This window comes from Pseudomonas fluorescens (genome assembly GCF_000802965.1).
GTDB classification, from domain to species: Bacteria; Pseudomonadota; Gammaproteobacteria; order Pseudomonadales; family Pseudomonadaceae; genus Aquipseudomonas; species Aquipseudomonas fluorescens_A.
On the sequence record NZ_JSAK01000029.1, the window covers coordinates 57672 to 115342 of the forward strand.

The following is a 57671-nucleotide window of genomic DNA, read 5'->3' on the forward strand; positions in this document are numbered from 1 at the left end:
ACTTCCTGGAGAACGTGTTCGGTTTCGAATGGGAACTGTCGAAAAGCCCGGCGGGCGCCCACCAGTGGGTGCCAAAAAACGGCGCTGGGGCCGGCATCATTCCGGATGCTCATGACCCGTCGAAACGCCGTAACCCGACCATGCTTACCACTGACCTGGCCCTGCGCTTCGACCCGATCTACGAACCGATTTCCCGGCGTTTCCTGGAAAATCCCGACCAGTTGGCCGACGCCTTCGCCCGCGCCTGGTACAAGCTGATCCACCGTGACATGGGGCCGCTCTCGCGTTACCTCGGCCCGGAAAACCCAAGCGAAGTGTTGCTGTGGCAAGACCCGATCCCCGCGGTCGACCATGCCCTGGTCAACGACAGCGACGTCGCGGCGCTCAAGAGCAAACTGCTGGCCTCGGGTCTGTCGATCCCTGAGCTTGTCTCTACCGCATGGGCGGCAGCTTCGACGTTCCGCGGTTCAGACAAACGCGGCGGCGCCAACGGTGGGCGGCTGCGTCTGGCGCCGCAGAAGTCCTGGCAGGCCAACCAGCCTGAGCAACTGGCGAACGTGTTGGCGAAACTCGAGAGCATCCAGAACGAGTTCAACACCGGCGGCAAGAAAATCTCGTTGGCGGACCTGATCGTGCTGGCTGGGAGTGCCGGCGTCGAACAGGCAGCGAAAAACGCCGGGCACACCGTCACGGTGCCGTTCACGCCGGGGCGGATGGACGCTTCCCAGGAGCAGACGGACGTCGATTCCTTCGGTTTCCTCGAACCGATTGCCGATGGTTTCCGTAACTACCTCAAAGGCCGGTACACCGTTTCAGCCGAAGCACTGCTGATCGACAAAGCGCAATTGCTGACGCTCTCCGCACCTGAAATGACCGCACTCATTGGCGGTCTGCGCGTGCTTAACACCAACGTCGGGAAAACCGCCCACGGCGTCTTCACGAGTCGGCCAGAGGCGTTGACCAACGACTTCTTCACCAACCTGCTGGACATGGGCGTGGAATGGAAACCGGTGTCGGAGGCCAATGAGGAGTTCGAAGGCCGTGATCGCAAAACCGGCCAGCCGAAGTGGAAAGCTACCCGTGTCGACCTGGTCTTCGGTTCCAACGCGCAGTTGCGGGCGTTGGCCGAAGTCTATGCAAGCGCTGGCGGGCAGGAGAAATTGGTCAAAGACTTCGTGGCGGCGTGGACCAAGGTGATGAACCTGGATCGCTTCGAACTGAAGTGAAACCCGGGTGCGGCGATTGACCAAGGGCGGCGCAATGCCGCCCTTGTTGCTTCGATTGTTAAAAATCCTGGGACGACGACGTCTATTGATGCACCTCACGACCCAGGCTTCGTGCGAAAATCCCTGCCATCCTTTCAAGCACTGACAAGCCGAGTAGAAAAAATGAATCGCCAGAAAAAACTACAACAGTTGTTCAAGGAAAAAGCCAAAAAGGCCAGCGCCAAACTGGCACCGAAAAAGCCTAAATACATCAGTAAAGCGGACCGAGCGAAATTGGCTGCCGAAGCCGGCCCGGACGAGATCATTTCCCCCGAGAGCTGATCCGAAAGCCGCACGTGTTTTTACCCGGACTATCTGCTCACCCCCTCCACTCTCGCGGACTGACACCGGTCTTGCGTCGAAATGCCCGAGCCAGCGCCGAAGGACTTTCGTAGCCCACTTCTTCGGCGATCAGGGCGATGGGTTTGCCCTCGCGCAGACGCTTCTGCGCCAGGCTGATACGCCAACTCACCAGATAATCCACGGGTGACTGCCCGACCACGCGCTTGAAGTGTTCGGCGAAACTGGCCCGCGACATATGGGCCAATTCCGACAACTGCGCCACGCTCCAGGCCTTGCCGGGGGTTTCGTGCATAAGGTTCAAGGGCCGGGCGAGGCGTGAATCGGCGAGACCGGCCATCATCCCCGGTTGCTGACTTCGACTGCTGAGGATATGCCGCAGCAACAGGATCACCACCAGTTCGAACAGTCGATCCATCACCGCTTCACGCCCACAGGTGCCATCGAAAGCCTCGCTGAACAGCCATTCCAGCGTGCTGCCCAAGGTCGGGATTTCCTCGAGTTTCAGCACCAGGTAGTCCGGCAACGCCGCCGCCAAGGCATTGCTTGAGCCGCCGTCGAATGTCAGCGAGGCGCAGACCAACTGCGTGTCGGCGTCTTCCGCAGACGACAGGCGGTGACGATACGGCCGTGGGAAAAAGATCAGTGTCGGCTCGGTGATCAGCAGTTCACGTTCATCGGCCAGTTTCAGCAACAGTTCTCCACCCTGAAGCAGGTGCAGATGCCCGCACGTCTGGCTGCCATCGAAAGCCGTGATGCCGCAAAAGGTACCGCTGTGGAAAGTGCCGGCGTTGACGCCGAAATGTGCAAGCAGCGTAGACAAGCGATCCATGGAAAGTACCCCGAGAGCAGTTCTGGACGATCTGTCGCATATCGTCGACGATTTGCACCCAATAGACCAGAGCCAATCACTAGCATGAACTCCGTACCCAGCGCCTGTCGCGCTTCAATCCTCGGAGAATCAACATGACCCGTATTAGCCCTGTCAGCCTCGAACACGCCACCGACACCACCCGCCCGCTGCTGGAAGGCGTGCAGAAGAAAATCGGTTTCCTGCCCAACGTCTTCCGCGTGTTGGCCCAAGCTCCCGCCGTGTTGGCTTCCTACCTACAAAACTCGGCGGCGCTGGGCAAGACGTCCTTGAGCGCTACGGAGAAGGAAGCGATTTTCCTCGCCACTTCACAGGTTAACGGCTGCGACTACTGCCTGGCGGCGCACACGCTGTTCGCTGGCAAGGCCGGGCTCTCCGGCCAGGAGATCCTCAGCGCCCGGGAAGGCAAGCTAGACAGCTACGCCTTGCTCGCCCGGCAGATCACCGAAAGCCGAGGCCACCTGAGTAGCGAGCAAATCGCCGCGGCCCGCGCTTCCGGGATCAATGACGCGAAGATCATCGAAGTGATCGCCCACGTGGCTTCGCAAACGCTGACCAACTACCTGAACAACGTCGCCCTGACCGATATCGACTTCCCGGCGATCGATGCCTGAGCCACTCATAAGCGGAGGACTGACCATGAACACCGTGACCCTGTACACCACCGACACCTGCCCTTACTGCCGCAGCGCCAAATCACTGCTGGCGAGCAAAGGCATCACGATGCAGGAAATCAATATTCAGACCCAGCCGGGCAAACTCGAAGAAATGCTCAGCCGCAGCGGTCGACGCAGCGTGCCGCAGATTTTCATCGGCGACATGCATATCGGCGGTTTCGACGACCTCGCCAAACTGGATCGCCAGGGCGGGTTGATGTCGATGCTGGCGTGAGTCTGTAGGAGCTGCCGCAGGCTGCGATCTTTTGATTTTGCTTTCAAAGATCAAAAGATCGCAGCCTGCGGCAGCTCCTACAGGGGTTGCGCGCAATTGGCGGACATCTCAGTCGTCTTCATGCAACTTGATCCCACGCTTATGCAGCAGATACGGCACCAACAACACCAGCAGCGTCAGGGCCAGGAAGAACGCCGAGATGGGCTGGGTGACGAAGATCATCCAGTCGCCCTCGCTGATGGATAACGCATTGCGCAATTGCTTCTCGGCCATCGGCCCCAACAGCATGCCCACGATCACCGGGGCAACCGGGAAATCGAAACGCCGCATCAACACACCCGCCCAACCGATGCCCAACATCAGGAACAAGTCAAAGGACGAATGGCGCATGCCGTACACGCCAATGGTGGCGAACACCAGAATCCCGGCGTTCAAGTAAGGTCGGGGGATTTGCAGGAGCTTGACCCACAACCCCACCAGCGGCAGGTTCAACACCAGCAGGATGACGTTGCCGATGTACAGCGACGCCACCAGCGTCCAGACCAGATCGGCAGAGGTTTCGAAGAGCATCGGCCCCGGTTGCAGGTTGTAGTTCTGGAACGCCGCCAACAGAATCGCCGCGGTGGCGGAAGTCGGTATTCCGAGGGTCAGCAGCGGCACCAATGACCCGGTGGCGCTGGCGTTGTTGGCCGCTTCCGGCCCGGCCACGCCTTCGATGGCGCCCTCGCCCTTGTTGGCGGAAAACTCCTTCGGGTACTTGCTGAGTTTGCGTTCGGTCGAATAGGACAGGAACGTCGGAATTTCCGCGCCACCGGCCGGAATCGAGCCGAACGGAAATCCGATCAGCGTACCTCTCAGCCACGCGGGCACCGAGCGTTTCCAGTCAGCGCGGGTCATCCACATCGAGGTCATGCGGTGCCGTCCCTCCACTTGCTCCTTTTGATAGAGCAGGCTGTACAGCGCTTCTCCGACCGCGAATAAGCCGACCGCCACCAGCACCACTTCGATGCCATCCACCAGTTCGGGCACACCCAAGGTGTAGCGGGCGATGCCCGAGGTCGAATCCAGGCCGATCAAGCCGATCACCAGTCCGATCCCCAGTGAGGCAAAGCCGCGCAGCATCGAGGCGCCGAGCACCGCCGACACGGTGGTGAAGGACAACACCAGAATCGCGAAATACTCCGCCGGCCCAAAATTCAGCGCCAGCCTGGCCACCACCGGTGCAAACAGGGTCAGCAATATCGTGGCAATGGTGCCGGCGACAAACGAGCCTATCGCCGCCGTCGCCAGCGCCGGCCCTGCCCGACCATTGCGCGCCATGAGGTTGCCTTCCAGGGCCGTGACCATGGAAGACGACTCGCCGGGCGTATTGAGCAAAATCGACGTGGTGGAACCGCCAAACTGCGCGCCGTAATAAATCCCGGCGAACATGATCAGCGCACCGGTGGGATCGACCTTGGCGGTGATCGGCAGCAGCAACGCCACCGTCAGCGCCGGCCCGATGCCCGGCAAGACACCGATGGCGGTCCCCAGCAGGCAGCCGATAAATCCCCACATCAGATTGATCGGCGTCAGCGCCGCGGAAAACCCCATCAACAGGCTGGAGAGAATGTCCACGCGGTCGATCTCCTTGGGCCCGGGTCAAATCCAGGCGTTGACCAGCGGCGGCAGGGAAACCCCCAGCCCGGCGTTGAACAGCCAATAAATCGGTAGGGTCAGGGCAATGCCGATGGCGAGGTCGCGCAACGGGTGACGACTGCCAAAGCCCCGTGCGGCGCAGACAAACAGCAGCGCACCAGACAATACGAAGCCGATAACGTTGATGAGCACGGCAACACCGACAAGCCCCCCGGTCACCCAGGCTGCACCGGCCTTGCCGCCGGGAATCGTGCCCTGGACGTCGCCGTTATCCAGTTCACGGAAACCGCCGCTCGCGGCCTGGTAACTGAGCAACACCCCGACCACGCCCAGAAACGCCGCGACGACGTAGGGATAGACGTAAGCCGGCAGAATGACGAAGCCCATCTCCGGTGGAAAGCGGTAGGCGCCCACGGCCAGTACGACACTGAGAACGATCAGGCCAATGCCGATCGCCAGTTGCGTGGGCACCACTGCACGCGACCCGGCCATCTCAAAGCAGCCCGACCTTGACCAGCATCGCGCGCAACCGCACGTGCTCTTCGTCGACGAATTTGCCGAAGTCATCACCGGTCAGCACGCTCGGCGACCACGCATTGGTTTGAATGTTGTCCTGCCAGACTTTGCTGTTGCTGGCGGCCACCACCGCGTCGGTGACTTCCTTACGCTGCTCGGGTGTGAGGCCTGCTGCGCCATACACACCGCGCCAGTTGCCGATGATCACGTCGTAGCCGCTTTCTTTAAGCGTCGGCGCATCGATCCCGGGAACACGCTCAGGCGCGCCGATGGCGAGGACGCGGATCTGGCCGTTCTTGATGTACTGACCGAGCTCGGCATACCCGCCGGTGAGCACTTTGATCTGGCCACCGAGGACCTGGGCCACCACTTCGCCCCCACCGCCCGTGGCGATGTAATTGACCTTGTTGACCGGGACATCGAGCTTGCCCGCCAGCTCGGCGATGCCGATGTGGTCGATCGAACCCTTGGAGCCACCGCCCCAGGTGATGCTGGACGGTTTCGCCTTGAAGTCCGTGATCAGCTCATCGAGGGTCTTGTACGGCGACTCCTTGCGCACGGCAATCACGTTGTACTCGGTGAACAGCCGGGCAATCGGCGTCACGTCTTTCAAGGTGATTTGCGGTTTGTTCTGTTCGATGCCCGCGACCATGATCGCGCCGACCACCAGCAGCGCGTTGGGGTCGCCCTTGGTGCTGTTGGCAAACTGTGCCAGCCCCAGCGTTCCGCCGGCGCCGCCCTTGTTCTCGAATGTCGTGGATTTGGCCGCATTGGCTTCGATCAGGGCTTTGCCCAGCACCCGCGCGGTCTGGTCGTAACCACCGCCAACGGAGCCCGGGGCCATGAATTTGACGGTATCCAGCGCGAACGCGGGGGTGGTGAGAGCGGCAGCGGTGAGACTTATAGCCAGGTAGCGACTGAAGCGGGTCAGCAGAACGGACATGGGGCGAATCTCCCTTGTTTTTATGGGTGCCATGGGGATGTCGATCAGGGTGTGTGGCCTGCCCTGACGACCTTTGGCCTGCGGATAAGCTTAGGTCATGGTTTTGGTTGTTGACGGTCTTTCAACCGAAGGTTCGATGTTGCGAACCCTGCGTCACAGACAGAAACATTCTTTCGGACGGCATGATTCGCCGCTTTGAAGCCGCCGACTATTCTGAAAAACACCTTGGAATAATTGAACGCCGCACCGTAGCGAGCACAGCCCGACATTTATCGACGTCCTGCAACAGGAGAACCGTGTCATGAAGATCATGCTCAAGGGCATTGGATTGTCATTGTTACTGGTTGCCACTGCGGCCTTCGCCCATCACGGCTGGAGTGAGTACGACTCCAGCAAACCCTTGCAACTGAGCGGCACCATCGAGCAATCCGGCTACTCCCATCCCCACGGGTTCGTAAACCTGAAAACCGCAGACAAAACCTGGAACGTGGTACTGGCACCGCCTTCGCGCATGGAGAATCGGGGCCTTTCGCAAGACATGCTGGCGGTGGGCACGCAAGCGACCGTGGTCGGCTACCAAAATCGCAACAAGGCCGATGAACTGCGCGCAGAACGCATCACCATTGGCGAAAAAACCATCGAATTGCGCTAATGGAGACCTCGCAAACCTGGCTGGACTGGATGCATGATTCGCCGCTGGGCGCTGCCATGCGGGGCGATATGTGGCTCTACCCGCTGGTCGAGGTGATGCACATCGTGGGCTTCAGCGTGCTGGTCGGCGCGGTGGTGATGTTTGATCTGCGGGTGCTAGGGTTGTCGCGGACGATCCAGGTCACGGCCCTGGCCCGCCATCTGCTGAGTTGGGCCATCGCGGCACTGCTATTGATCGTACCGGCCGGGTTGATGATGTTTTCGGCCCATCCACACGACTTTGCCTCCAATGACATTTTCATCCTCAAGCTATGCCTGATCGCCACGGCGGGACTGAACGCCTTGTTGTTCCATGTCGGCGTCTACCGTTCCGTTGGGGCGTGGAATACCGGCGTTGCAGCGCCTGGTGTGGCTCGAGTTCAGGCGCTGTTTTCCATTGGGTTATGGGTCAGTGTGATTTTTTGCGGGCGGTTGTTGGCCTACACCTGAGTACACATGCTTTGGGGTTTCACCGCTGCGGCGAACCACATGAAAAAGCTCCAGGTTGCGCGCATTCCTTGTAGGAGCCGGCTTGCTGGCGATGGCGGCCGTTCGGTGGACATCGCAGCGCCTGCCCCACCGTCATCGCCAGCAACCCGGCTCCTACAGGGATGCGTGTTTTCAGAAGGATAGGCTTCTGCTCTTGCTCTTGCTCTTGCTCTTGCTCTTGATCTGGCTTTTGATCTTGATCTGCCCCGTCGAGAGGCCGAGTGGTGGTTCTGCGCAGTGGGCACCGCGGCAAGGATGCCGCGGTAGCCGCCCCCGGCCATGGATGGCCGATGGCGGCGGGCCCACGGAGCAGGACCGGAGCGAGGGCATGCCGAGCCTTGGCGAGGCACCGAACGTCAGGGGCGAAAGCGCTTGGTTACTTGGCGCTCTTCCAAATAACCCGCCGTAAGGGCGGAACCTTAGGTAGCCGTGACCGCAACAATGGATATGTACACCTGAAAGAACATGGTCGGCTGTAAGGCCGCCATCGCCGGCAGGCCAGCTCTCACAGGAAATGTGTACAACCGATCTGAAGACAGATCATTACAAACATGTCATCAAGTTGTCAGCCTGACCAACACCCTCGCTCCCTACAGTGAACCCGTCAGTCACCCACTCCGGATGACACGCCTCCCACTGACGAAGACAAGGGTCCCCACCATGAAACCATTGAGCAAACTCTGCCTGATCGCCGCCAGCCTGTTCATGCTGGGCAGCGGTTCCGCCATGGCCGCCAGCACCGCACCGGTCAAGGCCAACAACGTCGTGCTGGTGCACGGCTCCTGGGCTGATGGCTCCAGTTGGTCGGACGTAATCGCCCGTTTGCAGGCTGCCGGCTTGCACGTCACTGCGGTGCAGAACCCGCTGACCTCAGTGGCCGATGACGTTGCTGCAACCCAACGGGTCCTCGATCAACAGGACGGGCCGACCGTGCTGGTCGGCCATTCCTACGCCGGCACGGTGGTCAGTGAGGCCGGGGTCAATCCGAAGGTCAGTTCGCTGGTGTACGTCGCTGCCCGCGCGCCGGATGCCGGGGAAGACTTCGTCGCCCTGTCGGCCAAATACCCGACCATGCCCGTGCGCGCCGGCACCGAAGAGCACGATGGTTTTATCAGCCTGAAGCAAGACGCCTTCCTCAAATACTTCGCCAGCGACGTGCCCCACGACAAGGCCATGCAGCTGTTCGCCGTGCAACAGCCGATCGCCAAGACGCTGTTCACCGACCGCACCACCGCTGCGGCCTGGCACACCAAGCCGTCGTGGTACGCGGTGTCCAGCCAGGATCAGACCATCAACCCGGACCTGGAACGTTTCCTCGCCAAACGCATGGGCGCGACCACCATCGAACTGCCGTCGAGCCACTTGTCGCTGGTGTCCCATTCCAAGGAAATCGCCGACCTGATCCTCGCTGCCGCCGGTCGCCAGTCATAACCCCAAACCCGTTTATTACAACTTTGTAATCGACCTGTTGGTGGGCTGTCCGGATCGCCTGGTTAACCTGAACTCACTGTCAGGTAACGACTCGGCAGCCACCACACACCCTGAATAGAGAGACTGATCATGAAACTGTACATCCTTGGTTTTGCCGCCCTCCTCGCCACCGGCTCGGCGTTTGCCGATACCCAAAGCAGCGCCCCGGTGATCCACGACAAGGACGCCGCCTTCGTCCACCTCGACGTGGCCAAAGTACTGGGCGAAACCGACATTTCGCAACAGTGCGGCATCATCCCCGCTCAACTGAACTACCTCGACCACCAGGGCCGCCAGCATGAACTGGACTACATCGTCCAAGGCAGCGGCTGCACCAATGATCATTGATCGCCGCCCCTGCGTACCGGCAAATGAACGGGCTACACTGGCGACACTGCGTGCCGCTGTAGCCCGCCAGCGCACCACCGAGTTTTGCGGACCCTGAACCAGGCAGAAACCCCATGAACATTCTCGTCGTCGAAGATGAACCCAAGGCCGGTAATTACCTGCTCAACGGCTTGCAGGAACTCGGTTATTCCGTGAGCCTGGCGCGCGATGGTGTCGATGGTCTGCACCTGGCCCTGGAACACGATTTCGACGTGATCGTGCTGGACGTGATGATGCCGAAGATGGACGGCTGGGAAGTCCTGCGCCGCTTGCGCAAGGAGGCCGACACGCCGGTGCTGTTCCTCACCGCCCGCGATGACATTGCCGACCGCATCAAAGGCCTCGAACTGGGCGCCGATGATTACCTGATCAAACCCTTTTCCTTCGCCGAACTGGTCGCGCGCCTGCGCACCCTGACCCGCCGTGGCCCCACGCGCGAAGAAGAACAGCTGCAAATCGACGACCTGCAAATCGACGTGCTTAAACGCCGCGTCACCCGCGCCGGCGTGCGCATCACCCTGACCAACAAGGAATTCGCTTTGCTGCACCTGTTCGCCACGCACCAGGGCGAGGTGCTGTCGCGTTCGATGATCGCCTCGCGGGTCTGGGACATGAATTTCGACAGCGACACCAACGTGGTGGATGTCGCAGTCCGTCGGCTGCGAATGAAGATCGACGATCCGTTCCCACTCAAGTTGATCCACAGCGTGCGCGGTATCGGCTACCGCTTCGATACCCAACCATGAGCGCACTGTCCCGTCTTCGCCATTCCCTGACGCTGCGTCTGGCGTTGGTGTTCGCTTTTTTGGCGTTTGTCTCGCTGACGTTGCTCGGCGTGGCGCTGTACCGCGACCTGGAGCGCGAATTGATCCGCCGCGACGACGCCGCGCTGGTGACCCGCATCGATCAATTGCGCACCTTCCTCAACGACAGCAACACTCTGGAACTGATCCGCACCAAACCGGCGCTGTTCCAGAACATGCTCGGCAACCGCGAAGCCCTGTTGACCATCGGCGCCCCCGGGCAACCGCCCTTGCTGGAGGTCAACCCGGGCAAACTGCACACCCCCGCATTAGCCCCCATGCCCATCGATCATCCGTTGACCCTGAGCGACGTGCAGCACTTGCCCAATGTCGACGGTGTGCCTTTTTCGGCGGTGGCGGCGACCATCGATACCGGCGACCAGGGCAGCCTGCAAGTGCTCACCGGGCGCCTGATGACCGAGCGCACCGCCGTGCTCGCCAGTTACCGCTTCAATGTCTACCTGTTCGCCAGCGTGGCAGCGATTCTGTTGGCGTTTTCCGGCTATGTCCTGGTTGATCGCGGCCTGCTGCCGGTGCGGCACCTGGCGCGGCATGCCCAAGGCATTGGCGTCGGCAACCTCAACGAACGCCTCGACAGCCAGGGCTCGCCGCTGGAGTTGCTGCCGATGATCGAGGCCTTCAACGCCATGCTCGACCGCTTGGGCAAGGGCTTCGTGCAATTGGGCCAGGTGTCGACCGACATGGCCCATGAACTGCGCACGCCGATCAACAACCTGCTCGGTGAAACACAGGTCGCGTTGCAACAGAATCGCAGCATCGAAGCCTATCAACAGTTACTCGCCTCCAACGTCGAGGAACTCGAACGCCTGGCCCGGATGCTCGACAACATGCTGTTTCTGGCCCGCACCGACCCTGCCAGTGCCCTGCGCCAACGTCAGGAGTTGCTTGCCGCCGAAGAAATGGAACGCATGGCCGACTATTTCGAAGGGCTCGCGGCCGATGTCGGTATCAGCATCAATGCCGAGGGCAGCGGACTGATCTGGGCCGAACCGATGCTGCTGCGCCGCGCCATGGCCAACCTGTGTTCCAACGCGATCAAGTACGGCGCGCCCGACTCCGAGCTGTACATCCGCGCCACGCCGGTGGCCGACGGCATACGCTTGCAGGTGCGCAACCACGGCCAGACCATCCCCGCCGAACACCTGCCCAGGCTGTTCGAGCGCTTCTACCGGGTCGACGAATCCCGCGAACGCTCGGCGCAATCCAATGGTTTGGGCCTGTCGATCGTGGCGACGATCATGCAGCTACACAACGGTGCCTACAGTGTCAGCAGTGCCGACGGAAATACCTGCTTTGAGTTGTTTTTCCCGGCGCGTAGACCGGGTGAATGACGCCCATGAAAGAGCGATGAGCACCTGTGGCGAGGGAGCTTGCTCCCGCTGGACTGCGCAGCAGGCCTTCTTTTAGGGCCGCTGCGCGCCCCAGCGGGAGCAAGCTCCCTCGCCACAGATTCGGTCCTTACCCGAATGCATCCAACCAAAAATCCCTCGACAGTGCCAGTCATGACCTAACCTCATAGGCTGGGTGACTAACAACCAGTCGAGCACGCCTATGCGCAATGGATTGAAGTGGATGATTTTCGTCGCGTTGGCGCTGTTCGGGCCCGGCAGCGCAATGCTGTCGGCGGCGCCCCTCTCCGACGCCCCTGCTGCTATCACCAAACCTGCGAGCGAGACGGTTTCCGACGCTGATCTGCTGGCACTGCAAACCCGACTGAACAGCCTCAAACAACAGGTCTCCCTCGCCACCAACTACAGCCAGCTGGAAGCCCCGCAGGATCTGGTGCAAGCGTTCATCCAGGAAATCGATCGTTTGTCAGCACTGCTGCTGCCCGAACAAGCTCAATTACAAGCGCAACTGGGCGTGCTCGGCCCTGTGCCGCTGGAACAGGCCTCTCCGGAAAAAACCGATATTGCCCTGCAACGAGCCACGCTCGGCGAGCAAAAGAGCCGAATCGATAACAACCTCAAAACCCTCGCGGCGCTCAAAACCAGTGCGACCGAGCTTCTCACCCAGATTGCCGGCATTCGTCGCAGCCTGCTCGAAACCGAAGTGACCCAACAGACCAAAAGCATCCTGAACCCGTGGTTCTGGGCGCCCCTGTTGAATCCACCCGAGGAGGACCGGCAACGGCTGAGCTCATTCGTCTCGCAGGCGAGCGCTTCCCTCGACGCGGCCTGGCAACCGGGGCAACGCCTCATCACCAGTCTTCTGGTCATTTTGGCCATGGTCCTGTGGTTCCTCGGGCGAGGGTTTACCGAACGAGGCCTGACCTGGCTGTGCATCCATCGCGTGCCTGAAGGACGCCTGCGGCGTAGCGCCCTGGCGCTGGCCTCGGTCATCGCCACGGTGTTGACTGCCTGGCTTGCCTTGCAACTGTTGTTTTTTGCCGTCACCCGACAAATGCCGTTGACGCCGCAACTGGCGGGTTTTTCCCAGGACTTCGAAAAGATCATTTATACCTGCGTGATGATCACCGGCCTGGGTCGCGCATTGCTGTCCACACAGCATCCTTCGTGGCGGCTGCCGGCCATTGCCGATTCGGTCGCACTGGCGATCAAACCGTTCCCCGCACGACTGGCCTGCGTGCTGCTGGTGCTGGTATCAATGGCGCAGTTGACCAATGCCACCGGCATGAGCTCCGAGGTCGTGATCTCGGTCAGGGGGTTTGTCGCGTTGGTCATCTCAGCGATGATCGGCCTGATGTTGTTGCGCGTCAGCAAAACCCGTCAGGCCATGGTCGCGGCCGGTACAGCGCCTGAAGCAGGCCGGACGCTGGCCGGCGTGATCTATGCCTTCGCCAGCATTGCGGTGGTGGTTTCGCTGCTGACCTTGCTCGCCGGCTACGTGTCGCTGTCGCGCTTTATCACCTACGAACTGGTCTGGCTGTTCATCATCTTTGCCGGTTTCTACTTGCTGATCCAATTGGTGAAAGACGGCTGCGAACACCTGTTTTCACCGCGACATACCACCGGCAAGGGCATCAAACAGTTGCTGGGCATTGGCGATGCACGCCTGGAGCAAATTTCGACCATCTTGTCTGGCGTCGGCCGCGCCTCGCTGTTGCTGATCGCGTTTATCACGTTGCTGGTGGGCGGCGTGGGCTCGACGCTCGGGCAACTGATCACCAACATTCTGGCCATTCTGGGTGGCGACGGCCTGCGCAAGCTGAACATCGTCCCGGGCAACCTGCTGCATGCCATCCTGGCGCTGGCGATCGGCGTCTACCTGATCCGCTCCTTTCGCCGCTGGCTGGACAACGAGTTCCTGCCGAAAACGGAAATGGACCCCGGCATGTGTGCGTCGCTCAGCACCCTGTTCGCCAATATCGGCTATGCGTCGGTGATTCTGCTCGCACTGTCTTCGCTGGGGATCAAGTGGACCAACCTGGCCTGGATCGTCAGCGCCTTGTCGGTGGGTATCGGCTTCGGCCTTCAGGAGATCGTCAAGAACTTCATTTCAGGCCTGATTCTGCTGACCGAACGCCCGGTAAAAGTCGGCGACCTGATCAGCATCAGTGGCGTGGAAGGTGATATCCGCAGGATCAACGTGCGGGCCACGGAAATACAACTGGCCGACCGCTCGATCGTGATCGTGCCCAATTCACAGCTGATTTCGCAGAATTTGCGCAACGTCACCCTCGGCGGCACCGCGCAAGGCGTGGCAACACTGGAACTGATGTTCCCGCTGGACATCGACCCGGAGCAAGTGCGCAACCTGCTGTACGACACTTACGTCGAGCACGATTCCATTCTGGATAAACCGGCGCCGTTCGTGCGCTTCAGCCAACTGAAACCCGAAGGCATTACGCTGACCATCACCGGTTACGTCGGCAGCCCGCGCAATGTGGGCCTGATCAAAAGCGATCTGCTGTTTGAAATACTCAAGCGGTTGGGCGCCGCCGGTATTGAACTGGCGAAACCACCAGCGGCATGACGCAAAACCCTTTCAATCGCACCAATCCCCTGTAGGAGCTGCCGCAGGCTGCGATCTTTTGATCCTAAAAAAGCAAAATCAAAGATCGCAGCCTCGTTGCACGAGACAGCTCCTACAGATCATGCAGATCATGCAGATCATGCAGATCATGCAGGTTCTACAGCTTTATCAATGGGCGATGCACACCGATTTCAGCTCGGTGTAAGCCTCGATCACCGCGCGACCGAACTCGCGACCCATGCCCGATTGCTTGACACCACCGAACGGCATCGCCGGGTCGAGCAGCACGTGGGCGTTGACCCAGACCGTACCCGCTTCAATACGCGGCACCAGGTTCATGGCTTTGCTCAAGTCGTTGGTCCACAGGCTGGCGGCCAGGCCGTAGCGGTTGTCGTTGGCCAGTTCGATCACGGCATCTTCATCGTCAAACGGCATCACACCCAGTACCGGGCCGAACACTTCTTCGCGGGCCACTGCCATGCTGTGGTCGATGTCGGCGAGGATGGTCGGCTGGACAAAGAAGCCGTCGCTTTCCACCAATTCACCACCCGAGACCACGCGCGCACCTTCCTGACGGGCCAGTTCGATGTGTTTGAGCACGCTTTGTTGTTGCTTGCGCGACACCAGCGGGTTGATCGCCGCGTCACCGTTCATGCCCGCGCCGATCGGCATCGACGACACCGCTGCGGCCAGGGCTTCGACAAATTGGTCGTGAATCGAACGGTGCACGTAGAAACGCGAAGCCGCCGCGCAGACTTGTCCGTTGTTCAGCAGGCCACCGAGGATTGCCCCTTGCACGGCTTTTTCGATGTCGGCATCGGCGAGCACGATCATCGGGTTCTTGCCGCCCAGTTCCAGGGAGAAACGCGTCATGTTTTCCATGCACGCCACGCCGACGCTTTTGCCCACGGCGGTGGAGCCGGTGAAAGACACTTTGCTCACTAGCGGATGCTGGGTCAGCACGCCGCCCACCGAAGCACCGCCACCGGTCACGACGTTGAACACGCCCGCCGGAATGCCTGCTTCAAGGGCCAGTTCCGCCAGACGCATCGCAGTCAGCGGGGTTTCCATCGCCGGTTTGATGATCACGGTGCAACCGGTCGCCAGTGCCGGCATCAGCTTCCAGGCGGCAATCAGCAGCGGGAAGTTCCACGGCACGATACCGACCACCACGCCAACCGGCTCACGCTTGGTGAACGCAGTGAACTTGGCACCTGGCGGCAACGGGATCGACACATCAAAGGTCTGCCCTTCGATCTTGGTCGCCCAGCCGGACATGTAGCGCATGAATTCCACGGTGGCGTTCAGATCCAGCGCGCGAGCCATGTTGATCGACTTGCCCTGGCTCAGGGTTTCCAGTTGCGCCAGTTCTTCGGCGTGCTCTTCCACCAGACGGGTGAAGTTCAGCAGGATGCGTTCGCGGTCCGCCGGGCGCAGTGCCGACCAGACGCCGGACTTGAACGCCTTGTGCGACGACTGCACGGCTTGCTCGACGACTGCCAGTGGCGCATCGAGGGTTTCGCAGAGGGTCTGCCCGGTGGCCGGGTTGACCACGGCAATGCTTTCGCCTTCGGCAAATACCCATTGACCATCAATGAAGCAGCCGTGACGGCGGCCGATGAATGCAGCAACCTGCGGCAGGATTTCAACGTTGCTCATAAATCACCTTTCATTCAAATGTGGGAGCCGGCTTGCTGGCGTCTTTATGAGCGGTGCAAGACTGGAGACCGCTATCGCTGGCAAGCCAGCTCCTACAGGGTTGGTGGGTGTGTCAGCCGTCAATCGGCTGATCAGTGTTGTTCTTTGAGGTAGCACACGACTGCCTGGCGATCGTCCGCCGAAGCCATGCCCATGTACGGCATGTAGGTGCCGGGCACGAACGCTTGGGGCTGGGTGATCAGTTGCGCGATGTTTTCGGCTTGCCAGTCGATGTTCTTGTTACGCATGGCTTGCGAGTAATTGAAGCCTTCCAGCGAACCGGACTTGCGCCCGACCACGCCCGCCAGGTTCGGCCCCATCATGCCGGTCGTGCCTTTGCTCACCGCATGGCAAACACCACACTCGTTGGCGAACAGCTCGGCGCCACGGCTCTGAACCGGTGCGCAATCGGCAGCCAGCGCGGCTTGCGCCAGGGTGAAGGACAACAAACCGATGAGGGGCAATCGCAGGGAAGTGAACATAAGAAACGACCTTGAAAATCCACGTGCTCGTCAGCAGACGAACGCCAACACTAAAACTGCCGGAGCTTGAGTGCCCTGGCAGGGTTGATAAGGATTGTCGGTGGTCGGTGACACGCAGGGTTTGCGCTGCCTGCCAGTTGTGTTGGCGCTTCTGCCAATTCGCTCGGCATGAACGCCCAATCGCCAGCAAGCCGGCTCCTACAGTTTGTAGCGTGTGAATCCGGTCTTCTGTAGGAGCCGGCTTGCTGGCGATAGCGGCGGCGAATTCGGCGCAAGAAATGAATGCCCAAAAACCTCAGCGTGGTCATGTGGTCATGCAATCTGGCATGCACAACCAACTCTTTGGCAAACAGGCAAAAGGGCGAAAGACATCCGTTCCTTAGTATCTAAAAAGACCGCAAACCTGCGCTCAAGAACAAGAACGGATGTCACGCCATGCTTAAGTCCCCCTTGCTTCGCCTTTCGACTCTCGCGCTGATGATCAGCGCAGGTCAGGCCGGAGCGTATGAGCTCTACGCCGACGACGACAGTCACCTGAACGCCACTCTGGAAGCGGTTTTCGGCATTTTCCACAGCCAGGAAAACTACGCCCTGTCGGGTCGTCTCGATGAAGGTTCTTCGTCGTGGCGCGAGGGCTACATCAAGTACGGTCTGAGCTTCGACCAGGGCCTGGCCGGGGTCGGCACTGCTTACGGTGCGGCGAACATGCTCAGCTCCGGCACTTGGGGCGATGGCGATGCGGCCGGTTTCAGCGACGGTTCGGAACGCACCACCAAGTTCGAGGACGCTTACCTCGGCTGGCGTTCGGCCGATCTGTTCCCGGTGCTGGGCACTGACGGCATTGACCTGTCGTTCGGCCGCCAGAACATCATGATCGGCGACGGCTTCCTGATTAACGGCGACGCGTTGAACCTGGGCAAAGGCCTGGCGGACGGCGAATTCAACCGTGGCGGCGCCTACTGGCTGGCGGCTCGCAAGGCCTTCGACGAGACTGCCGTGTTGCGCATTGGTGGCAAGGAAGGCTGGCGCAGCGATCTGATGTGGTTGAAATCCAACAACCGCGCCCAGGCCATGACCGAGATGTACGCGGGCACGCTGGAACACGTGTCCGAAGCCGGTACCGTCGGCGTGACCTACATCGGCACCACCGACATCGACGAGCAATACGCCTCGCCGATTCAGCTCGAACGCGACGGCATGAAGACCTACAGCCTGCGCGCCACCGGCAATGCCGGGGTGAAAGACCTGTTCCTCTCCGGCGAATACGCCAGGCAGGACAAACCCCATACCGATAGCGAAGACGCCTGGTATCTGGAGGCCGGCTGGACCTTCTCCGACGTCGCCTGGTCGCCGTATGTCAGCTACCGCTACAGCCGTTTCTCGGAAAACTACGACACGCTGTTCTACGGTTTCAGTCGCGGCTTCGGCACCTGGTTCCAGGGTGAAGTGGCGGGCAACTATGCCGGCCCGTTCAACACCAACTCGCGCATCCAGCAGGTCAAGTTCAGCGTCGCACCGCTGGAGAACCTCAGCGTCGGCGCGATGTATTTCAACTTCGACACCATCGACCGCAACCTCGGCAACACCGATGGCCACGAGGTGGACCTGTATGCCGAATGGCACGTCAACGACCACCTGAGCATCATGCCGCTGGTGGGCCTGTTCCAGCCGGACAAGAGCGCTGACCAGGGTGGCACGCAGTTGGGCAACAACGACAAGAACCTCTACAGCCAGGTGATTTTCGCCACTACGTTCTAAGTCCCGAGCGATCCCTGTAGGAGCGAGCCTGCTCGCGATGGACGCCAACGATAACGCGGGCTGCCTGAATGCCCGTGGTGCTCGGGCCTTCATCGCGAGCAGGCTCGCTCCTACAGGAGACGCGTTATCGGCATCAATGCTTTCAAGGAAAAAGGTATTTCCAATGCAGAAAAGCTTCCTCACGATCCAGAGCAAGATCGCCCTGCTCGCCGGCCTCTGCCTGCTGTTGGTGGTGGGTTTGCTGATGGGTTTGTCGCTCTACCAGACCCACCAGAGCAGCCAGCAAGTGGCCCAGGCCAGCAGCGAAATGCTCGCCGACGCCGCCAAGGAACACATGCAGGCTTTGGGCAAAGTGCAGGCCATGCAGGTGCAACGCACCTTCATGCAGACCCACGAATTTGGCCAGGGGTTATCACGGTATTTGCTTTACCTGAGGCAACTCCAGCATCAAGGGAACCTCACCCGCCAACAACTGCGCCAAGAGCTGAGCACCCAGCTTCACCAGGCACTGATCGACAAGCCCGACCTGCTCGGGCTTTACGTCATTTTTGAACCGGACGCTTTGGACGGTGCCGACGCCGGTTTCGCCGACAAGCCGGACCTGGGCAGCAACGAAACCGGACGCTTCTCGCTGTACTGGGTGCAGAGCAAACCCGGCGAACTGCAAGCCGTGATCGGCGACGAAGGCCTGCTCGCCAACACCGAGCCCGGCCCGAGCGGCGCTCCGTACAACGCCTTCTACACGTGCGCCCGCGACACCCGTCAGCCCTGCGTTCTGGAACCCTACTTCGACGAGGCGTCCGGCAGTCGCAAACTGGTGACCAGCGTCGCGTTTCCGTTGTTGGAAAACGGCAAGGTCATCGCTGTCGTCGGCCTCGACATCAACCTCGCCGCGTTGCAAAAGAACAGTGAAACCAGTGCACTGGAATTGTTCGATGGCCATGGGCAGATCAGCATCGTCAGCCCCCGTGGCGTGATCTCCGCCAACAGTCAGGATGTCACTCGCCTGGGTCAACCGATGGACAGTGCCGAGGTAATGGAAGCCCTGCGCCAAGGCCAGCCGAAGGTGTTCGTCGACCCTCAGCAAATCAAAGTGCTCGAGCCCCTGGCACCGATTGCCGGCGCCGCGCCGTGGGGCGTGTTGGTAGGCGTACCGCAAGAGGTGTTGCTGGCACCGGTCACTACCCTGCAAAAGGAACTCGACGCCCAAGGTGTGCAAAGCACCGCGCTGGAACTGCTGCTCGGTGGCGGCTCGGCCCTGCTCGGCCTGCTGTTGATCTGGTACACGGCGCAACGCATCACCCGACCACTGCAAGTGCTGACCCGTGTCATGGAGGACATTTCCCTCGGTGAAGGCGATCTGACCCGGCGCCTGGCGGTGCAATCGCGGGATGAAATCGGCCAGTTGGCCACCGCGTTCAACCGCTTTGTCGAACGCATTCACCAGTCGATTCGCGAGGTGTCGTCAGCCGCCCTTGGCGTGAATGAAGGGGCGCGGCGTGTGCTGGAGGCGTCCAATTCATCCTTGAGCAATTTCGACGATCAATCGACCCGCACCAACAGCGTCGCCGCTGCGATCAATCAACTGGGTGCCGCCGCCCAGGAAATCGCCCACAACGCGTCCGATGCTTCGCAGCAGGCTTCCGCCGCGCGGCAACAGGCCGAGGACGGGCGTCAGGTGGTGGAACGCACGATTGAGGTGATGAACGAACTGTCCGGGAAAATCAGCGCATCGTGCGCCAACATCGAAGTGCTCAACGACAAAACCGTGAACATCGGGCAGATCCTCGAAGTGATCAAGGGCATCTCACAGCAAACCAACCTGTTGGCACTCAACGCCGCGATCGAAGCAGCGCGGGCCGGTGAGGCGGGTCGCGGTTTTGCCGTGGTGGCCGACGAGGTGCGTAGCCTGGCCGGGCGCACCCAGACCTCAGCGCTGGAGATCCAGCAGATGATCGAGGAACTGCAAGTCGGAGCCCGCGACTCGGTCACCACCATGACCGAAAGCCAACAGCACAGCGAAGAAAGCGTCACCATCGCCAACCTCGCCGGCACCCGCCTGGGCAGCGTGACGCAACGCATCGGCGAGATCGACAACGTCAACCAGTCCGTCGCTGCCGCTACCGAAGAACAGACCGCGGTGGTCGAGGCGTTGAACGTCGACATCACGCAGATCAACACGCTGAATTTGCAGGGGGTTGAGAATTTGCAGGCGACGTTGCGGGCGTGTACCGAGCTGGAGCAGCAGGCGGCGCGGCTTAATCAACTGGTGGGGAGTTTTCGGATCTGACATTGATGGTGCCTGCTACATCGCAATCGCGAGCAAGCTTGCTCCTACAGTGGATGTTTGCGAGGCACAATCTTGTGTTCACCGCAGAACCCTTGTGGGAGCCGGCCTGTTGGCGATGAGGGCAGCACATTCAACATCATCGGCGCCTGATACTCCGCCATCGCGAGCAGGCTCGCTCCTACAGTGGATTTTTGCGAGGCACAAATCTTGTGTTCACCGCAGAACCCTTGTGGGAGCCGGCCTGCTGGCGATGAGGGCAGATACGACGCGGTTGAGCCGATGACGACGGCGGATCGCGGGACGCTGGCGCTGGATTCATACCCGCCGAAGGCGATAGAAATGGTGCCGATGTTGAGCGGGCGTGCAGGTTGGCTCAGGAATACTTACGACAGAAACGACGCATTTGTGGCGAGGGAGCTTGCTCCCGCTGGGCTGCGAAGCGGCCCCCTGTTTTGCCACTGCTGCGCAATGAAGCGGGAGCAAGCTCCCTCGCCACAAGGCACCCACAACACACCCGCGACCTGTAGGAGCTGCCGCAGGCTCGGGCCGCGTTCGGACGATCTTTTGATCTTGCTTTTAAAGAGCAAAGATCAAAAGATCGCAGCCTGCGGCAGCGCCTACAAAAGCAGGGTTATCAGCAATGCGCCCCGGCATGTTCCAGGCGATGAAACAACCGGTTGAAATACACCAGGCTGTCACGCGGTTCGCGCACGCCCACTTTTGTCAGTTCGACAAACATCACCGAATGCGAACCCACTTCCTTGCACTCGGTGATCCGCCCCTCCAGCTGCACCAGGGCATCGCGCAGCACCGGCACATCGGCGGCGCCGTCGTCCCACAGGTCCCAGGCAAATCGCTCGGCCATCGGCACTTTGGTCATGCCGGCGAAGTGGCGGGCGAGTTCTTCCTGCTCGCCACACAGCACGTTGACGCACAGATGGCCGTTGGTGCGGAACACGTCGTGGGTGGCGCTGTTGCGGTTGACGCAGACCAGCACGGTGGGCGGCGAGTCGGTCACCGAGCACACGGCGCTGGCGGTGATGCCGCAACGTCCGCCTGGGCCGTTGGTGGTGATGATGTTCACCGCAGCAGGCAGCTGCGCCATGGCGTTGCGAAAGTCGATTTGCTGCTGGCTCAGGTCGGCCATGTCGATGCCCCTTCCTTCAGGAGGACCGCTTTGCTGCGGCCCGTAGGTGATGGAACAAGACTAAGGCGCGACGTTGCGCGCAACCATTCTGACGATCCCCATGCAAAGGTTGGCTTTCCGCTAGTCGACTAGGTGGTTTCTTTATCGTCACGGCCCGTTGCAGTGGGTATTCTGCACACTGGCTCGAAAAAGATGAGCCGATGTCCGCCGCGCGTGCTTGCGTGCGATAACAACAATTAGAAATTCTCGTGGCAGCCCTGATGGAAACCCGCAAACCGATTGTTTACATCGTTGACGACGACAAAGACCTGCGCACTTCGCTGGCCTGGTTGCTCGAGTCCGTCAGCGTGCAGGCGCAGTGCTTTGCCGGCGCCGAAGAGTTCCTCAGCCAATACGACCCCAAGCAGCCCGCCTGCCTGGTGCTCGACGTGCGCATGCCGGAGACCAGCGGTTTCCAGTTGCAGGAAATCCTCAACCAGCGCGGCAGCACCCTGCCGACGATTTTCGTCTCGGCTCATGGCGACATTCCGATGTCGGTCACGGCGATGAAGAATGGCGCGCTGGACTTCGTCGAGAAGCCCTACAACCCGCAGCAGATGATTGACCGCATTCAGGCCGCGCTGAAGACCGCCGTGCACGCCCAGGCTGATCAGGAACAGCGCCAGAACCTGCAAGGCAAGCTCGCCCTGCTGACCAGCCGTGAGCGCGAAGTGTTGATGCTGGTGATCGACGGCAAGGCGAGCAAAGTGATCGCCCGGGAGCTGAACATCAGTGTCAAAACCGTTGATGTGCACCGCACCAAGATCAAGGAAAAAATGGGCGTGAGCAGCATTGCCATGCTGGTACGCGAAGTGCTGCATTTGCCGACGGAAGAGCCGGTGCGGCACTGAGTGATTGGCGGCGATCATGACGCCGCCATCGCTGGCAAACCAGCTCCTACAGAGGATTTTTGTGCGCCACGGATCCCTTCGGCAGCTCCCGCAGGGATCTCTGTGATGCCGGAGATTGCAGCTTCACCAAAGAACCTGTGGGAGCTGGCTTGCCGGCGATGAGGCCGGCACATCCAAGATCCCCAGTGACTGACACCCCGCTATCGCTGGCAAGCCAGCTCCCACAGGGGATTTTTCTGCGCCAAAGATCTCTGTAGGAGCTGCCGAAGGCTGCGATCTTTTGATCTTCGGCGGCCTTGAAATCGCCAAGATCAAGAGATCGCAGCCTTCGGCAGCTCCTACAGGGGGACCGTATCAGTTCTGGCTATAGCGCTTGCGGTAGGCGCCCGGGGACACGCCGAAGCGTGACTTGAAGGCCGAGGAAAAGTAGCTGGAATCGGAGAAACCCCAGGCATAACACAACGCCGAAAGCTTCTGCTCGACATCACTGCGGCGCAGGTTCTCCGCGCAGAAATCCAGGCGTCGATGCTTGATGTATTGCGCCACTACCAGGCCGCGCTTGGAGAACATCCGGTACAACCCGCGCACCGAAACCCCCACTTCACGGGCAATCATCTCGGGGCAGAGATCTTCGTCACTGATGTGCTGATCGATGAAGGCGATGATTTTACGAAATTGCCGTTCATGGGCGTCGCCATTGCTCTCGCTGGCGCTGATCCCCGGCAACAGCAGGCTGGCCAGGGCGTCGAGTACGGCTTCGCTTTCCTGCATGTCCAACCCTTCTTGCTGACGGGTTTCCAGCACCAGACGATTGGCCATCGCGGCCAAAGGGCTGTTGGCGCCGATACGCGTGGCGCAATTGACCGCATTGAAGTGCGAACCACGTTCGACCACCTGACGCGGCATGATCAGCGACAACTGGCGGGAGTCGTCGTTATACGTCATGTCGCTCGGACGACTGGCATCGATCAGCGCAATGTCGCCACAGCCCAGGCGCGCCCGGTTGTCGCCCTGCTCCAGTTGCGAACTGCCGCGCAGCTGGAACACCGCGTAGTAATGGCCGTCGCTGCTGACGCTGACGTCCTTGCTGGTGCGATACAGGTGCACGTGCGCCATGTCGACGACACTGAGCTTGATCGCACCGCTGCGGAACTCCGCGAGCTCGCCATAAAAATCGGTGTCCAGTGCGCGGGCATCGAAACGCCCGCAGGCCTGGTTAACCTGGCACAGCCAACTGTCGAACGCCTCATTGCGCACCGCCGATGGTGTAATCATGTCCGCAAAGCCTCACGTTTTTGTTGTTATTTTCCGGCCGCTTCGTCGAGCGGCTCGGTAAAAATGTTTCGTCTTCCCCATCGCCTCCCTCGATGGTCGCCGGGCGCCATTCAACAGGCTCCGGCGTCCGCTTTCCAGTGAAGAAAGCGCTTAGATGTCCAATACCAGACGAGCGGAAAGCGCTCGGGAAACGCAGGCGCAGATCTGCTTGTTCGAGGCCTTTTCCTTGTTCGACAGGCAGTTGTCACGGTGCTCCGGCACGCCGTCGAGCACCTCGACAATGCAGGTACCGCAGATGCCTTCGCGGCACTCGGTGTCGATGTCGCAGCCGTGGGCCTGCAACACGTCGACCAGACTGGTGTTGGCTGGCACGTGCAGCACCACGCCGGAGCTGGCCAGTTCCACTTCGAAACTGCCGGTCGGGGCGCTGTTGGCCGCCGGATCCGCCGCGAAGTGCTCCAGGTGAATGGCATCGTCCGAGCGACTGCGGGCGGCGACTTCCACCACTTTGTTCATGAACGGTGCCGGGCCACAGGTGTAGACATGGGCGGCATTGCCGGCGCGCTCCAGGCACTCGCTCAACGCGCCGTCCAGATCGCCCGGTTCAACGCCGTAGTGGAATTCCACATGGTCGGCAAACTGGGTCGCCAGCAGTTCGGTAAACGCCGCGTACTGCGCCGAACGGGCGAAGTAATGCAGGCGATACGGCTGGCCGCTTTCCGCCAGTCGATAGGCCATGCTCAGCAGCGGCGTGACGCCGATACCGGCAGCGAACAGCACGTGTTCGGTGGCGCCCGGGTCGAGACGGAACAGGTTGCGCGGCGCGCCCATTTCCAGCTCCATGCCCTCTTCGACTTGCTCGTGCAGCGCCAATGAGCCACCGCGCGATTGCGGCTCTTTCTTCACCGCCACCAGGTAAGCGCGGCGATCCTGCGGCGGGCTGCACAGGGAATATTGGCGGGTTACGCCGGTCGGCCCGGTGAGGTCGACGTGGGCACCCGGTTCATAGGTGTCGAGCGGCTGGCCGTCACTGCGCACGAGGCGAAAGGAACGGATATCCAGCGCTTCCTCGACGATCCTTTCGATTTTCACCTTCATCATGGCATCACCTGAATACTGTTGTTTCGATTAAGTCTTGGGGCGGACACTGATCTGTGGCGAGCGAGCTTGCTCGCGCTCGGCTGCGTAGCAGTCGCAAAATTCTCGGGGCCGCTTCGCACCCCAGCGGGAGCAAGCTCCCTCGCCACAATTGATTGCCTCCGGGAAAACATTCAGCGCATGTACAAGCCGCCATTGATGTCCAGGCACGCGCCGGTTACGGAGGTGGCGTTGTCGGCAATCAACAGCAACACGCTGTCGGCGATGAACGACGGATCGCCGAGGGTGCCGGACGGAATCATTTTCAAAATCTGTTCCAGGCGTTCCGGTGCCACGGTTTCGCGCACCACCGGCAGGTCCAGGGGACCTGGCGAAATACTGTTGACCGTCACCCCTTGCGGCGCCAGTTCACGGGCGAAGACCTTGGTCAGCGTCGCCACGCCGCCCTTGGCCGCCGCGTAATGCGCGCCGGTGGCGGTGCCGCCGTTCTGTCCGGCGAGGGAAGCGATGTTGACGATGCGGCCAAAGCCACGCTCGGCGAAATGCGCACCGAACACCTGGCAAGCGACGAAAGTGCCGCGCAGGTTGATCGCCATCGACTCGTCGAACTCTTCCGGCGTGATGTCCATCAGCGCCGCGACTTTCGACACACCGGCGTTATTCACCAGCACGTCTGTGCCGCCCCAGCGCTCGGCGAGCAAGTCACGCGCCTGCTGGAAAGCGGCTTTGCTGCGCACGTCGAGCTCGATGGCCATGGCGCTGGTGCCGGTGCTATCGAGTTCCAGGGCGAGGCGTCGCACGCCGTCCAGTTGCACATCGGCCAGGCCGACGCGATAACCCGCCGCGTGCAGACGGCGGGCGATGCACTCGCCCAGTCCCCGCGAAGCACCCGTTACAAGGGCTACTCGACTCATGATGTTGCCCTCACAAAAGGAAGCCGAGCGCACTCAGGCTGTCGGTGGAGTTGATCAGGCGCACCACTTTTCGCTCCAGCGACGGCACGCCATCGGTGAAACGAATCCGGTGATTCAGGTCCGCCACGAACGGCGTGTGCACGCCGCGTTTGTAGGCGTACAACAACTGCGCCGAGTTGACTTCGACGATGTCGCCAGCCGCTTCCACCAGACGGAAACGCGAGATGGTGCGAATGGTTTTCGCCGCGTCCACTGCCGACGGCGAATAGCCGGCGGTCAGGCGTTCGATGCGCAGGTCACGCATGCGCGCGTCGTCGTAGGCGTAGTTGAGCGTCGCTTCGAAGTCTTCGGTGTCCGGGTCGATCGGCACGATGTACTTGCCGCTTTCGCTCCACAAGGTCGCCCATTCGGCGTAGTTCTTGTGGTCGAGCAGTTCGGCTTCGCGCCAGATGAATTCGATGGCCTGGGCCAGCGGGCCGGAAAAACCGTTCAGGGTGTCGTGATTGCTCATTGGCTCATCATCCTTTTCCACATGTCGTAGGCACCGCGCATGCCGCCCTCGTCGGTGGCGTGGCTGACCTTGTCGCCATTTTCAGCGGTGATTTCGCGGTTCAGGCCGCGGTTGACCAGGATTGGCGCATCAACACCGGCGTACGAGCCGCGTTGCACGCGATCCCAGGCTTCGGCATCGTCAGGGCTGCCGAAACCGAACGGGCCCTGGAAGTGTTCGTGGATGCGCATGCGTTCGCGGTTGGCGATTTCCGGGCCGCCGTCCATGCCGAGGGCCACGTGGCGGATCTCGGTTTCAGTGACCGACACCGGGCGCAGCACGCGGAAGAACGACATCGACATCGCGATGTTCGGGAACAGGTTCAGGTTGAACCCGGCGCCGTGCAGCGAACGAACGATGCGGCGCACCTGTTCCGGCGGCATGGTTTTCGATAGTTCTTCGGTGACGTGGGCGAAACGCTCTTGCAGTTGTTCGGTGCCGTCGTCGTGATCGAGGTCGACGTGCTCCGGCACCATCACCATTACGCTGTGGCCATTACCCAGCGAATGAGTGACGGCTTGTTCGTCAGTCATGAACGAGAGCATTTCCGAAGTTTCTTCATCCACCGACGACATGAACGACTTGTGCACGATCGGGAAGTGGTAACCGTCGGTGGTGTTTTCCAGCTGGATCTTCCAGTTGCCCTTGAAGCTGAACTTGTGTTCGCCCTGGGTCTTGATCGGGTAACCGGCGCCCTGCTTCATGAACAGGTCCATCCAGTGTTTCGCCCCGCCGAGGAAGTCTTCCAGCGGTTCTATGTCGTCGATGTAGCTGGCGAAGACCATGCCGGCGTAGCTTTCAACGCGCAGGCTGGTCAGCGGCAGTTCGGATTTCTCCAGAATGCCTTCGTAGCCATCCGGATACGGCAGCGCCCGCAACTTGCCGTCCAGGCCATAGGACCAACTGTGGTACGGGCAGGTGAAACCGGTGGCATTGCCCTTGTGCTTCTCGCACACGGTGGCACCACGGTGGCGGCAACGGTTTTCCAGCACGTTGATGTTGTTCTTCTTGTCACGAACAACGATCACCGGACGACGGCCAATGGTGGCGGTCTTGAAGTCGCCGCTGTTGCGCACTTCGCTTTCGTGGGCAACCCACACCCAGGTGCGGTAGAAAATCTTCTCGAGCTCGGCTTCGAACAGCGCCGGGTCGTTGTACAGCGAGACGTCAACGCGGTCGTGCCGGACCAGTTGGTCCATGCTGCGCGATGTGGCGATCAGACGGTTTTCATGAGTACTCATACGGTCCTCCTCATGCTTTATTTTTATGATTTGGGGTCGACCGTTCACCGGCCATGCTTTGTTGCAACTGCGCTCCGAAGGCGCAGACCAATTCGTCCTGGCCTTTTCGGCCGACGATCTGCAGGCCGACTTTCAGCCCGCCGCAAACCAGTTCCACCGGCACCGTCAGCGCCGGGTGGCCGCTGAGGTTGAAGGGGCGCACCAGTGGGGTCATGCCGGCCACGGCTTTGCTACCAGCGCGAGCTTCGCTGAGGGTTGGCGGCAAGGTCGGCAGCGTCGGCAGCAGCAACACGGCGAAGTCTTCCAGCGCCGCATCCACCTGTTGCGTGAAACGTGTGCGCACGGTTTCGGCCTCTGCGAGCTCTTCACGAGTAGTGCGGCTGGCCGCCAGCAAACGTGTTTCCACATCCGCACCGATCAAGCCCTTGCCGGTCAGGTGACCGAACGCGGCCCAGTTCTCGAAATTGATCACGGTCAAACCGGCAGCGAAGGCTGCTTCGAACTCGCTCAAATACAGGCTGCTGCGACGCCATCCGGCACGGTCGGCAGCGGTACCGAGGCTCGCTTGCAAATGCGGATCGCAGGCCACTTCAAGGAAGGCCACCTTGGCGCCGTCACCTGGCAGGCCCTGCATTGCAAAGCCTGGGCAAATCACCTGCATGGCCGCGATCAGGTCGTCCATGCTCTTGGCGAACGGACCGACGCAATCGAGGCTCGATTCCAGTGGATGCGCGCCGGCACGGCTGACACGCCCGTAAGTCGGCTTCAACCCGGCAACCCCGCAGCACGCCGCCGGCACCCGCACCGAACCACCGGTGTCAGTGCCGATGGCGATGTCCGCCAGGCCTGCAGCGACGGCGGATGCCGAACCGCTGGACGAACCACCTGGCACCCGGTCTGGCGCTTGCGGGTTAATCGGCGTACCGGTCCAGTCGTTGATCCCGGTGACGCCGAAGGCCAATTCATGCAGGTTGGTCTTGCCGACGATCTGCCAGCCGGCGTCGAGGATCGCGTCGACCACTTCGGCGTTTTTGCTGGCTGCGGGTGCCTCGGCAAACGCACGGCTGCCCGAACGGGTCGGATGGCCGGCGATGTCGATGGAATCCTTGATGGCCACGCGTTTACCGCTGCCACCGAGCTGAAATTCGCTGATGAAAGTACTCATGCACCCGCCTCTGTGGTGGAAAGCCCCGTATTGAACAGCCGTTGCGTGCGGAAATGCGCGATCAGCCAGACACCGTCTACGCAGCGAAAATCGATGTTCAGGCGCGTGCCGAACAACTCGTTGCGGCCATCGGCATAGGTGGAAATCTGCTGCATGATCCACTGCCCTTGCGCCGTGCTGCCGTCGACCACGATCGACTCGCTGGTGAGGTAATGCAGGTTCAGCGTGAAGTGGTCCGACGGCGGCAGGTAACCGCCGACAAATGCGGCCACCGCGTCACGTCCACGATGCTGGCCAAAAGTCTGCGCGGTGGCACTGCCAACGCCTTCCCAGACCGCATCGATCGTGAACAACTGCGCCAGCTCGCTGACTTCAACCGGCGCACGCGGCACATCGCACAGGTCCATGTAGCGCGCCATCAGGCGGCGCACAGCACTTTCCCCTTCGAGCGTCGCCAGACGCTGCAGCAAGGCCTGGTCCATGGCTTACACCTTGGCCGCATCAGGGATGGTCAGCGGGCGACCGATGCGCGCTTCGATCTTGGCGTAGCGCCACAGGCTGTATTGGCCGACCGGCGTGGTGCGGAACAGATTGCAGGCATCGATCACCGACTGGTGGCAGTCGACGTCGGCCATGATGTACACGGTCCACGGCGAGGTGGTGGACGGGCCGACCATCAAGCGGTCATCGTCCATGGCGCCGAGCACGGTGATGCCGGGCATCGCGCCGAGGTCGCCCATCATCTGGCTGAAGCCTTTCCACACGCTCAGGCCTTCGCCGGTAGGCAGGTCGAAAAAGTTCTGGGTGATGCCGATGCAGAAGACGACGCGCAGTGGTTCTTGAGTGGTCTGGGTCATGGGTATTGATCCTTTTTGAAATAGAGAATTCAGATGTAGCCCGGGAACGGCTGAACGCCGAGGAACACCGAGCCAGCGCCGTCATAAAGCCCTTCGCTGAGGAAGGCGTGCTGGGTCACTACCATCGAGTCGCGCAGGTAGCGTTGCAGCGGATGGCGCAGGTAAATGGCGGTGGTTCCGGCGAGGCTGTAGGCGCTTTGCACCACCTCGGCGCCGGCCTGGGAAACGTGGATGGCGGACAGACGCAGCAAACTGGTTTGCTCCGGGGTGACCGGGTTGCCGGCGACGATCGAGTTCCATACCTGCTCGGTGGCGCTGTAGAAAAAGCCACGGGCAGCGGCGAGCTTGGCTTCGGCCTTAGCGATTTCGATGCGTACGTAAGCGCGGTCGGACAGTTTCGGCGCGCCGGTGATGCCACTGCCGCCAGCCATGCGGCTGATTTCATCGAGGGCAGCACGGGCCAGACCGAGGTTGACCACCGCCAGCACTTGCGCGGCGTAGGCAATCGATGGGTAGCGGAACAGCGGCTCGTCAATGGTCGCAGCCCCGCCGCGAATGAAGGTCCAGCGCTCGTCGACGCGCTTGTCACTCACGCGCAGGTCATGGCTGCCGGTGCCTTTGAGGCCGACCACGTCCCAGTTCTCGACGATCTCTACCTGCTCCGGGCGGAACACCGCGGTGCGTGGCTTGCCGCCCGCAGCGCCGATGCCGACACCGAGCAAGTCAGCGCCTTTGCAGCCGCTGGCGAATTTCCAGGTGCCGTTGACCTGATAGCCGCCGTCAACAGCCTCTGCGGGTTGCAGCGGGAACAGGCCGCCGGCGAACACCAGGTCCGGGCTCTCGGCGTAGAGTTCAGCCAGGGTTTCCCGTGGCAACGCAGCCAGGTAGACACCGGCGCTGCCGAAACTGGCCACCCAGCCCGCCGAGCCGTCGGCTTCGGAGATGCGTTCGATCATGTGCAGAAACAGGTGCGGTGCCAGGGCGTCACCGCCGAAGCATTTCGGCGTGGCGGCACGGTAGATGCCGACCTGCTTGAAGCGCTCGATCATGTCCCGAGGCACGTGGGAGCCTGCGTCGAACTCGTCGCGACGTTGGCGCACTTCGTCCAGCACTTGCGCGAAGGCAAGGCTATCGACCATGGTTTCGACCGGGACGGTCAGAGGGTCTTTTTCGGCGACAGCGGAACGCAGCATGGGCTAGTTCTCCATTTATTATTTGTAAGCCGCAACCATGCTGGAGGCGTGGCGACTGTTGATACGCACAAGCAATTGCGGCGACCAAGCCTGTAGGAACCGGCTTGCTGGCGATGAGGCCCGCAGAATCTGCGGTACTCTCGAGGCCGTCTCGCTGGCAAGCCAGCTCCTACAGAAATGTGGTCAAGTTGAGTGCCGTGTAGAGACCGATGCGTTGATGGGTCCAGTGTAAAAACCGCATCCCGGCGCCACTATTGGTGCGTGCAGCCCCCCGGCTAAAGAAATCCCCTAGATCGCCCCCGGTTACCTCTGAGCGCGTCCCCATGCGTGAGCAGGTATAAAAAGCCATACTTCTGACTTCACCGGTCGGAACCCTCTGCCGCCAAGGGCTGTGCGATGTATTTGCCAAAACCGAACGACTTCTATGCGCTGATCGAAGCCATGCCGCTGTGCATCATTCTTCACGATGCGCACACCAAGGAAATTCTCTGGGCCAACGCCGCCGCCCTGGCGGCGCTGGGCTTTACCCTGGAAGAACTGACGCCACTGAAGGCCCCGGACATGACCCGCGACGCACCGAAGTACCGGCGCTCAGTGGGTTTGCGATGGCTGGAGGGCGCCGCGCGCACGGGTCAGCGCGCCATCGAGTGGTGTTATCGCTCCAAACAAGGGGTGGAGATTCTTTCCGAGGCGGTGGCAACGCTGGTGCACCTGGAAGGTCGCGATGTGCTGATGGTGCAGTTCCGCGACATTTCCAAGGAGGACAAGGTCAAGCGCGACCTCAAGCGTTTCGAAAGTCGGCTCAAGGCTTTTATGCAGGACCTGGCCGAAGGCGTGGCGGTGCTCGGCCCCGAGGGTGAGATCCGCTTTATCAGCGACTCTGCTGCGCATTTGCTCAACGGTGACGTACACAAGCTGATCGGCAAAAACTTCCTGGCGTGGTGCGATGACACGTCGCGCCAGCGTCTGCTGCAACAGCTGACCATCGTCACGCCGGCTCTTGAAAAATCAGAGTACGCACCGTTCAGCGTGCATTACAAAGTGCAACGGCAGGATGGCGAGTGGCGCTGGCATGACGCAACCTGCCGCTACATTGAAATTGAAGACGATCTGGTCGGGCATTTGCTGCTGTTTCGCGATGTCACCGAACAAGTGCAGGCCGAAGAAGCCCGGCGCGTGAGCGAGCAAAAACTCGAATACCTGGCACGCTACAACGCCATGGGTGAAATGGCCGTGGCGATTGCCCATGAACTGAGCCAGCCTCTGGCGGCCACCCGCAACTTCATTGAAGGCGCGGTGATTCGCCTCGGCAACACGGCGGACACCGATCAGGGCGTTGCCTGGGGTTTGCAGAATGCGGTGCGGCAGATCGAGCACGCCTCCGTGATCATCAAGAGTGTGCGCGAGTACGTCGTGAAGCTTGAGCAAAGCGAAGAGCTGATCGACCTCAACGAGCTGCTGCGCGAAACCCGCTACTTCATCAGCCTGCGTGCCGACCCGAGCCGGGTAAGGGTGGAAGTCGTCACCTCGCCCAGGCCGCTGCGGGTGAGTTGCGAGAAGGTGCTGATCGGTCAGGTGATCCTCAATCTGGCGTTCAATGCGATTGAAGAGATGGCTGATCTGCCACTTGAACGCCGCGTGCTGCGCATTCATGCCAGTGCCGACAACGGCGTGGCACTGGTGCGTATCGAAGACTGCGGACGCGGGATTCAGGCGCAGGCGCAAGAGAAGCTGTTCGATGGCTTTTTCTCGTCCAAGGTCAGCGGCAACGGCATTGGCTTGGCGTTGTGCAAGAACATCATCGGTCGGCATCGGGGCGATATCTGGGCGCAGAACCAGGAACCTTGTGGCGCCGTGTTTACCTTCTCCCTTCCCCTCGCCTGATACACAACCCTGTGGCGAGGGAGCTNNCCCGCTGGGTCGCGAAGCGGCCCCCCGCCTTTCTCCAGACAGACCGAGTCATCAGGATTTACGACTGCTGCGCAGCCGAGCGGGAGCAAGCTCCCTCGCCACAAGGGGATCGCATACCCCGGATTTGTGGCGTGTCAGTGACACTGGCACAGACACACAAACACTTGGCAGGCAGGGCAATTCCTGAGGTTGCGGGGCGAGGCACTATTCAATCGTCAGAATCTGCCCACTCACCCGCGATCCGCGTTACCAACAATTCAGGAAGTTCCCCTTATGCGAACAAACAGGATCTCCGTACAGTCAGCGCTAGGCCTGAGCCTGCTTGTACTCGGTTTGAACAGTGCCCGCGCGGACCTGCCCGCCGACACCATCGGCCAGACCACCCTGGCCTTCCCCGCTGAAGCGCACCGCGCCTTCGTCGTCGATGTCGAGTTCGAAAGCTTTGTCGCCGGCCGTATCACCGTGGTCGACCCGGATCAGAAGCGCGTGCTGGGCATGGTGCCGACTGGTTTTGCCGCGCCTTCAGCCCTGAGCCATGACGGCAAGCTGATCTACAGCGCTGACATCTGGTACTCACGTGGCACCCGTGGCACCCGCACCGATGTGCTGACCGCGTGGGACAGCTCGACGCTGTCGCCGGCCTGGGAAGTGCTGATCCCGAATAAGCGCGCCGAATCGCTGACCCAGCGCTACGGCCTGAAGACCAGCGGCGATGACCGTTTCGTCTACGTCTACAACTTCACCCCGTCGACCTCGGTGACCGTGGTCGATACCCAGACCAAAGCCGTCGCCACGGAAATCTCGATTCCCGGCTGCGTACTCAACTACCCGGTGGGCAATCGCCGTTTCGCCTCGCTGTGCGGCGACGGCAGCCTGCAGGTGGTGACGATCAACGATCAGGGTCAGGAAACCGCGCGCAACCGCACGCCGTTCTTTGACCCGAACGCCGAGAAACTGGTGGAGCGTGCGGTCAACGTCGGCGACACCTACTACTTCACCACCACCACCGGCACCGTGCGCGCCGTGGATTTCTCCGGTGACGCACCGAAGATTCTGCCGAGCTGGTCGCTGGTGACCGATGCCGAGAAAAAGTCCGGTTGGGCGCCGGGCGGCTGGCAGCTGATGGCTGTCGCGCCGAAGCTGAACCGCTTGTACGTGCTGATGCATGACGCCCACGAACCGATGAAGTGGGAAGACCCGAGCCCCTTCATCTGGGCCTACGACCTCAAGACCATGAAGAAGATCGCGACCCTGGAAGCGCCGGCACCGGTGTGGAGCATGCAGGCAACCGGCGACGACAAGCCGCTGTTGCTGGGCACCGACGTTGAAGGTGGCTTGCAGATCTTCGACCTCAAGACCAACAAGCACACCGGCAGCATGGCCAAGGTCGCCAAAACCGCGACTCAGGTCATGAGCTACTAAACGAGGTTCGGCCATGCAATCAGATCCGATCTTCATCATTGCCAGCGCACTCGCCATTTCGGCGCTGCTGGCCAGTGCCGCAACGCACAAGGTGCGGGCGCCCGTGCGCTTCGCCAAACAGCTGGCGGACTACCAACTGCTGCCCGCGGCGCTGGTGCGTCCGAGCGCGCGGTTGATCCCGCTGCTGGAACTGGCCATCGCTTTCGCGCTGCTGGTCCCGGTCAGCCGGGGCTGGGCGGCGTTGTCGGCAGCCAGCCTGTTGGCGCTTTACGCCGCCGCCATCGGCATCAACCTGTGGCGCGGCCGTCGCGACATCGACTGCGGCTGTGCCGGGCCAGACCAGGCCCAACCGCTGCGCCCGGTTCTGCTGCTGCGCAACAGCGTGCTGGTGGCGCTGGCATTGCTGGCCAGCGTGGCGCCGGTTGTCCGTGACATGACTGTGTTCGATGGCTTCGTGACCCTCGCCGCTGCGGCTGTCGCGCTGCTCATCTACGCCGCGGCCGATGGCCTGCTGGCGAACTCCCCTCTTCTGCTCAAATTGATTGGTAGGTAATCAAAATGGAAGGCTTGATCGTTTCCAACGTATTGCTCTGGGTGCTGCTGGTGGCCGTGGCGTTTGTCGTCATGGGCCTGGTCCGTCAGATTGGCGTGCTGCACGGCCGCCTGGCGCCGGCCGGCGCACTGATGGTCGACAAAGGCGTGGCCGTCAACGAAGCCGCCCCGCAAATCACCGCCGCTGACCGTAAGGGTCGCCCGGTGAACTTCGGCTATGCCGGTGAAAAATCGCAACTGCTGTTCTTCCTCTCGCCGACCTGCCCGATCTGCAAATCCTTGCTGCCGGCGATCAAATCCATCGCCAGGGAACAGGCCGGTACGCTCGATGTGGTGTTCGTCAGCGACGGCGACATGGACGCCCAAGCAGCGCTGATCCGCGAGCACAAACTGGAAGACGCCACCTACGTGGTCGGCCCGGAAGTGGGCATGACCTACCAGATCGGCAAGCTGCCGTACGCCGCGCTGATCGACAAGTCCGGCACCTTGCGCGCCAAAGGCCTGGTCAACTCCCGCGAGCACCTGGACAGCCTGTTCGAAGTAGAACACCTCAAGCACGCCACGCTGCAGCAGTACCTCAATGCGCAGCCCCACGACCATGACCACAGCCACGGCCATAGCCACTGATAAGGCAGGGAGACCTTCATGAAACTGCTGGATCTGTTGTTCGAGCGCTCGACTCGCCGTGTTGCCGACACCACCTCGCGCCGCAAACTGCTGTCGCGCATGGGCTCGCTGATGGTGGCCGGTGCCGCCCTTCCGCTGCTGCTGCCACTGGATCGCACCAGCAAGGCGCTGGCCGCCACTGACCCGAAGGCCGGCGACCCCGGTGATCCGAACAGCTGCGACTACTGGCGTTACTGCTCCATCGACGGCTTTCTGTGCAGCTGCTGCGGTGGTTCGGTAACGTCCTGCCCACCGGGCACCGAAGCCTCGCAAGTGACCTGGATCGGCACCTGCCGCAACCCGGCCGATGGCAAGGACTACATCATTTCGTACAACGACTGCTGCGGTAAGCAAAGCTGCGCCCAGTGCGCCTGTACTCGTAACGACAGTGAAGAACCGGCCTACCGCCCGTTCAACAACAACGACGTGAACTGGTGCCTGGCTGCCAAATCGCACATCTACCACTGCACCGTTTCGATCATCCGCGGCGTGGCGGTTTAACACGCGCTTTACCGCCGGTTGCCTGGTTAACCGACACCTACCCTGTGGCGAGGGAGCTTGCTCCCGCTGGGTCGCAAAGCGGCCCCAGATTATGGGACTGCTGCGCAGTCCAGCGAGAGCAAGCTCCCTCGCCACAACAGTGATGGGTATTGGGCAATCGGCGGTTTTTTTTCGTTACGGGTTTGTTTTTTTCTTTGGTAAGACCTGCCACCCGCAAAAGGTACTTGTCATGCGTACGTTGCTTTCCCTCGGCCTGGCCTGCGTCATGATCGCCCCGCTCGCTCATGCCCGGGCCATCCCCAACCCCGGTCAGCGGCATGCTCCGGGTAATGAAGAACTGCAAAAGCCGATCGCCGAGGCCGGTTACAGCGTCGGCGTGAACTACCAGTTGCAATGCGCCGGCTGCCACTTGGGCAACGGCATGGGCTCGGCGGCCAATGACACGCCTCGCATGGCCGGATTCGTCGGCAATTTTTTGAAAGTCCCCGGTGGTCGCGAATTTCTGGTGCGCGTGCCGGGCATGTCGCAATCGGCGCTGAACAACGCGCAACTGGCCGACCTGCTCAACTGGCTGATGCGTGAAGACGGCATGGCGGGCAAAAGCAGACCCACGGACTACCAGCCGTACACCGCCGAAGAAGTGGCGGCATTGCGAGCCAAGACCATGCTCAACCTGCCCGGCACCCGCGCCGAGCTGATCAAGCAAATGCGTGCGCAAGGCATCGCAATTGAAGACGGCATGAATTACTGAGCATCGCCGGCAGAACCCTGAACCTGTGGCGAGGGAGCTTGCTCCCGCTGGACTGCGCAGCAGGTTCCTGCTTTTTTTGATAGAAAGGGGGCCCGCTTCGCGACCCGGCGGGAGCAAGCACCCTCGCCGCGGGATTCGTGTCACGCCTCTGGCTACAGACCACCTCCAAACATTGCCCCATGCACGTCGATGCCTATAGACGCTCGTAAAGCCGTGGCTGCGAGCGGGTATCGATTTCAATGGAATCAATATCAGTTCCGGGGTTCTACCCAAACGTCGCAAATCAGTGAATGATTGCTCAGTGCCGCTAAAGTGACAGCACCCGTCGCCACGCCCGCCAAAAGCCTGTAAATTTCGCTGGTGGGTTGCTTATCACGGTGACGCTAACGCTCTCAAGCGAGGGCAGTATTGAACTGAATCGCGTCACCCGTAAGCGCGAGGGGCAGCAGACATGAGGTCTATTTATGATTTTCGAGCCCAACCGTAGTCGTTCCGTACTCCAGCGTCGAAGCAGTACCAGTATCGTTATTCAGGCCGCGCTGGATGGTGTGGCAGTGACGGGCGTTGCGTGGTATTTGATCAATTATCACATCGGTTACATCACCCAGGCCTATGTCATCATGGTCCTGTTGTTGCTCGGGGCATTGTCCGTCGTCTATGACCACTATGCCATTTATCGAAGCAACGTCGGTTTTGCCGTCAAAGCCTTCAAACTGCTCAAGGCATGGACTGCGGTTTTTTGTTTCCTGGTTGCCATGGCGTTTCTAACCAAACAAAGCGAACAGTATTCACGCTTATTGGTTGGGGAGTTATTTGTTATTGGGTACGTCGTTCAGTTGCTGTTGCATCTCGCTACACGTGAAGTGCAAAAGAAGTTTCTGGCCCACCCGACTCAACGGGAAAATGCTCTGATCATTGGCTCCGGAAGCCTAGCAAACTACCTTCATCAGAAAATCAGTAATAACCCTTGGCTGGGTGAACAGGTCGTCGGCGCCGTGTTGATCGGTGGCGTTGAAGATCAGGGAAAAGATGGTGCGAAAAGCGCGAATCGTTTGCCAATACTGGGCAATATTTCCGACTTGGATGAGTTGGTGACGCAATACTCCATTCGTACAGTGTATTTCGTTACACCACTGGATAGTTCGCAGGTAATCAAGGACGTCTACCTGAAGTTGTTTGACAAGCACATCGCCGTGAACTGGGTGCCTGATATTTTCTCGCTGCGTTTGATCAACCACAGCGTCCGGGAAATTGCCGGGATTCCAGTGCTGACCTTGTCTGAAACGCCGCTGATGGGAATGCGCCTGTTCCTGAAGAATCTTGAAGACAAAGTCCTGGCCTTCCTCATCTTGCTGTTTGCGGCGCCTGTGCTGATCGCAGTTGCGATTGCCATCAAGCTCGACAGCCCTGGGCCGATATTCTTTCGACAGGAACGCATGGGTTGGAGCGGCGATTCCTTCCGCATCTGGAAATTCCGCAGCATGGTTGTCCACCAGCCCGAAGAGGGTACCGTCAAGCAGGCAGAAAAGAATGATCCGCGCAAAACCAGGGTTGGCGCTTTTATTCGCAAAACGAGCCTGGATGAACTACCGCAGTTGTTCAATGTACTGATGGGCGAAATGTCTCTCGTAGGCCCGCGCCCACACGCCATTGCACACGATGCTCAGTACTCACCGGACATCTCGGACTACTTTGCACGCCACAACATCAAGCCAGGCATTACCGGCCTGGCCCAAGTGCGTGGATTTCGCGGTGAAACGCGGGATATCGAACAGATGATTCGGCGTGTTGATTCGGACATCGAGTACATCAACAACTGGTCGCTCTGGCTCGACTTCACCATTCTTCTGCGAACGGTGCTGGCCTTCACCGGCAAGCATGCCTACTAGCGATTCTTGAATGTCATACCCGAAGAAGTTGTCATGAGGGAAGCAGATCCAGCGTCCGCTCAACTTCTTCGGGGTCGATTCTGAAGCCGTCCCCATCCGGTGAACCGACTACAAAAGCAAAATTCTGGTGATCACGGTCCGTCAGGTATTTGAAGAAGCACAGAAAGCGATTAGGCGGCTGCAATACCAGAAGCGATCCACCCGGCTGTAAAACGTTAACGCCGTGTATAAGATGACTCCCCTCTATTCCAATAACCGTTCTTGCGCCGGCACAGGCCGCCACAATGGTTGGCACGTCGGATTTCGCCGGGTCAATAACGCGGAACCCCCTACGTACGCGTAAATACTCGGCGAGCTCCAACTCGTTGCGTAACAATCGCAATTCACCCGTGCCACCACGCAGAATAAATACGCCAGGGTGATCGTTGTACTCAACGTGCGATAACAACTTCTCCCCCATCGCACGGAATCGCAGATGCTTGTTTCGGTTTTGACAAAGATCATCAAAGATCACGAGCTCACGGAAAAACGCATCACGTACACGAAACGGCTTCATGCCAAGCCATTGCTCATATCCGGGGGCGTGAAGTATGCCGGTCCTGCTGGTGGAAACGAGGTTGGCAGACTGCGCCGTAGTCACTGGAATGCCTTCGTTACATGCCAATGGGTAAGTGATGCAATCATCCATTAACCATGATCCAAACCATTTATTTCCACCCGAAGTGCAATACATGGCGCCACGGTCAATTTCGTTCTCTACACGAATCCTTGGTAACCATTTCGATCTGGGGGACAAAGCAGACTTGGCGTTGCCTTTGTAAAGTGCACCGTCAATTAACCAGACATCTTTAAGTAAATAAGCGCGCGTTGGGCCGTGTTGAACTTCACCCACCCCTTCCATGGTGCGACGGGGATGTTCGAAAGGATAAAAAAGATCCCCAGCCCACCCTGTCACGCGATCAAGTTGGTCGGGCAGATAAAAAGCGGGAGGCGCAATCGCGATTTCGCCGGGCGCAATTTCCCAAGTCTTTGCGGCGACGCTTTGCAGTGTTAATGCCTGCTTGCGTGCAAGCCGTGTTTTAAAGATGTGCTTATACGCAGCTAGACTCCACTTCGTTTGACCGTCGCTCATCACTGTATTGACTTCTGGCATATAAATTCCCATGGAAACAGCGTACATGGTCAAACACGTATAACTGCATTTCTTTTAAAGCAACGACCTGTTCAGGTGGATACAACACATTCAAAAGTAGGGGGTGACTTCAGGTGAGTGTAGCGGCTACGCAGGATGTCCAAAAGCTCATCCTCTGGCTTTTTGGCACAGTGGAGATAAATCTTGAACAGCCCGCCAAATCCCATTTCACGATACCGGTTGGCGACTTCTTCATCGCTTGGGCCGTCTGGCAGACCCAGATGAAGCGCCAGTTTTCTGCCTTCCACTGCAAACAACGGTGTCTCCCAAAGGAACTGCGCGACGCCTGCCTCAGGCAGTCGAACAAACAGATAACCTTCGTTGCCCAGCGTATCCACATCACCGCCACGTCGTCTTTTCCACTCGAGAAGCCCATCGTCCGGGCGTGCCAGGCAAGTGCCGATATCGTAGTAGTCAAAACCGTTTTCAATCGCCCACTCAAGCGCCATGAACGTTGTAATGGAGTTAATTTCGCGAAGTTTTTTATTGTCTGAAAACACGGAATCAGGGTAGCCGAAACGGATCGTGCTCCAGTAGCGCTTCCCGCCCCGCGTAATCACGCACCCAAGGTGGCATGCGACCACCTGGTCCTCCAACAGTACCAAGTCGAGACGACCGGCATTTTTTGCCACCCGTTGAACCTCGCTCGATTCAATCTGGGAAGCGGATGCACCGTGCCTTGCTCTGGCGTAAGGCTGAAGCATTTCCCTGTCAGCGCTTGCGATCTCGCCGTCGTTCACCGCCTGTTTCATACGATAGCGCAGCCGGTTTTTGCGTAGATTCCGACGCAGCTCGGTGTTGTATCTCGCCGTGATTTCATCCACCGACCTACCCAGCGGCACGACTGCACTCAGGCTCCTGGGCACACACAATGCACCGGGAACGGGTACCTCACTGATCAGGACCGTGCGACTCGATTTCTTTAACTCAGGTTGGCGTTCAACCTCCTCGGGGTTCGCGCCCATGAGGACCTGCACAAATTCGCGCTGGTTTTTCCTGCCGACATACAGAACGTCATAAAGGCTGTCTTTCTGTAGTTTGAACCTGACCATTTCCCAGCGCCAAAAACAGGCTCGCCCACACACATCTCGTAGCCAAGCGATAGCTTTTCTTATCTCAAACCGCATGGAGGGAGAGATCAGCTTATGTATCGGCATTGCTACATATTCTTTCATTTTTCTATTAGCACAATTAAGGAAAGTTCATTTAAGTTTATAAATCAACAACATATCAATCAGTATTAGTTATTCGACCCAAGTAAAGCCTGAGATGTATTCAAAAACATACAATCAGGACACATACTTAACCCGCACACCAAAACTTCGACTATGCACGAGTCAGTAAAGATGCTGCGTCAGGGTTTTGCAAGGGAGTGGAGCGCTAATCAGAAAAGTTCAGATTGATAGCTAATTTGCCTGCGCGGCGAAAGCGCTTGGAGCTGGCGTCTAACACGCGGGCAGCGGGCCTGCCCGGTTTTAATCTAGATGAAGTGTAACTTGTTGACAAATGAAAACACTTCTTAAGTCGTTATCCCTCTGCAGAGCAGCGTGCGCAACAGGAACACCGGATTACCCATCACATAGCGCCTGAACAATCGCTTAGGCTCACTGGCAAGCCGATATAGCCACTCACAACCGAGAACACGCACCCATTGCGGCGCCCGTGTGACCTTGCCGCCGAGAAAATCCAGGATCGCGCCTCCACACACCACCAGGCATGGCATGCCGCTGGCGGCTAGCCTGGCCGCAACGGCTTCCTGCTTGGGCATGCCCATCCCCAGCACAATCAATTCTGGCTGTACTTCCCGGGCAAGGTTGAGATAGGTATCGACTTCAGCAAAGCCGTGATGCGCAGAAACAACATTGACCGCAAATGCTGCTTCGCTGTGCTGCACCGCATGGGTCAAAAAAGGATCTTCAGTCCCCCAAAAGGCCACACGCCGATGCTTGTAGGCAGCCAGTAGTTTAGGAATGAAGTCCGTGCCATTCATGTTCAGCCCGGGCTCCAGGCCAAGTCGGCGAAACAGGATGGACATGCCGGAGCCATCCCGTAGCAAAACGTCCGCGGACGACAGAGCGTCATAGTAGTCGGCGTTACCTGCCACCAGGTTCATGGCATGGGCATTGACGAACCCGAGCACTGTCGTTGCCTCATTCCTGGATAAGGCATCAATCAGCGCTTGCTCGTCTTCCACTTCATTGACCACCCGCAATTTCTGGATGATCGTTTTCCAGTTGTCCCGCCAAGCCAAACCACGCATCAGGAGTCATCTCGCTTCGAACGCACCCACTCAACCTGGCGCTTGACCAAAAAGCCGAGGTACAGGGGAATCTTCTTCAACGCGTAGAACGGCGCGTACATCAAGGCTGAAAAGGACAGGATCGCGCGACCAAACCGACTCCACGCGAGCAAAATAGCCACACTCAACAGCGCCATCCCGGCAGTCGCTATCAAGGCTGGCGTCAACGCTCCACCCAGGAAAAACGCCAACCATGCCAAGCTGAAGACGGCTCCCAATACCAGCGTCAACAAGGCCAACGGAGGCACCAATACATCCAGCGTCATTACCAGAAGGTTCCAGTTACGCCGACTGATCGACTCTGCAACCAATTTTGGCGCATCGCCAAGGATGACCCCCAGATGGCCATGCTCCCAGCGCTTGCGCTGGGTACTCAAGCCTTCATCACTGCGCGGAAAATAACTGCTCACCCGCGCATCAGGACAGAACAACGGGGGCTTGCCGCCCCGGCAGAAATCCAGGCCCATCTTCAAATCTTCGACGAGGTGACCGCTGGCCAAATCGATCAATGCCAGGTCCCGCCAGACGAACGCCATTCCCGAACCCATCAACGGACAGGGCAAACCAAGCCAGGCCCAACCCCGCGGCCGAACCAGATTTTTCACGCACCAGGCAAACTCGGCCAGCCGCACTTTCAGACCGGAATCCGCTGGTGCATGCATCAAATACAGTCCCTGAACCGGTCGCCCCGACTCCATGCAACGCCTAGCCAAACGCTCGATAGCGCCCTCACCCACCTGGCAGTCGGCATCGATGATGATCATGACGTCCGGGGCAGCGTTCGCCAGGTGGCGCACGCCAAAATCCAGCGCATAACCCTTGCCGCGCCGCTGATCATCGCTGCGCTCCACCACCTCGGCACCTGCTGTGCGGGCCACTTCGGCCGTATCCTCAGAACAGTTATCCGCGACTACCAGCAGCCGATCGCCCTCTCCTAACTGAGCCTGAATGCTGTTCAATGTCGCGACGATAATCGAGGATTCATTGTGTGCCGGCACCAGCACCGCTACCCGCGGCCGCGATCCTTGTGTCGATGAACGAGACCGCGCAGGCAGGCAGGCCAGCAGCACTTGCACAAACAGCACCAACACCGGCAGGACGATGAGTATCAGCAGTGCACTGAACAGCCAACCCAGAAACGTGATCATGCTTGCGCCTTGAATAGTTCGGCCAGCTTGGCCGCTTCGGTATCGATATCGTGTCGCTCCAGCACTCTTTGATAAGCCGCTTCGCCCATCCGCTGCAACACCTCGACAGGTTGCGCAAGGCAGTCCGCCAGCGCTGTCGCCAACTCGTTCACGGCACCCGCGGGGAACAGCCAGCCGTTCTCCCCCTGGCGCACCAGCTCGGGAATGCCCGCGACGTAGGTGGTCAGCACCGGCCTACGCAACGCCATGGCTTCCATGATGACCACCGGCAAGCCCTCGGCGAAACTCGGTAGCACCAGAGCCCGGGCCGCAAGAATTTCCGCCCGCACCTGTTCGCTGCTGATCCAACCGGTAATTCGCACCTGCGCCTGCAAACCATATTGAGTAATCAGCGATTCGATTTGCTCACGCATTTCCCCATCGCCAGCCAGCACAATTTCGAACGCTACACCTTGCTCAGACAGAATGCGGGCAGCCTCAAGCAACAACAACTGACCTTTTTGCTCACACAAGCGACCCACGCAAACCAGGCGCGGCACGGACGGTACTGCAACGGCCGGCACATCGTGAAACGCCCGCTCCAGACCGCAATGCACCACCTTTACTTTCGCCCAGTGTGCATGATCCACCCAGCGAAACAGTTGGCTACGCCCATATGAACTGATGGCCGCAACAAATGCCGCGCGCCGGACTTTCTCGCCCAAATGAATAAACTGCGGCTTGTCGAACTCTTCCGGGCCGTGCACGGTAAAACTGTAGTCGGGGCCACCGAGGGCGTTGGCCAGCATTACCACTTCGGTGGAGTTGGTGCCGAAATGCGCATGCACATGCTCGGCACCGAATGCCTGCAACCACGACAGCACACGGCACGCCTCGAACAAATAAATCAAATGGTACGGCCGGGCGCGATCGGCGCGCTGTCCCATGCGTAGCGCCAGCCACAACGTCGAAAAAAAACGCCGAGGTTGGGCACGCAGTACCTTCAGCACCGGCACGAACAGGCCTTTAACTCCACCTTCCAGCACATACTGGGTTTTATCGCGCTCGGACACGTCTTCGCCATCGACCAGCTCGGCGTCCCAGCCACGCAATGCAATGCGCTGCACCAGGAAACCCTGGCGTTCCAGTGCCAGAATCTCGCGACGAATGAAACTATGGCTGACCTTGGGGTACTGATTGATGAAGTAAGCGATGCGCATAGGGCCCAAATAAAATAGCGTTGCGGTGAATTAGGACTGCAGGTCCCCCCACAGAAGTACAGTAACCAGATCCATCAATGCGCTGCGTAACTGCCTATCAACACCTTGTCTATATTCGCAAAAGTGTCATCCAGAAGCTCATAGCGCCTGCGGTACATGGCGCGTTTTTTTGCCGCAATTTCTTCAAGCGGCTTCTTGGACATGGCCATCGGGATCTCGAAAAAATCTTTGCGCTGTGAAGGAGTTGCTCCATGTTCCAGCCAGATCGAATCGTAATTCGCCGCTAACTCTTGAGACTTTTGAGCGCCAAAATACGGATGACGATGATGGCGATACCCATCTCCCACCGCATAAATTTTTTCTACACCAATTTTGCTGGCTATGTATTTAGTCACTTCGATCAAGAAACTTCTTGGGCGAAGCCCTTCAAAATCCTTGGTGAGATCCCGGTAAATAGTCAGGGACGTGTCACTGTCGATGCCCTTGTGAATGCCCTGGACTGCACCGACAAAAATACAGAGTTCACCGTCTGCGCAACTCAAGGTGAAGGCTATTGATGCAATGCGTAAATCACCCTGGAACAGGTTCAGCACCAACTCCCCTTCGCGCATGAACCATATCGGACGATCCAGCACCAGGGAGCAACCCGCTGACCATTGCGACAGGTCACTTAAAACAAGGCTTTCATTTCGGCCAAAAAGCAGGAGTTGCGGACAGTTTTTTGTGACAACTTCGTAGTGCGATGCCAACACACTCAACCTGTCTTGAGGTGTCCAGTTACTACTGATGTAGGGCCAATGAACAACACCCACACAATCGTTGCCCAACTTTTCAAAACCCGTTTTGCCCAGGGAGCGCGACATGCGCGACAAAAACAGTTTTAGTTCAGACCGATTCTTTCCAGCCAGCGTCAGCAACTTGAACTTATTTTTCAGCGCCCTGGGGGAATACCCCGGATGCAAGGAAAAAGCGCTTTTGAATACCAGCCAATAATTCATGGAAATCTCACTTGTATTCGATCAACGCTGTCTTGCCGCCGACGATTCTGCTCAAAAGAAATTTGACTTGCCCGACCATCTCGGGAAATTTTCCGAGTACCAGAAAGAAAGCCAGCAACCAGTTTTCACGTGGTAATCCATCGCCCCGCCGAGCGAGTCGCATCACCTGCACGGGATAGATCAGTAGCAACAGCAGCCCAAACCATCCCAGCAGCAAACTGGCGACAACCGCCGCCAATGGAATGCCCAAACCCCAGAACCAGGCACGGCGCGATTCGCGCAGCCAATGCTGCTCCGGTGCTGCCCCATGCAAAAATGCGCCCTCGGCAAAGGCATAGCCACCGCGCATGGAACGCTGCCACCATTGTTTGAAGCGTGTCATTGCCGCGTCGTGCAGGGTCATTTCCTCACCGAGACGCCAGACTTTCCAGCCACTGGCACGCAGGCGTACACATAACTCCGGCTCTTCCCCGGCAATAAGATCTGCGCGGTACCCGGATGCTGCAGCGAAAGCGTCAGCCCGCATCAACGCATCGCCACCACACGCTTTGGCTTCACCGACTGGTGTGTCCCATTCGCGATCACACAGAAAGTTGTATATCGAGCGCTGTGGAAAACGCTCGCGCCGCCGCCCGCAGACCACCGCAACATCAGGTCGGGCGTCTAGAAAGACCTGTGCCTGGGGCAGCCAGGTACCGACGACTTCGCAATCACCGTCAACAAACTGGACATATCGCATCGTCGGCAATAACTGTTGCACACGAGCAAAGCCCTCATTGCGTGCACGTGCAGCGGTAAAGGGAATGGTCATATCCAGCTCGACCACCTCAACCCCTAGCTTGCGTGCCATCTGCACCGAGTTGTCCGTTGATCCGGAGTCGACATACACAACCTTCTGCGCCGAACCGATCAGCGAAACAAGGCAACGCTCAAGCCGCGGACCTTCATTGCGACCGATTACCACAACACCTATACCCGTAGCCATGGAGTTCACTCAGCTACGCAAAACGAGGTGGTTGGCAACATGCAGGTATCGCAAACATGACTCATGAACATTCCCTGTTTTCGGCATTCTGCCTTTTCTTGATTTTCGCCGGCACACCCACTGCCATCGAATCATCCGGTACATCGATGAGTACCACAGCATTGGCACCGATAATGACGTTGTTACCAATACGGATATTGCCCAGCACCTTGGCCCCCGCTCCGATATCGACGTTGTTACCGATAACCGGGGCAATGGGCTCTTCCACGTTCTTGAGCCCAACGACCACGCCGTTACGAATTCGGCAGTCGTCGCCGAACTGCGCATAACCGCTGATTACGATTCCGCCAAAATGATCGATGACAAAGTTACGACCGACCACAACCTCGCACGGCAACTCGACACCCGTGATGATCTGCACCAATTTAAAGAGAAATTTATAGATGAACGAGAGCAATTTGCGTAACAGCGCCGGGCGCACGCCGTAGCGCCATCGACCAAAGCGATAAACCAGCATCACCCAGAACCCTTGAGCGCCCCAATCACCGCCATAGGCACGCAAATCCGCACGAATATTTTCGAACATAAGGAGTGGTCTACCGTGTTGGTTGGCTAGCGAGTCTGGTTTCACGCAACAGCGCCCAGGTAACACGAGCATGTTCCCAGCACGCCTTGATAGCAGCGCGGCCGCGGCCTTTCAAAAGGGCCTTGAGTGCCAGAATGAAATCACCGACGGTCACAAGGAACATATGCCAGGCCAAGCCCAATAGACCGTGGTGCTTGCGGAAGTACAAAAGCTCGCTTTCGATTTGTAATCTGGGGACCTGTCGACTCGCCGCATTGAGCTCGTCAACCGACTTGGCACTTTCTCCGCCGATGTGCACCACCGTGGTATGCGGGTAGTAAACCACCTTCCAGCCGGCCTGCTTGGCGCGTTTACAGTGATCGACCTCTTCGTAGTAGAGGAAGTAGCGCGGATCGAACAAGCCAACCTGATCGATGACTTCACGGCGGATCAGGTAATAGCAGCCGGGCACCCAGTCGCACTCGCGAACAGAGGCATGATCCCATTCCATGTCGTCGACCATCTTCACCACGGGGAAAAAGCGACCAAGCCCGGTGCGCGACAAGAAAACATTCATTGGCGTCGGAAAATAGCGGCAGGACGGCTGCAAATCACCTTCTCGTCCAACCAACCGAACGCCGAGTATTCCGCAATCCGGATGAGACTCCATGTACTCGAGGGTCTTGCTCAGGGAGTCAGCGTCAACGAAGGCATCGGTATTGAGGAGCAACGCGTACTTGCCCAGCAGGTGTTCAATGAGTTGATTGTTGGCACGACCAAAACCGACATTGCTTTCATTGGCCAGCAAAATCGCCTCTGGGCAAATAGACGCCAGGCACTCCAGCGAATTATCGGCAGACGCATTATCCACTACTAAATAGCGCGGTTGATCCGCACTCGTTGACTGGCGCAACGCATTGAACATGGGTTGCAACAGGCTTGCTGTGTTGTAATTAACGACCAGCACATCAAGGGGCGCATTACTCATTAGTTCGCTCGCCAAAAAAGTGCTTCACTCTCATTTCCATAAGTGCCGGCTCAACTTTGGGATCATATAGAACAGTACGTTGCTTGATAATGTCCATCCACGGATAGTCAACACAACGCTCTTCGACCTTTAACACCAGCTCATCCAGCGAACAGAGGACTTTCGCTGGATTGCCCCCAACCACCATACCCGGCGGGACATCTCTCGTGACCACAGCACCTGCCGCCACTATTGAATCCGGTCCTATGGTGACGCGTGGCATGATCATGGCGCCATGCCCGATAAAACAGTTATCGCGTATGTCGACGGGGCCGACGGAATCAAGTGTTTTACCGTAGTGATAAGCCAACAGGCCAGCGACTCCATCATGCCCGAACACCGTGCAATCAGATAAGCCTACATTGTTGCCGATTCGTAGCAATGAAGGATCGGTTATGTTGCAGTCAAGATTGATCCAGACATTTTTACCGATGGAGTGCAATGCTCCCCAGCGGACCAGATATTGAGCCCATTGGAACCCGTCGGGATTGCAAAATCGTTTATAAATCCAGCGTCCACGCCCCGTTGCCATGACAAATTTGCCTACAGCCCGCCTTGCCAGCCCAATCATCCCTTTAGCCTCGAAAATCCAGCGATTTATATTTTTTTACCAAGTCAAATGCTTGGTTTTTTAATCATTCTAGTATCAGGAATACCTGCCCGCCGCGGGACTTGCTTGATAGTTAAGATAATCCGCCAGCCTCAGTGCGAGCTGCAGAAGCGGCATGGTTGGATTACAGCCGCCACTGGTAGCAAACACGCTGCTGCCGGCAACGTAAAGATTATCGGTGCCGAACACTTTGCAGTTCTCGTCGACAACCCCAAACTCGGGCGTCGCCGCCATCCGGGTCGTGCCCATATGATGGGCATGAGGATTCACTTTCAACGGCAGATCGACGTCATAAACGCAGTCATCCAGCTTGACGAAACCGATCCCTGCCTCGGCAAAACACTTCGCCACCTCCAGCCCAATGGACTTAACGGTTTGCCTGTCCTCGGGGCTTAGCTCCCAATTAATATTCACCTTGTTCATTCCCAGCTCGTCCTGCTCGTCAAGCAGTGTTATGCGGCTATTTCGGCTGGGAAATTGTTCAATCATCGTGGTAAGGACACCATCTCCGGGGCAATTGAACTTGGCAACAAAATCGACTTTATGTGCCCAGCCTGCATCGCACATGAGATTTTCCAGAAAGCTCTTGATCGCCGCCGATCGTCCATAGGTCGTGACTTCAGCCAGGAGCGAGGCAGACACATTGCCTTTCCCTGAACGATTCGCCGTCACGAACGCGTCGGTGGTGAAATATTGTCGTGGCTCCTTGTCCTGCCCGTCTTTCAGAATGAAGGTGCCCATTTCGACGTTCAAGTGCTCCATAAAACACCTGCCAACAAAACCATCTTTGCTTACGACACCGGCAGCGACCAAGGACTGGCTATTGAGCAGTTGTCTGGCATTCTCGATTGCACCCGTCGCCAGAATGAACTGATTGGCCTTGAGCGGCTCTCGACGTCGCTCATAATCAGAAACGACTACCGCCGCTATGCGACCCGTCTGGCTGTCAAATTCAAGATCGACGCAATTGCAATTGATGAAGACATCAAGCCCTTCGGTCTCGTTGAGTTCCTTGGCGTATTTTTGTGCGAAACGCGTTGGCGTGCTCAGCAAGAAGTGATCAGCCTCAAAATCGGTAGCGTCCAACGAAGCATTGATGGCCTTGAAACCCGAGTCCGACGGAAGATCCAGAATGGCCATGGCCGTCGGCAGATTGCGCTCGATCTCGGAAAACGCTATGGGCCAACCGGGTAAACCAACGGGAGGGGCAACGGCGAAATCGGATTTTTCAAAGGGGCGACACCGCCCGGCCCAGTGGTTGGACGTGCCACCCAGATAGCGCAGGCGTGTTTCTTCCGGATAGATATTGAGGCCTGAGGATGAGCACTTGTAGAGGTCCTGCGAAGGCAGCGAGTATTCGTGTCCCCCTCCCTCTATCAATACCACTTGCCAACCGTATCTGGCCAAACGCAATGCCAACGTAATGCCAGCCGGCCCACCGCCTACGATGCAGAAATCATATGGATCACGAAGTTCTTTTCGGGATTGGTAATCTTTGATCATGTTCGGGTTTGCCGGAAATACTGGTCGGGCAACACCCAACCATTGATTACAACAAACCCGGTTTTAGCCGCAGCAGGCCGAGCACCGACCTTGACCAAGCCAAATGTCAGTCCAGCCAGACTCAACAGAGCCAATGCCTGGAGAAAGCGCCTGCGTCCTGGCAGAGAAGTATTCAAATCAGGTTCGCTCATGATTTAAAGCTCCACGACATTGAAATTGCGTAAGCATTTTTACTACACATCAAAGTCACAAAACTTTTGACAACCATCACCAACGGCTGAATGGTGACTCCCTGTCACAGCATTGAAAACAGCACGAGACTTGAATCAAATCAAAGCCATTTAGCAAGGCCTAGCATTAATGCTCCACACAACGCCCCCACCACCAACATGGGCAGCACAATCAGTTCACGCTTGATATTGAACAGGCCCAAACGGCGATTGACATAAACGATCAGGACCAGCGTAGGAAACGTATGCAGGGCGACTCCCCAAATCGCATATTTCACCCCGCCAATGGCCAGCAACAGGGGCAGCAGTACCCACAACGAGATAACCCGAATAATGTTATCCATGGCCTGGTACTTGGTTAGCCCCAGGGCAATCCAGACTTGGTGGGCCAACGTGTAACGCAATGTGAAAAAAGAAAGTGAAAGAACGGCCATCATGGTGCCAGCTTCGGCATAACGATCATCGTATAACACGCTGATAATGAGCGGGCTGATGACCAGGAACAGCCCGGTCAGAAACAGCAAGAAAAGATCGATAATCAATTTGAAACGGTAATACAACGCGTGCAGACGCACGGTGTCATCGTTTCTTGCGGCCTCGCTGAAAGCCGGCAACGCGACCGCTCCAGCCAGTCTTTGCACACCGGTTTGAAGGGCACCCAGGATCAGCACGGCAATGGAGTAGACGCCCAGTTCAGTGGCCGACATGCTGCCGCCAAACCAGATGCGATCACCATGCATGGCCAGGACGCCGACTGCCGACGACAACAGGATCCAGCGGCCGAAAACGATTAGCTCATTGAGCGCAGAGCGGTCCCAATGCAGATGGTTAGCAGGTCCTTTAAACCAGAAATGTCCCAATAGCGTGCTGACCAATGCGGCGACCAGACCTGCACCTACCAGTGACCAGATGGAGCGGGTTAAGTAACCGATGACCAGCATCACCAACAGTCCGGCGAGCTGGGATGCAAATTCGGCAAGTACGACTTTCTTTTGTTGGAACGTTCGAACGGCCACGTCGATCTTCGTCGACTGGAAACCATAAATGACCGCGGAAAATCCGGTAAGGGCCAGGACCAGTGGCAACTCAGGAGCAGCATAGGTGGAATCAGGCGCCCACAGGTTGATGCTTTGTGCAAACCAGGCGAAGACCGCGACTAAAAGTGTCGCTGCGAACAGAATAAAACCGCGCACGATCTGCACGGTCCAGACGGTATTGAGAAACGCTGGCTCGTCGCCACGCTGACTCTGGATGATGTTCTGGCGCAAGCCCACATCAGACAGCAAATGGAGAACCACCGACACGGTGGTGGCGATGATCATGATGCCGAACATGTCCGGCATCAGCAGGCGGGCCATTACGAGATTGCCACCCAAACGGATGGCCTGAGATGTTACAAGCGCAGCTAAATTCCAAGCCCCGGCCGATATCGCTCGCTTGCGCAGGCTCAACGATGGCGATATATCAAATGAAGGCATAACATCAAATCCCGTACTCAGTGGCACGCAAGTTACTATAGTAGCAATCAGACATTCCACTACCCATCGCTCACCCACCAAAAAAGTTCAATAATCCATGCCTGAGCACTTTCGCGCGTTAATCGTCATTCTGGTTCTAGCAGGCATCGTTTTTGCGTTGGCTCGCCGACCGGCAGCTGACTTGATCCCGCAAAACGACTTCACTCGCCGCCGCAATCTTTGGTTTGCATTGACGTTATTGGCATTTGTCTCGCACAGTTTCTGGGTGTATGCAGGCGTTACCGCAATCATTTTGACCATTGCACGACGACGGGAACGCAACCCGCTGGCGCTTTTTTTCTTTCTGCTGTTTCTCATCCCGCCGACCTCGGTACAGATCCCCGGTTTCGGTGTGATCAATTATTTTTTTGACCTGAACCATGTTCGCCTCTTGTCATTGTGCGTGTTGTTGCCGGTTTTTCTGGTGGTTCGCAAGCGAGCCGGCACAGTCGCATTCGGGCGCATCTGGCCTGACAAACTGCTGGCACTCTATTTGGTACTCACGAGCCTGTTGTTCCTGCGTGAAACCACGGTGACCGATACCCTTCGCCAAACGGCCTACCTGTTCATCGACGTGTTCTTGCCGTACTACGTTGCCAGCCGGACCCTGAAGGACCTCAGCGATTTCCGGGACGCCCTGCTCGGCTTTGTACTCGCCGCCATGGTGCTGTCGATGATTGCGCTCGTCGAATTTTCCCGGAGCTGGCTGCTGTACTCCGCGCTTATCGACACGCTGGGCATGCAATGGGAAATTTCCGGCTACTTGAGCCGCGGCGGTTCGTTGCGTGCCAGCGCCACTACCGGGCAGGCCATTGCACTGGGATACACCATTACAGTAGCCATCGGTTTTTACCTGTTTCTACAGGAAAGTGTACGCAGCCGATTACAGCGACTGCTCGGCGCCCTCTTGCTGGCCGGCGGCCTGTTTGCGCCGCTTTCGCGCGGTCCCTGGATCGGTGCATTGGCCATGATCACCGTGTTCATTGCCACCGGACGTCAAGCGGCCAAACGCCTGATACTTATGGGACTCGCGGGAATACTCGCCCTGCCCCTTCTGGCCATTCTGCCTGGCGGGCAAAAGGTCCTCGATCTGCTGCCATTCATTGGCTCCGTGGAAGTCGAGAACATCACCTACCGGCAGCGCTTGTTCGATAACGCCATGATCGTTATTGAACGCAACCCTTGGCTGGGCTCTTTCGATTATCGCAGTACGCCAGAAATGCAGTCCCTGACTCAAGGACAGGGCATCATCGATATCGTAAACACCTATATTGGCGTGGCGCTGGAGCTCGGCCTGATCGGTTTGACGATTTTCGTGCTGTTTTTCGCCACTGTCGTCGTCGGCATCCGCAAGGCGATGCGTTCGTTCCCCAACAAGGACGATGAGGCCCGGCGACTCGGACGAGCGCTCTTTGCAACACTGGCCGGGATATTAGTGACGATCGTTACCGTCAGCAGTATCTCGGTCATACCTGTGGTGTATTGGTCGGTGGCCGGACTCGGCGTCGCCTACGCACAGATGGCGCGCAGACTCGTGCGCGCCTCTACTGCAGTCCCTGTGAGTACCAACCTTCAACTCCGGTAATGCCAATGCCCATTTTTTTTCGCCGCACCTGTTTGCAGCTTATGGTTCTTTTGTCTGTTGTTAGCTGGCCGTTTGGCACTTGGGCATCGGAATGGGTCGTCCGCGTGGATGAGCGCAGCGGCCTGCCTATGGTGGAGCGCGGTGGCAGCCCTGCGATGGCTTCCATATTTACCTTCTGGGGGAGCAACTGGGAATGGACGGGGTTCCCGACCCAGTTCAAGGTGAACAGCCCCTACAACTACTCGCTGGTTGGTCAGAACAAAGACCTGGATTTCGACCTGGCGGCACAGGCTCAGAAAGCAGATGAGAAGACGCTGAGCTGGACCTTTGCTCTGGATGCACACAGCGTTAAGACCAACGTGATGGGCGGAGGCATCGTCTTCACGTTCGATCCTGCGCTGTTCGCTGGCGAAATGGGCCAGCCAACGTTGCTACCCGGCAACAGCGGCTGGTCCTGGGGCACCGCACAGGGGCGACGCATCGAAATGCGTTTTGAGCCGGCGCTGGCGAGTGTGTATTTCGAGCCGGGTGATAAATCCGAAGTCCGTGCTTTTTTCTACAAAGACACGATCAAACCCGGTCGCCAAAACTTCAAGGCCACGTTAAGCGTATCTGGCGACGTGGTACTCGGCCCTACCTCGACCGAGCGTTTCGGAACGGCGGACCCGAAGAGCTGGCCGAGCGACAAGCTCGACTTCAGAACCTCCCCGGTCGATTTGTCCTTTCTCAACGCCAACGAAAAACCCGCCGGCAAGCGTGGTTTCGTCAAAGCATCCGGTGAGCAACTGCTGTTTGCGGACAACACCCCGGCACGTTTCTGGGGCACCAACGTAACGTCCTATGCACTGTTTCGCACACCTGACGCTGATATCAAGCAGCAGGCCAAACGTTTGTCGGCGCTCGGTTTCAATCTGGTACGACTGCACCACCATGACTCGCCGTGGGTCAGCCCGAACATCTTTGGCGATGCCGACAACCTGCGTGACACTCAGCGTCTAAGCGCCGAGTCGCTGAAAAAAATCGACTGGTGGATCAAGTGCCTGAAAGATGAAGGCATCTATGTGTGGCTCGATATGCACGTCGAACGAACCCTGACGAAGAGCGACAACATTTATGGCTTCGACGAGATGCCAAAAAACCAGCAAGGCAACGCTGACCTGAAGGGCTACGCCTATGTAAACCTCACTATTCAACAGGCGATGAAACGCTTTACCGAAGCCTATCTGACCCATGTAAACCCTTATACCGGCCTCGCCTACAAAGACGATCCAGCCGTGGCCGCCGTTCTGATCACTAACGAAAACGACATCACCCATCACTTCGGCAACATCCTTTTGCCAGACAAGGATGTGCCAAAGCACAACAAGCTTTACATGGCCGAAGCCGAATCCTTCGCCAGACAGCACAACCTGTCCTCGGGACAAACCTGGCGTTCCTGGGAGCATGGACCCTCCAAGTTGTTCCTTAACGACCTGGAGCGACGCTTCAACGCAGACATGATCGAGCACATGCGCAAGCTGGGCGTGAAGGTACCTATCGCGACAACCAGCAGTTGGGGCCGCGAAGGAATGAGTTCGCTGCCGGCCCTGACCGCTGGCGATGTCATTGACGTCCATAGCTACGGTGGCGCGGGGCAGCTGGAAAAAAACCCGCTCACCAGCGACGGCTTGATCAACTGGATAGCCGCCGGGCAGGTCACGGGCAAGCCGCTGACCGTCACCGAGTGGAACAACGAGCCCTTCCCGACCTCCGATCGCCACTCGCTGCCCCTGTATATGGCCGGCACCGCCAGTCATCAGGGCTGGGATACATTGATTCAATATGCGTACAGCCAGGAGCCGTTGTCCGGCGACTGGATGACGGCTGGCAACTGGCACGCCTATAACGACCCGGCATTGCTGGCCACCCTGCCCGCCGCCGCGCTGCTTTATCGCCGGGGCGATGTTCGCGAAGCCAACACGACGTATATCTTTGCACCGACGCCAGCCACCCTGTTCGATCAATCCATCACACCGGCCAATTCTGCGCTGCTGCGCACGGCCATGGAAAAAGGCAGGCTGGAAATCGCCATGCCCCAGACGCCGGAATTACCGTGGTTGCAGCCGGGCGTTATCCCGGGCGATGCAAAAGTGTTTCATGACCCCAACCAGTCGCTGCTGGACGCCAATGCCAGCGAGTCCACGACAGACACGGGCGAGCTGAAACGCAACTGGAAACAAGGCATCTACACCGTCGACACGCCACGCACGCAGGCCGCAACCGGCTGGATCGGCGGCGAGTCGATCAGCCTTGGCAACATCCAGGTTCAAGTGAAAACCGCGAATGCCAGCGTGGTGGTGCAAAGCCTGGACGACGCACCGGTTGGCAAATCCCAGGATTTGTTGATTTCGTTGGGCACTCGCGCCATCCCCGGCGATGATGACAGGCCACCTTTCCATGTCGAGCCTCTGGAAGGCACCCTGACCCTCCAGGCACCGCCAGGCTTGACGCTGTTCACCCATGGCACACTGGCGCAAATGAAGAAGGTGCCTGCCACCTATCTTGATGGACGCTATACCATCAAGTTCGACGGCCGGCAGTCGGCCAATTGGTTGTTCTTGAAGAAAAGCGCGCCGGTCACCCAATAGCCATCCCGATCCGCGCTTAAACGGCAACAGCTCACAGGAGAAGATATCAGGATGAAATTTTTGGTTGTTGGCGGCGCGGGCTACATCGGCTCACACATGGTCAAGCACTTGCTGCGCGCAGATCACGACGTGGTGGTGGCAGACAACTTTTCCACGGGCCACCGCAGTGCATTGATGGGCGCAAAGTTGGTCGAGATGGACATCGCCGACGGGCAAGGGCTGGACGCTTTGTTTGCACAGCACCGCTTTGATGCGGTGTTCCACTTCGCGTCATTCATCCAGGTTGGCGAATCCGTTACCGAGCCTGCCAAGTATTACCAAAACAACCTGGCCGCGACACTGACGCTGCTGCAAGCGATGGTTCGTGCGCAGATAAAGCATTTCATCTTTTCCTCGACCGCTGCTGTTTATGGCGACCCGGAATACATCCCTATCGACGAGCAGCACCCCAAGGCCGCGATCAACCCCTACGGTCGCAGCAAGTGGATGGTTGAGCAGATGCTTGAGGATTTCGACCGCGCCTACGGGTTGAAATCGGTGTGCCTGCGCTACTTCAATGCTGCCGGAGCAGATCCAGAAGGCCAGCTGGGCGAACGCCATGAACCGGAAACCCACCTGCTGCCACTGATTCTGCAAGCGGCTTCCGGAAGACGCGCCAGCGTCACCGTTTTCGGCCGTGACTACGACACGCCTGACGGCACGTGCATTCGAGATTACGTCCACGTGGCCGATCTCGTCGCTGCTCACGCGCTTGCCGTGGACTATCTATTGGCAGGCGGCACAAGCACGGCTTTCAACCTCGGCAACGGCCAAGGTTTCTCGGTGCAGCAAGTGATTGACACCGCGCGAGGCGTGACTGGCAGGGAGATATCCGTCAGCGAAGCGCCACGCCGCGCCGGCGATCCACCACGCCTGGTCGCCGACCCACGAAGAGCCAGCGATCTACTGGGTTGGCAACCGCAATTTTCGTCACTGGAACAGATCGTGGCGCACGCCTGGAGCTGGGAACAGAAGTATCCGTGGCACTGAGTACCGGGTATTGAACATCGGCGCTAGCGAGTAGCGCCGACTATCAAGAGTACGAGCGCTTTTCAGGCTCGGCTTTGTTCAGCACGGTTCCGATCAGATTGGCAGATCCCAAGTGATGCAGACTGTCCTCGATCTCTCGCTTGCTGTTCATGCCATTACCAACCACCAGCAGGACGCAGTCGAACTTCGGCAAGACCGTCAGCACATCGTCTGAGCTGAGCAATGGCGGCAAGTCGAAAATCACGATGCGCGAGTCGTAGCGTTCACGCAGATCCGAAATCAAATGGCTCACCGCGGGCGATGACAGCACCTCGGTAGAGAGAGGAATCGGCTCACGCGTCGGCAGCACGACAAAGCGCGGCAACGTCGGATTGACCAGCACTTCCTGGAGTTCAGCTTCATCGGCCAGGTATTCGTTGAGCGATTTATCCATCGGCAGGTCCAGGTAGGCACCTACCTTCGGACGACGCAAATCGAAATCCACCAGCAACGCTGTCTTGGTCGTGTGATGCGCGATGCTCATTGCCAGGTTGATCGCTAACACCGTCTTGCCCGCATCCGGCGTCGGCGAAGTGATAGCCAGCGTGCGCCAGCCATTCTCTTCCATGACTTTAAGAACCTGTGTACGCAGCAAATCGAACGCCCAACCCATGTTCGAATTTTTGTTGAACGACACAATGCGATGCC

At 58.8% G+C, this 57671-nt stretch carries 53 protein-coding genes and 2 pseudogenes (2 of these 55 cut by a window edge); 25 read left to right on the top strand and 30 right to left on the bottom strand.

What is annotated here, in order from left to right; genetic code table 11:
- Together katG and NL64_RS29785 are read left to right on the top strand one after the other, a co-directional pair.
- Positions 1-1226 carry the 3' portion of a catalase/peroxidase HPI gene (gene katG / locus NL64_RS22390; protein ID WP_034150233.1) on the top strand. Its footprint begins 1033 nt before the window's first position, so 1226 of the gene's 2259 nt are visible here — the last part of the coding sequence; the start codon falls outside the window, past its left edge; its stop codon occupies positions 1224-1226.
- A gap of 162 nt (positions 1227-1388) precedes the next feature.
- The gene (locus tag NL64_RS29785; RefSeq protein ID WP_080758077.1) at positions 1389-1547 is read left to right on the top strand and encodes a DUF2986 domain-containing protein; all 159 of its coding nucleotides are present in this window, start codon (positions 1389-1391) and stop codon (positions 1545-1547) included.
- Between the two features lie 37 nt (positions 1548-1584).
- Here the strand turns inward: NL64_RS29785 and NL64_RS22395 are convergent, their stop codons facing one another.
- Positions 1585-2397: an AraC family transcriptional regulator gene (locus NL64_RS22395; protein ID WP_034150234.1), complete on the bottom strand. Its 813-nt coding sequence runs from the start codon at positions 2395-2397 to the stop codon at positions 1585-1587.
- Between the two features lie 134 nt (positions 2398-2531).
- Here NL64_RS22395 and NL64_RS22400 point away from each other — a divergent pair, with 134 nt between their 5' ends.
- Together NL64_RS22400 and grxC are read left to right on the top strand one after the other, a co-directional pair.
- Positions 2532-3050, top strand: a complete 519-nt coding sequence (locus tag NL64_RS22400; protein ID WP_034150235.1) for a carboxymuconolactone decarboxylase family protein — start codon at positions 2532-2534, stop codon at positions 3048-3050.
- A 25-nt stretch (positions 3051-3075) separates the two neighbouring features.
- Positions 3076-3327 carry a glutaredoxin 3 gene (grxC, locus tag NL64_RS22405; protein WP_034150236.1) on the top strand — a complete coding sequence of 84 codons (252 nt, stop codon included), beginning with the start codon at positions 3076-3078 and terminating at the stop codon, positions 3325-3327.
- Positions 3328-3435: 108 nt separating this feature from the next.
- Here grxC and NL64_RS22410 read toward each other — a convergent pair whose 3' ends face one another.
- From NL64_RS22410 to NL64_RS22420, 3 genes are read right to left on the bottom strand one after another with little or no spacing between them, the layout of a single operon-like run.
- Positions 3436-4944: a tripartite tricarboxylate transporter permease gene (locus NL64_RS22410; protein ID WP_034150237.1), complete on the bottom strand. Its 1509-nt coding sequence runs from the start codon at positions 4942-4944 to the stop codon at positions 3436-3438.
- A 24-nt stretch (positions 4945-4968) separates the two neighbouring features.
- A complete protein-coding gene (locus NL64_RS22415) occupies positions 4969-5457 on the bottom strand; it encodes a tripartite tricarboxylate transporter TctB family protein (RefSeq protein ID WP_034150238.1) in 489 nt (162 codons plus the stop codon).
- Between the two features lies 1 nt (position 5458).
- Positions 5459-6424 carry a Bug family tripartite tricarboxylate transporter substrate binding protein gene (locus tag NL64_RS22420; RefSeq protein ID WP_034150239.1) on the bottom strand — a complete coding sequence of 322 codons (966 nt, stop codon included), beginning with the start codon at positions 6422-6424 and terminating at the stop codon, positions 5459-5461.
- Positions 6425-6725: 301 nt separating this feature from the next.
- Between NL64_RS22420 and NL64_RS22425 the strand changes: the two genes are divergently transcribed.
- The 7 genes from NL64_RS22425 to NL64_RS22460 all read left to right on the top strand — a co-directional run bounded on the left by NL64_RS22425 (position 6726) and on the right by NL64_RS22460 (position 14220).
- On the top strand, positions 6726-7076 hold the full coding sequence (locus NL64_RS22425) for a DUF6152 family protein (protein ID WP_034150240.1): 351 nt from the start codon (positions 6726-6728) through the stop codon (positions 7074-7076).
- The gene (locus NL64_RS22430) at positions 7076-7564 is read left to right on the top strand and encodes a DUF6644 family protein (protein WP_034150241.1); all 489 of its coding nucleotides are present in this window, start codon (positions 7076-7078) and stop codon (positions 7562-7564) included. Before NL64_RS22425 ends, NL64_RS22430 begins: the two co-directional genes overlap by 1 nt.
- 699 nt (positions 7565-8263) lie before the next feature.
- Positions 8264-9034, top strand: coding sequence for an alpha/beta hydrolase (locus NL64_RS22440; protein ID WP_034150243.1), 771 nt, complete (start codon positions 8264-8266; stop codon positions 9032-9034).
- Positions 9035-9163: 129 nt separating this feature from the next.
- The gene (locus NL64_RS22445; RefSeq protein WP_034150244.1) at positions 9164-9421 is read left to right on the top strand and encodes a DUF2790 domain-containing protein; all 258 of its coding nucleotides are present in this window, start codon (positions 9164-9166) and stop codon (positions 9419-9421) included.
- 113 nt (positions 9422-9534) lie between these two features.
- A complete protein-coding gene (locus NL64_RS22450) occupies positions 9535-10206 on the top strand; it encodes a heavy metal response regulator transcription factor (RefSeq protein WP_034150245.1) in 672 nt (223 codons plus the stop codon).
- Positions 10203-11615: a heavy metal sensor histidine kinase gene (locus NL64_RS22455; protein WP_437176933.1), complete on the top strand. Its 1413-nt coding sequence runs from the start codon at positions 10203-10205 to the stop codon at positions 11613-11615. The genes NL64_RS22450 and NL64_RS22455 overlap by 4 nt, the downstream gene beginning before the upstream one ends.
- Positions 11616-11835: 220 nt before the next feature.
- Positions 11836-14220, top strand: coding sequence for a DUF3772 domain-containing protein (locus tag NL64_RS22460; protein ID WP_034150246.1), 2385 nt, complete (start codon positions 11836-11838; stop codon positions 14218-14220).
- A gap of 168 nt (positions 14221-14388) precedes the next feature.
- On the opposite strand, the gene NL64_RS22465 is transcribed toward NL64_RS22460, so the two are convergent.
- Both NL64_RS22465 and NL64_RS22470 read right to left on the bottom strand, forming a co-directional pair.
- Entirely contained in the window at positions 14389-15879 is a 1491-nt protein-coding gene (locus NL64_RS22465) for an aldehyde dehydrogenase family protein (RefSeq protein WP_034150247.1), read from the bottom strand.
- A 131-nt stretch (positions 15880-16010) separates the two neighbouring features.
- Positions 16011-16400, bottom strand: a complete 390-nt coding sequence (locus NL64_RS22470) for a c-type cytochrome (RefSeq protein ID WP_034150248.1) — start codon at positions 16398-16400, stop codon at positions 16011-16013.
- 435 nt (positions 16401-16835) lie between these two features.
- Here NL64_RS22470 and NL64_RS22475 point away from each other — a divergent pair, with 435 nt between their 5' ends.
- The 3 genes and pseudogenes from NL64_RS22475 to NL64_RS31225 all read left to right on the top strand — a co-directional run.
- On the top strand, positions 16836-18158 hold the full coding sequence (locus NL64_RS22475; protein WP_034150249.1) for a hypothetical protein: 1323 nt from the start codon (positions 16836-16838) through the stop codon (positions 18156-18158).
- Between the two features lie 382 nt (positions 18159-18540).
- A pseudogene (locus NL64_RS31220) lies at positions 18541-19593 on the top strand (HAMP domain-containing protein); the annotation flags it as partial.
- 258 nt (positions 19594-19851) lie between these two features.
- Positions 19852-20448 (top strand): annotated as a pseudogene (locus NL64_RS31225) (methyl-accepting chemotaxis protein); the annotation flags it as partial.
- Between the two features lie 634 nt (positions 20449-21082).
- Here NL64_RS31225 and hpaC read toward each other — a convergent pair.
- The gene (hpaC, locus tag NL64_RS22485) at positions 21083-21595 is read right to left on the bottom strand and encodes a 4-hydroxyphenylacetate 3-monooxygenase, reductase component (RefSeq protein WP_034150251.1); all 513 of its coding nucleotides are present in this window, start codon (positions 21593-21595) and stop codon (positions 21083-21085) included.
- A 260-nt stretch (positions 21596-21855) separates the two neighbouring features.
- Here hpaC and NL64_RS22490 point away from each other — a divergent pair, with 260 nt between their 5' ends.
- The gene (locus tag NL64_RS22490) at positions 21856-22485 is read left to right on the top strand and encodes a response regulator transcription factor (RefSeq protein WP_034150252.1); all 630 of its coding nucleotides are present in this window, start codon (positions 21856-21858) and stop codon (positions 22483-22485) included.
- A gap of 354 nt (positions 22486-22839) precedes the next feature.
- Here NL64_RS22490 and feaR read toward each other — a convergent pair whose 3' ends face one another.
- The 9 genes from feaR to NL64_RS22535 form a co-directional block, all read right to left on the bottom strand.
- Complete coding sequence (gene feaR / locus NL64_RS22495) at positions 22840-23760, bottom strand: transcriptional regulator FeaR (protein ID WP_034150253.1); 921 nt, start codon at positions 23758-23760, stop codon at positions 22840-22842.
- Positions 23761-23910: 150 nt separating this feature from the next.
- A complete protein-coding gene (locus NL64_RS22500) occupies positions 23911-24861 on the bottom strand; it encodes a PDR/VanB family oxidoreductase (protein WP_034150254.1) in 951 nt (316 codons plus the stop codon).
- Between the two features lie 170 nt (positions 24862-25031).
- Positions 25032-25772, bottom strand: a complete 741-nt coding sequence (locus NL64_RS22505) for an SDR family NAD(P)-dependent oxidoreductase (protein ID WP_034150255.1) — start codon at positions 25770-25772, stop codon at positions 25032-25034.
- A 10-nt stretch (positions 25773-25782) separates the two neighbouring features.
- On the bottom strand, positions 25783-26283 hold the full coding sequence (locus NL64_RS22510) for an aromatic-ring-hydroxylating dioxygenase subunit beta (RefSeq protein ID WP_034150256.1): 501 nt from the start codon (positions 26281-26283) through the stop codon (positions 25783-25785).
- Positions 26280-27563, bottom strand: coding sequence for an aromatic ring-hydroxylating oxygenase subunit alpha (locus NL64_RS22515; RefSeq protein WP_034150257.1), 1284 nt, complete (start codon positions 27561-27563; stop codon positions 26280-26282). The genes NL64_RS22510 and NL64_RS22515 overlap by 4 nt, the downstream gene beginning before the upstream one ends.
- A 10-nt stretch (positions 27564-27573) precedes the next feature.
- On the bottom strand, positions 27574-28728 hold the full coding sequence (locus NL64_RS22520; RefSeq protein WP_034150258.1) for an amidase: 1155 nt from the start codon (positions 28726-28728) through the stop codon (positions 27574-27576).
- Positions 28725-29210, bottom strand: coding sequence for a nuclear transport factor 2 family protein (locus tag NL64_RS22525; protein ID WP_034150259.1), 486 nt, complete (start codon positions 29208-29210; stop codon positions 28725-28727). The genes NL64_RS22520 and NL64_RS22525 overlap by 4 nt, the downstream gene beginning before the upstream one ends.
- 3 nt (positions 29211-29213) lie before the next feature.
- Complete coding sequence (locus tag NL64_RS22530) at positions 29214-29585, bottom strand: hypothetical protein (protein ID WP_034150260.1); 372 nt, start codon at positions 29583-29585, stop codon at positions 29214-29216.
- A gap of 29 nt (positions 29586-29614) precedes the next feature.
- Complete coding sequence (locus NL64_RS22535; RefSeq protein ID WP_034150261.1) at positions 29615-30778, bottom strand: acyl-CoA dehydrogenase family protein; 1164 nt, start codon at positions 30776-30778, stop codon at positions 29615-29617.
- A gap of 396 nt (positions 30779-31174) precedes the next feature.
- On the opposite strand from NL64_RS22535, the gene NL64_RS22540 reads away from it, so the two are divergent.
- The 7 genes from NL64_RS22540 (at position 31175) to NL64_RS22570 (ending at position 38470) form a co-directional block, all read left to right on the top strand.
- Positions 31175-32662 (top strand): PAS domain-containing sensor histidine kinase, encoded by a 1488-nt coding sequence (locus NL64_RS22540; RefSeq protein WP_034150262.1) that lies wholly within the window; start codon positions 31175-31177, stop codon positions 32660-32662.
- 300 nt (positions 32663-32962) lie between these two features.
- A complete protein-coding gene (locus NL64_RS22545) occupies positions 32963-34111 on the top strand; it encodes an amine dehydrogenase large subunit (RefSeq protein ID WP_034150263.1) in 1149 nt (382 codons plus the stop codon).
- A 13-nt stretch (positions 34112-34124) separates the two neighbouring features.
- Positions 34125-34664, top strand: coding sequence for a MauE/DoxX family redox-associated membrane protein (locus tag NL64_RS22550; RefSeq protein WP_034150264.1), 540 nt, complete (start codon positions 34125-34127; stop codon positions 34662-34664).
- A gap of 5 nt (positions 34665-34669) precedes the next feature.
- Positions 34670-35290, top strand: coding sequence for a methylamine dehydrogenase accessory protein MauD (gene mauD / locus NL64_RS22555; RefSeq protein WP_034150265.1), 621 nt, complete (start codon positions 34670-34672; stop codon positions 35288-35290).
- A gap of 18 nt (positions 35291-35308) precedes the next feature.
- Positions 35309-35830 carry a methylamine dehydrogenase light chain gene (locus NL64_RS22560; protein ID WP_027620621.1) on the top strand — a complete coding sequence of 174 codons (522 nt, stop codon included), beginning with the start codon at positions 35309-35311 and terminating at the stop codon, positions 35828-35830.
- Positions 35831-36059: 229 nt separating this feature from the next.
- Positions 36060-36581: a hypothetical protein gene (locus tag NL64_RS22565; RefSeq protein WP_034150266.1), complete on the top strand. Its 522-nt coding sequence runs from the start codon at positions 36060-36062 to the stop codon at positions 36579-36581.
- A 464-nt stretch (positions 36582-37045) separates the two neighbouring features.
- Positions 37046-38470, top strand: a complete 1425-nt coding sequence (locus NL64_RS22570) for an undecaprenyl-phosphate glucose phosphotransferase (protein ID WP_034150267.1) — start codon at positions 37046-37048, stop codon at positions 38468-38470.
- Between the two features lie 31 nt (positions 38471-38501).
- On the opposite strand, the gene NL64_RS22575 is transcribed toward NL64_RS22570, so the two are convergent.
- The 13 genes from NL64_RS22575 to NL64_RS22630 all read right to left on the bottom strand — a co-directional run bounded on the left by NL64_RS22575 (position 38502) and on the right by NL64_RS22630 (position 51704).
- Positions 38502-39635 (bottom strand): glycosyltransferase 61 family protein, encoded by a 1134-nt coding sequence (locus NL64_RS22575; protein ID WP_437176934.1) that lies wholly within the window; start codon positions 39633-39635, stop codon positions 38502-38504.
- Between the two features lie 59 nt (positions 39636-39694).
- On the bottom strand, positions 39695-40837 hold the full coding sequence (locus NL64_RS22580; RefSeq protein ID WP_034150268.1) for a hypothetical protein: 1143 nt from the start codon (positions 40835-40837) through the stop codon (positions 39695-39697).
- Positions 40838-41181: 344 nt separating this feature from the next.
- Positions 41182-41922 (bottom strand): WecB/TagA/CpsF family glycosyltransferase, encoded by a 741-nt coding sequence (locus NL64_RS22585; RefSeq protein ID WP_034150269.1) that lies wholly within the window; start codon positions 41920-41922, stop codon positions 41182-41184.
- Positions 41922-43109, bottom strand: coding sequence for a glycosyltransferase family 2 protein (locus NL64_RS22590; protein WP_034150270.1), 1188 nt, complete (start codon positions 43107-43109; stop codon positions 41922-41924). Before NL64_RS22590 ends, NL64_RS22585 begins: the two co-directional genes overlap by 1 nt.
- Positions 43106-44308, bottom strand: a complete 1203-nt coding sequence (locus NL64_RS22595; RefSeq protein ID WP_034150271.1) for a glycosyltransferase — start codon at positions 44306-44308, stop codon at positions 43106-43108. Before NL64_RS22595 ends, NL64_RS22590 begins: the two co-directional genes overlap by 4 nt.
- 74 nt (positions 44309-44382) lie before the next feature.
- Positions 44383-45306, bottom strand: coding sequence for a DUF535 family protein (locus NL64_RS22600; RefSeq protein WP_034150272.1), 924 nt, complete (start codon positions 45304-45306; stop codon positions 44383-44385).
- 7 nt (positions 45307-45313) lie between these two features.
- A complete protein-coding gene (locus NL64_RS22605) occupies positions 45314-46291 on the bottom strand; it encodes a glycosyltransferase family 2 protein (protein ID WP_034150273.1) in 978 nt (325 codons plus the stop codon).
- Between the two features lie 61 nt (positions 46292-46352).
- Positions 46353-46877 carry a serine O-acetyltransferase gene (locus tag NL64_RS22610; RefSeq protein ID WP_034150274.1) on the bottom strand — a complete coding sequence of 175 codons (525 nt, stop codon included), beginning with the start codon at positions 46875-46877 and terminating at the stop codon, positions 46353-46355.
- A 10-nt stretch (positions 46878-46887) separates the two neighbouring features.
- Positions 46888-47844 carry a glycosyltransferase family 2 protein gene (locus NL64_RS22615; protein WP_034150275.1) on the bottom strand — a complete coding sequence of 319 codons (957 nt, stop codon included), beginning with the start codon at positions 47842-47844 and terminating at the stop codon, positions 46888-46890.
- Positions 47837-48454: an acyltransferase gene (locus tag NL64_RS22620; RefSeq protein ID WP_034150276.1), complete on the bottom strand. Its 618-nt coding sequence runs from the start codon at positions 48452-48454 to the stop codon at positions 47837-47839. The genes NL64_RS22615 and NL64_RS22620 overlap by 8 nt, the downstream gene beginning before the upstream one ends.
- A gap of 75 nt (positions 48455-48529) precedes the next feature.
- Complete coding sequence (locus NL64_RS22625) at positions 48530-49996, bottom strand: GMC oxidoreductase (RefSeq protein ID WP_034150277.1); 1467 nt, start codon at positions 49994-49996, stop codon at positions 48530-48532.
- Entirely contained in the window at positions 49993-50187 is a 195-nt protein-coding gene (locus tag NL64_RS29790; protein ID WP_080758079.1) for a hypothetical protein, read from the bottom strand. The genes NL64_RS22625 and NL64_RS29790 overlap by 4 nt, the downstream gene beginning before the upstream one ends.
- 140 nt (positions 50188-50327) lie before the next feature.
- Positions 50328-51704 (bottom strand): oligosaccharide flippase family protein, encoded by a 1377-nt coding sequence (locus NL64_RS22630; RefSeq protein ID WP_034150278.1) that lies wholly within the window; start codon positions 51702-51704, stop codon positions 50328-50330.
- 97 nt (positions 51705-51801) lie between these two features.
- Here NL64_RS22630 and NL64_RS22635 point away from each other — a divergent pair, with 97 nt between their 5' ends.
- The 3 genes from NL64_RS22635 to galE are packed head-to-tail and all read left to right on the top strand — an operon-like array spanning position 51802 to position 56984.
- Positions 51802-53328 (top strand): O-antigen ligase family protein, encoded by a 1527-nt coding sequence (locus tag NL64_RS22635; protein ID WP_034150279.1) that lies wholly within the window; start codon positions 51802-51804, stop codon positions 53326-53328.
- A gap of 5 nt (positions 53329-53333) precedes the next feature.
- The gene (locus NL64_RS22640; protein ID WP_034150280.1) at positions 53334-55955 is read left to right on the top strand and encodes a cellulase family glycosylhydrolase; all 2622 of its coding nucleotides are present in this window, start codon (positions 53334-53336) and stop codon (positions 55953-55955) included.
- Positions 55956-56006: 51 nt separating this feature from the next.
- Entirely contained in the window at positions 56007-56984 is a 978-nt protein-coding gene (gene galE / locus NL64_RS22645; RefSeq protein ID WP_034150281.1) for a UDP-glucose 4-epimerase GalE, read from the top strand.
- Positions 56985-57027: 43 nt separating this feature from the next.
- On the opposite strand, the gene NL64_RS22650 is transcribed toward galE, so the two are convergent.
- Positions 57028-57671, bottom strand: partial view of a CpsD/CapB family tyrosine-protein kinase gene (locus NL64_RS22650; RefSeq protein WP_034150282.1) — the 3' portion only. Its footprint extends 160 nt past the window's final position; the window shows 644 of its 804 coding nt (coding positions 161-804); its start codon lies beyond the right edge, outside the window; the stop codon is at positions 57028-57030.

Bases quoted from the DNA above. Each gene is read 5' to 3' on its own strand.
- NL64_RS22460 (WP_034150246.1), top strand. From the start codon at position 11,836: ATGCGCAATGGATTGAAGTGGATGATTTTCGTCGCGTTGGCGCTGTTC.
- NL64_RS22605 (WP_034150273.1), bottom strand. From the start codon at position 46,291: ATGGCTACGGGTATAGGTGTTGTGGTAATCGGTCGCAATGAAGGTCCG.
- NL64_RS22400 (WP_034150235.1), top strand. From the start codon at position 2,532: ATGACCCGTATTAGCCCTGTCAGCCTCGAACACGCCACCGACACCACC.
- NL64_RS22500 (WP_034150254.1), bottom strand. From the start codon at position 24,861: ATGATGAAGGTGAAAATCGAAAGGATCGTCGAGGAAGCGCTGGATATC.
- NL64_RS22575 (WP_437176934.1), bottom strand. From the start codon at position 39,635: ATGGGAATTTATATGCCAGAAGTCAATACAGTGATGAGCGACGGTCAA.
- NL64_RS22560 (WP_027620621.1), top strand. From the start codon at position 35,309: ATGAAACTGCTGGATCTGTTGTTCGAGCGCTCGACTCGCCGTGTTGCC.
- hpaC (WP_034150251.1), bottom strand. From the start codon at position 21,595: ATGGCCGACCTGAGCCAGCAGCAAATCGACTTTCGCAACGCCATGGCG.
- NL64_RS22640 (WP_034150280.1), top strand. From the start codon at position 53,334: ATGCCCATTTTTTTTCGCCGCACCTGTTTGCAGCTTATGGTTCTTTTG.
- NL64_RS22455 (WP_437176933.1), top strand. From the start codon at position 10,203: ATGAGCGCACTGTCCCGTCTTCGCCATTCCCTGACGCTGCGTCTGGCG.
- NL64_RS22425 (WP_034150240.1), top strand. From the start codon at position 6,726: ATGAAGATCATGCTCAAGGGCATTGGATTGTCATTGTTACTGGTTGCC.
- NL64_RS22570 (WP_034150267.1), top strand. From the start codon at position 37,046: ATGATTTTCGAGCCCAACCGTAGTCGTTCCGTACTCCAGCGTCGAAGC.
- NL64_RS22505 (WP_034150255.1), bottom strand. From the start codon at position 25,772: ATGAGTCGAGTAGCCCTTGTAACGGGTGCTTCGCGGGGACTGGGCGAG.
- NL64_RS22615 (WP_034150275.1), bottom strand. From the start codon at position 47,844: ATGAGTAATGCGCCCCTTGATGTGCTGGTCGTTAATTACAACACAGCA.
- NL64_RS22510 (WP_034150256.1), bottom strand. From the start codon at position 26,283: ATGAGCAATCACGACACCCTGAACGGTTTTTCCGGCCCGCTGGCCCAG.
- NL64_RS22520 (WP_034150258.1), bottom strand. From the start codon at position 28,728: ATGAGTACTTTCATCAGCGAATTTCAGCTCGGTGGCAGCGGTAAACGC.
- NL64_RS22590 (WP_034150270.1), bottom strand. From the start codon at position 43,109: ATGATCACGTTTCTGGGTTGGCTGTTCAGTGCACTGCTGATACTCATC.
- NL64_RS22470 (WP_034150248.1), bottom strand. From the start codon at position 16,400: ATGTTCACTTCCCTGCGATTGCCCCTCATCGGTTTGTTGTCCTTCACC.
- grxC (WP_034150236.1), top strand. From the start codon at position 3,076: ATGAACACCGTGACCCTGTACACCACCGACACCTGCCCTTACTGCCGC.
- NL64_RS22415 (WP_034150238.1), bottom strand. From the start codon at position 5,457: ATGGCCGGGTCGCGTGCAGTGGTGCCCACGCAACTGGCGATCGGCATT.
- NL64_RS22565 (WP_034150266.1), top strand. From the start codon at position 36,060: ATGCGTACGTTGCTTTCCCTCGGCCTGGCCTGCGTCATGATCGCCCCG.
- NL64_RS22595 (WP_034150271.1), bottom strand. From the start codon at position 44,308: ATGCGCATCGCTTACTTCATCAATCAGTACCCCAAGGTCAGCCATAGT.
- NL64_RS22635 (WP_034150279.1), top strand. From the start codon at position 51,802: ATGCCTGAGCACTTTCGCGCGTTAATCGTCATTCTGGTTCTAGCAGGC.
- NL64_RS22420 (WP_034150239.1), bottom strand. From the start codon at position 6,424: ATGTCCGTTCTGCTGACCCGCTTCAGTCGCTACCTGGCTATAAGTCTC.
- NL64_RS22440 (WP_034150243.1), top strand. From the start codon at position 8,264: ATGAAACCATTGAGCAAACTCTGCCTGATCGCCGCCAGCCTGTTCATG.
- NL64_RS22490 (WP_034150252.1), top strand. From the start codon at position 21,856: ATGGAAACCCGCAAACCGATTGTTTACATCGTTGACGACGACAAAGAC.
- NL64_RS22620 (WP_034150276.1), bottom strand. From the start codon at position 48,454: ATGATTGGGCTGGCAAGGCGGGCTGTAGGCAAATTTGTCATGGCAACG.
- NL64_RS22445 (WP_034150244.1), top strand. From the start codon at position 9,164: ATGAAACTGTACATCCTTGGTTTTGCCGCCCTCCTCGCCACCGGCTCG.
- NL64_RS22430 (WP_034150241.1), top strand. From the start codon at position 7,076: ATGGAGACCTCGCAAACCTGGCTGGACTGGATGCATGATTCGCCGCTG.
- NL64_RS22540 (WP_034150262.1), top strand. From the start codon at position 31,175: ATGTATTTGCCAAAACCGAACGACTTCTATGCGCTGATCGAAGCCATG.
- galE (WP_034150281.1), top strand. From the start codon at position 56,007: ATGAAATTTTTGGTTGTTGGCGGCGCGGGCTACATCGGCTCACACATG.
- NL64_RS22515 (WP_034150257.1), bottom strand. From the start codon at position 27,563: ATGAGTACTCATGAAAACCGTCTGATCGCCACATCGCGCAGCATGGAC.
- NL64_RS22625 (WP_034150277.1), bottom strand. From the start codon at position 49,996: ATGATCAAAGATTACCAATCCCGAAAAGAACTTCGTGATCCATATGAT.
- NL64_RS22475 (WP_034150249.1), top strand. From the start codon at position 16,836: ATGCTTAAGTCCCCCTTGCTTCGCCTTTCGACTCTCGCGCTGATGATC.
- NL64_RS22550 (WP_034150264.1), top strand. From the start codon at position 34,125: ATGCAATCAGATCCGATCTTCATCATTGCCAGCGCACTCGCCATTTCG.
- NL64_RS22535 (WP_034150261.1), bottom strand. From the start codon at position 30,778: ATGCTGCGTTCCGCTGTCGCCGAAAAAGACCCTCTGACCGTCCCGGTC.
- NL64_RS22530 (WP_034150260.1), bottom strand. From the start codon at position 29,585: ATGACCCAGACCACTCAAGAACCACTGCGCGTCGTCTTCTGCATCGGC.
- NL64_RS22585 (WP_034150269.1), bottom strand. From the start codon at position 41,922: ATGCGTGGTTTGGCTTGGCGGGACAACTGGAAAACGATCATCCAGAAA.
- NL64_RS22465 (WP_034150247.1), bottom strand. From the start codon at position 15,879: ATGAGCAACGTTGAAATCCTGCCGCAGGTTGCTGCATTCATCGGCCGC.
- NL64_RS22600 (WP_034150272.1), bottom strand. From the start codon at position 45,306: ATGAATTATTGGCTGGTATTCAAAAGCGCTTTTTCCTTGCATCCGGGG.
- feaR (WP_034150253.1), bottom strand. From the start codon at position 23,760: ATGATTACACCATCGGCGGTGCGCAATGAGGCGTTCGACAGTTGGCTG.
- NL64_RS22630 (WP_034150278.1), bottom strand. From the start codon at position 51,704: ATGCCTTCATTTGATATATCGCCATCGTTGAGCCTGCGCAAGCGAGCG.
- NL64_RS22525 (WP_034150259.1), bottom strand. From the start codon at position 29,210: ATGGACCAGGCCTTGCTGCAGCGTCTGGCGACGCTCGAAGGGGAAAGT.
- NL64_RS22545 (WP_034150263.1), top strand. From the start codon at position 32,963: ATGCGAACAAACAGGATCTCCGTACAGTCAGCGCTAGGCCTGAGCCTG.
- NL64_RS22580 (WP_034150268.1), bottom strand. From the start codon at position 40,837: ATGAAAGAATATGTAGCAATGCCGATACATAAGCTGATCTCTCCCTCC.
- NL64_RS22395 (WP_034150234.1), bottom strand. From the start codon at position 2,397: ATGGATCGCTTGTCTACGCTGCTTGCACATTTCGGCGTCAACGCCGGC.
- NL64_RS29785 (WP_080758077.1), top strand. From the start codon at position 1,389: ATGAATCGCCAGAAAAAACTACAACAGTTGTTCAAGGAAAAAGCCAAA.
- NL64_RS22450 (WP_034150245.1), top strand. From the start codon at position 9,535: ATGAACATTCTCGTCGTCGAAGATGAACCCAAGGCCGGTAATTACCTG.
- mauD (WP_034150265.1), top strand. From the start codon at position 34,670: ATGGAAGGCTTGATCGTTTCCAACGTATTGCTCTGGGTGCTGCTGGTG.
- NL64_RS22610 (WP_034150274.1), bottom strand. From the start codon at position 46,877: ATGTTCGAAAATATTCGTGCGGATTTGCGTGCCTATGGCGGTGATTGG.
- NL64_RS29790 (WP_080758079.1), bottom strand. From the start codon at position 50,187: ATGAGCGAACCTGATTTGAATACTTCTCTGCCAGGACGCAGGCGCTTT.